At 44.6% G+C, this 57671-nt stretch carries 59 protein-coding genes (1 of these 59 running past the window's edge); 28 read left to right on the forward strand and 31 right to left on the reverse strand.

Annotated features, from left to right (window positions below; translation table 11 throughout):
- Positions 1-101 precede the first annotated feature (101 nt).
- From AACR11_RS09300 to AACR11_RS09310, 3 genes are all read right to left on the reverse strand, one after another.
- Positions 102-1832 (reverse strand): response regulator, encoded by a 1731-nt coding sequence (locus tag AACR11_RS09300; RefSeq protein WP_029788460.1) that lies wholly within the window; start codon positions 1830-1832, stop codon positions 102-104.
- Positions 1822-3009: an FIST signal transduction protein gene (locus AACR11_RS09305; protein WP_079324684.1), complete on the reverse strand. Its 1188-nt coding sequence runs from the start codon at positions 3007-3009 to the stop codon at positions 1822-1824. Before AACR11_RS09305 ends, AACR11_RS09300 begins: the two co-directional genes overlap by 11 nt.
- 113 nt (positions 3010-3122) lie before the next feature.
- Positions 3123-3479: a hypothetical protein gene (locus tag AACR11_RS09310; RefSeq protein WP_029788461.1), complete on the reverse strand. Its 357-nt coding sequence runs from the start codon at positions 3477-3479 to the stop codon at positions 3123-3125.
- A 256-nt stretch (positions 3480-3735) separates the two neighbouring features.
- Between AACR11_RS09310 and ccoN the strand changes: the two genes are divergently transcribed.
- The 10 genes from ccoN (at position 3736) to uspE (ending at position 12719) form a co-directional block, all read left to right on the forward strand.
- Entirely contained in the window at positions 3736-5163 is a 1428-nt protein-coding gene (ccoN, locus tag AACR11_RS09315) for a cytochrome-c oxidase, cbb3-type subunit I (RefSeq protein WP_005445771.1), read from the forward strand.
- A gap of 12 nt (positions 5164-5175) precedes the next feature.
- Positions 5176-5796: a cytochrome-c oxidase, cbb3-type subunit II gene (gene ccoO, locus AACR11_RS09320; protein WP_009697800.1), complete on the forward strand. Its 621-nt coding sequence runs from the start codon at positions 5176-5178 to the stop codon at positions 5794-5796.
- Positions 5797-5805: 9 nt separating this feature from the next.
- Positions 5806-5979 (forward strand): cbb3-type cytochrome oxidase subunit 3, encoded by a 174-nt coding sequence (locus tag AACR11_RS09325; RefSeq protein WP_005429887.1) that lies wholly within the window; start codon positions 5806-5808, stop codon positions 5977-5979.
- On the forward strand, positions 5979-6953 hold the full coding sequence (gene ccoP / locus AACR11_RS09330) for a cytochrome-c oxidase, cbb3-type subunit III (RefSeq protein ID WP_005429865.1): 975 nt from the start codon (positions 5979-5981) through the stop codon (positions 6951-6953). Before AACR11_RS09325 ends, ccoP begins: the two co-directional genes overlap by 1 nt.
- 89 nt (positions 6954-7042) lie before the next feature.
- Complete coding sequence (locus AACR11_RS09335) at positions 7043-7519, forward strand: FixH family protein (protein ID WP_005445775.1); 477 nt, start codon at positions 7043-7045, stop codon at positions 7517-7519.
- Between the two features lie 4 nt (positions 7520-7523).
- A complete protein-coding gene (locus AACR11_RS09340; RefSeq protein WP_029788462.1) occupies positions 7524-9887 on the forward strand; it encodes a heavy metal translocating P-type ATPase in 2364 nt (787 codons plus the stop codon).
- Between the two features lie 14 nt (positions 9888-9901).
- Positions 9902-10066, forward strand: coding sequence for a cbb3-type cytochrome oxidase assembly protein CcoS (gene ccoS, locus AACR11_RS09345; RefSeq protein WP_005429857.1), 165 nt, complete (start codon positions 9902-9904; stop codon positions 10064-10066).
- Between the two features lie 9 nt (positions 10067-10075).
- Positions 10076-10753: a sulfite exporter TauE/SafE family protein gene (locus AACR11_RS09350; RefSeq protein WP_005445779.1), complete on the forward strand. Its 678-nt coding sequence runs from the start codon at positions 10076-10078 to the stop codon at positions 10751-10753.
- Between the two features lie 90 nt (positions 10754-10843).
- On the forward strand, positions 10844-11590 hold the full coding sequence (locus AACR11_RS09355; RefSeq protein WP_005445781.1) for an FNR family transcription factor: 747 nt from the start codon (positions 10844-10846) through the stop codon (positions 11588-11590).
- 181 nt (positions 11591-11771) lie between these two features.
- Positions 11772-12719 carry a universal stress protein UspE gene (gene uspE, locus AACR11_RS09360; RefSeq protein WP_005445783.1) on the forward strand — a complete coding sequence of 316 codons (948 nt, stop codon included), beginning with the start codon at positions 11772-11774 and terminating at the stop codon, positions 12717-12719.
- Positions 12720-12830: 111 nt separating this feature from the next.
- Here the strand turns inward: uspE and ttcA are convergent, their stop codons facing one another.
- The 4 genes from ttcA to AACR11_RS09380 form a co-directional block, all read right to left on the reverse strand.
- Positions 12831-13724, reverse strand: coding sequence for a tRNA 2-thiocytidine(32) synthetase TtcA (gene ttcA, locus AACR11_RS09365; protein ID WP_079324686.1), 894 nt, complete (start codon positions 13722-13724; stop codon positions 12831-12833).
- Positions 13725-13922: 198 nt separating this feature from the next.
- The gene (locus AACR11_RS09370; RefSeq protein ID WP_005445785.1) at positions 13923-14585 is read right to left on the reverse strand and encodes a DUF2987 domain-containing protein; all 663 of its coding nucleotides are present in this window, start codon (positions 14583-14585) and stop codon (positions 13923-13925) included.
- A gap of 17 nt (positions 14586-14602) precedes the next feature.
- On the reverse strand, positions 14603-15439 hold the full coding sequence (locus AACR11_RS09375) for a glucosaminidase domain-containing protein (RefSeq protein ID WP_029788463.1): 837 nt from the start codon (positions 15437-15439) through the stop codon (positions 14603-14605).
- On the reverse strand, positions 15432-16229 hold the full coding sequence (locus tag AACR11_RS09380; RefSeq protein WP_005445789.1) for a hypothetical protein: 798 nt from the start codon (positions 16227-16229) through the stop codon (positions 15432-15434). The genes AACR11_RS09375 and AACR11_RS09380 overlap by 8 nt, the downstream gene beginning before the upstream one ends.
- A gap of 401 nt (positions 16230-16630) precedes the next feature.
- On the opposite strand from AACR11_RS09380, the gene potA reads away from it, so the two are divergent.
- The 5 genes from potA to AACR11_RS09405 all read left to right on the forward strand — a co-directional run bounded on the left by potA (position 16631) and on the right by AACR11_RS09405 (position 21784).
- Positions 16631-17746 (forward strand): spermidine/putrescine ABC transporter ATP-binding protein PotA, encoded by a 1116-nt coding sequence (potA, locus tag AACR11_RS09385; RefSeq protein WP_009697791.1) that lies wholly within the window; start codon positions 16631-16633, stop codon positions 17744-17746.
- Positions 17727-18587, forward strand: coding sequence for a spermidine/putrescine ABC transporter permease PotB (gene potB, locus AACR11_RS09390; protein WP_005441590.1), 861 nt, complete (start codon positions 17727-17729; stop codon positions 18585-18587). The genes potA and potB overlap by 20 nt, the downstream gene beginning before the upstream one ends.
- Positions 18587-19357: a spermidine/putrescine ABC transporter permease PotC gene (potC, locus tag AACR11_RS09395; RefSeq protein WP_005389180.1), complete on the forward strand. Its 771-nt coding sequence runs from the start codon at positions 18587-18589 to the stop codon at positions 19355-19357. Before potB ends, potC begins: the two co-directional genes overlap by 1 nt.
- Positions 19358-19463: 106 nt before the next feature.
- On the forward strand, positions 19464-20495 hold the full coding sequence (locus AACR11_RS09400; RefSeq protein WP_005445792.1) for an extracellular solute-binding protein: 1032 nt from the start codon (positions 19464-19466) through the stop codon (positions 20493-20495).
- A 251-nt stretch (positions 20496-20746) separates the two neighbouring features.
- Positions 20747-21784, forward strand: coding sequence for an extracellular solute-binding protein (locus tag AACR11_RS09405; RefSeq protein WP_005445793.1), 1038 nt, complete (start codon positions 20747-20749; stop codon positions 21782-21784).
- A 179-nt stretch (positions 21785-21963) separates the two neighbouring features.
- On the opposite strand, the gene cobB is transcribed toward AACR11_RS09405, so the two are convergent.
- Positions 21964-22695, reverse strand: a complete 732-nt coding sequence (gene cobB / locus AACR11_RS09410; RefSeq protein ID WP_009697787.1) for a Sir2 family NAD+-dependent deacetylase — start codon at positions 22693-22695, stop codon at positions 21964-21966.
- A gap of 120 nt (positions 22696-22815) precedes the next feature.
- Between cobB and AACR11_RS09415 the strand changes: the two genes are divergently transcribed.
- A complete protein-coding gene (locus tag AACR11_RS09415) occupies positions 22816-22998 on the forward strand; it encodes a hypothetical protein (protein ID WP_029788464.1) in 183 nt (60 codons plus the stop codon).
- Between the two features lie 109 nt (positions 22999-23107).
- On the opposite strand, the gene AACR11_RS09420 is transcribed toward AACR11_RS09415, so the two are convergent.
- The 9 genes from AACR11_RS09420 to AACR11_RS09460 all read right to left on the reverse strand — a co-directional run bounded on the left by AACR11_RS09420 (position 23108) and on the right by AACR11_RS09460 (position 32013).
- A complete protein-coding gene (locus AACR11_RS09420) occupies positions 23108-23524 on the reverse strand; it encodes a membrane protein (protein WP_005427687.1) in 417 nt (138 codons plus the stop codon).
- Positions 23508-24560, reverse strand: coding sequence for a formate dehydrogenase subunit gamma (locus AACR11_RS09425; protein ID WP_005445799.1), 1053 nt, complete (start codon positions 24558-24560; stop codon positions 23508-23510). The genes AACR11_RS09420 and AACR11_RS09425 overlap by 17 nt, the downstream gene beginning before the upstream one ends.
- A 13-nt stretch (positions 24561-24573) precedes the next feature.
- A complete protein-coding gene (gene fdh3B / locus AACR11_RS09430) occupies positions 24574-25182 on the reverse strand; it encodes a formate dehydrogenase FDH3 subunit beta (RefSeq protein ID WP_005427693.1) in 609 nt (202 codons plus the stop codon).
- Positions 25183-25193: 11 nt separating this feature from the next.
- On the reverse strand, positions 25194-28049 hold the full coding sequence (locus AACR11_RS09435) for a formate dehydrogenase subunit alpha (protein WP_029788465.1): 2856 nt from the start codon (positions 28047-28049) through the stop codon (positions 25194-25196).
- A 10-nt stretch (positions 28050-28059) separates the two neighbouring features.
- A complete protein-coding gene (locus AACR11_RS09440; RefSeq protein WP_005427585.1) occupies positions 28060-28260 on the reverse strand; it encodes a twin-arginine translocation signal domain-containing protein in 201 nt (66 codons plus the stop codon).
- A gap of 73 nt (positions 28261-28333) precedes the next feature.
- Entirely contained in the window at positions 28334-28966 is a 633-nt protein-coding gene (locus AACR11_RS09445) for a TorD/DmsD family molecular chaperone (protein ID WP_029788466.1), read from the reverse strand.
- Positions 28967-28975: 9 nt separating this feature from the next.
- The gene (locus tag AACR11_RS09450) at positions 28976-30637 is read right to left on the reverse strand and encodes a 4Fe-4S dicluster domain-containing protein (RefSeq protein ID WP_029788467.1); all 1662 of its coding nucleotides are present in this window, start codon (positions 30635-30637) and stop codon (positions 28976-28978) included.
- A gap of 310 nt (positions 30638-30947) precedes the next feature.
- Positions 30948-31571: a DUF3306 domain-containing protein gene (locus AACR11_RS09455; protein WP_029788468.1), complete on the reverse strand. Its 624-nt coding sequence runs from the start codon at positions 31569-31571 to the stop codon at positions 30948-30950.
- Positions 31561-32013, reverse strand: a complete 453-nt coding sequence (locus tag AACR11_RS09460; RefSeq protein ID WP_029788469.1) for a DUF3305 domain-containing protein — start codon at positions 32011-32013, stop codon at positions 31561-31563. The genes AACR11_RS09455 and AACR11_RS09460 overlap by 11 nt, the downstream gene beginning before the upstream one ends.
- A gap of 327 nt (positions 32014-32340) precedes the next feature.
- Between AACR11_RS09460 and AACR11_RS09465 the strand changes: the two genes are divergently transcribed.
- A complete protein-coding gene (locus tag AACR11_RS09465; protein ID WP_029788470.1) occupies positions 32341-33165 on the forward strand; it encodes a formate dehydrogenase accessory sulfurtransferase FdhD in 825 nt (274 codons plus the stop codon).
- 284 nt (positions 33166-33449) lie between these two features.
- On the opposite strand, the gene AACR11_RS09470 is transcribed toward AACR11_RS09465, so the two are convergent.
- Complete coding sequence (locus AACR11_RS09470) at positions 33450-35042, reverse strand: ABC-F family ATPase (RefSeq protein ID WP_005427581.1); 1593 nt, start codon at positions 35040-35042, stop codon at positions 33450-33452.
- Between the two features lie 400 nt (positions 35043-35442).
- On the opposite strand from AACR11_RS09470, the gene AACR11_RS09475 reads away from it, so the two are divergent.
- Together AACR11_RS09475 and AACR11_RS09480 are read left to right on the forward strand one after the other, a co-directional pair.
- Positions 35443-37788, forward strand: a complete 2346-nt coding sequence (locus AACR11_RS09475) for an ATP-binding protein (RefSeq protein ID WP_029788472.1) — start codon at positions 35443-35445, stop codon at positions 37786-37788.
- A 2-nt stretch (positions 37789-37790) separates the two neighbouring features.
- Positions 37791-38669, forward strand: coding sequence for a mechanosensitive ion channel family protein (locus AACR11_RS09480; protein WP_005427576.1), 879 nt, complete (start codon positions 37791-37793; stop codon positions 38667-38669).
- A 100-nt stretch (positions 38670-38769) separates the two neighbouring features.
- Here the strand turns inward: AACR11_RS09480 and AACR11_RS09485 are convergent, their stop codons facing one another.
- Both AACR11_RS09485 and AACR11_RS09490 read right to left on the reverse strand, forming a co-directional pair.
- Positions 38770-40812 (reverse strand): sensor histidine kinase, encoded by a 2043-nt coding sequence (locus tag AACR11_RS09485; protein ID WP_079324688.1) that lies wholly within the window; start codon positions 40810-40812, stop codon positions 38770-38772.
- Complete coding sequence (locus AACR11_RS09490; protein WP_005445819.1) at positions 40802-42253, reverse strand: sigma-54-dependent transcriptional regulator; 1452 nt, start codon at positions 42251-42253, stop codon at positions 40802-40804. The genes AACR11_RS09485 and AACR11_RS09490 overlap by 11 nt, the downstream gene beginning before the upstream one ends.
- A gap of 343 nt (positions 42254-42596) precedes the next feature.
- On the opposite strand from AACR11_RS09490, the gene AACR11_RS09495 reads away from it, so the two are divergent.
- From AACR11_RS09495 to AACR11_RS09520, 6 genes are all read left to right on the forward strand, one after another.
- Complete coding sequence (locus tag AACR11_RS09495) at positions 42597-43415, forward strand: substrate-binding domain-containing protein (protein WP_005445821.1); 819 nt, start codon at positions 42597-42599, stop codon at positions 43413-43415.
- A gap of 6 nt (positions 43416-43421) precedes the next feature.
- Complete coding sequence (locus AACR11_RS09500; RefSeq protein WP_005445822.1) at positions 43422-44120, forward strand: ABC transporter permease; 699 nt, start codon at positions 43422-43424, stop codon at positions 44118-44120.
- A 43-nt stretch (positions 44121-44163) separates the two neighbouring features.
- Complete coding sequence (locus tag AACR11_RS09505) at positions 44164-44883, forward strand: energy-coupling factor ABC transporter ATP-binding protein (protein ID WP_005445824.1); 720 nt, start codon at positions 44164-44166, stop codon at positions 44881-44883.
- The gene (mobA, locus tag AACR11_RS09510; RefSeq protein ID WP_029788473.1) at positions 44861-45448 is read left to right on the forward strand and encodes a molybdenum cofactor guanylyltransferase MobA; all 588 of its coding nucleotides are present in this window, start codon (positions 44861-44863) and stop codon (positions 45446-45448) included. The genes AACR11_RS09505 and mobA overlap by 23 nt, the downstream gene beginning before the upstream one ends.
- Positions 45445-47223 (forward strand): bifunctional molybdopterin-guanine dinucleotide biosynthesis adaptor protein MobB/molybdopterin molybdotransferase MoeA, encoded by a 1779-nt coding sequence (locus tag AACR11_RS09515; protein WP_029788474.1) that lies wholly within the window; start codon positions 45445-45447, stop codon positions 47221-47223. Before mobA ends, AACR11_RS09515 begins: the two co-directional genes overlap by 4 nt.
- Positions 47224-47296: 73 nt before the next feature.
- On the forward strand, positions 47297-47563 hold the full coding sequence (locus AACR11_RS09520) for a DUF2960 domain-containing protein (protein ID WP_005377584.1): 267 nt from the start codon (positions 47297-47299) through the stop codon (positions 47561-47563).
- 166 nt (positions 47564-47729) lie between these two features.
- Here the strand turns inward: AACR11_RS09520 and nagK are convergent, their stop codons facing one another.
- The gene (gene nagK / locus AACR11_RS09525) at positions 47730-48638 is read right to left on the reverse strand and encodes an N-acetylglucosamine kinase (RefSeq protein WP_005445828.1); all 909 of its coding nucleotides are present in this window, start codon (positions 48636-48638) and stop codon (positions 47730-47732) included.
- A 172-nt stretch (positions 48639-48810) separates the two neighbouring features.
- Positions 48811-49560: a tRNA-uridine aminocarboxypropyltransferase gene (locus tag AACR11_RS09530; RefSeq protein WP_029788475.1), complete on the reverse strand. Its 750-nt coding sequence runs from the start codon at positions 49558-49560 to the stop codon at positions 48811-48813.
- A 181-nt stretch (positions 49561-49741) separates the two neighbouring features.
- Here AACR11_RS09530 and AACR11_RS09535 point away from each other — a divergent pair, with 181 nt between their 5' ends.
- Both AACR11_RS09535 and AACR11_RS09540 read left to right on the forward strand, forming a co-directional pair.
- Positions 49742-50560: a sterol desaturase family protein gene (locus AACR11_RS09535; RefSeq protein WP_079324690.1), complete on the forward strand. Its 819-nt coding sequence runs from the start codon at positions 49742-49744 to the stop codon at positions 50558-50560.
- Positions 50557-50781, forward strand: a complete 225-nt coding sequence (locus tag AACR11_RS09540; protein WP_009697772.1) for a DUF7661 family protein — start codon at positions 50557-50559, stop codon at positions 50779-50781. The genes AACR11_RS09535 and AACR11_RS09540 overlap by 4 nt, the downstream gene beginning before the upstream one ends.
- A gap of 6 nt (positions 50782-50787) precedes the next feature.
- Here AACR11_RS09540 and AACR11_RS09545 read toward each other — a convergent pair whose 3' ends face one another.
- From AACR11_RS09545 to AACR11_RS09575, 7 genes are all read right to left on the reverse strand, one after another.
- Positions 50788-51006, reverse strand: a complete 219-nt coding sequence (locus AACR11_RS09545) for a hypothetical protein (RefSeq protein ID WP_005445834.1) — start codon at positions 51004-51006, stop codon at positions 50788-50790.
- A gap of 37 nt (positions 51007-51043) precedes the next feature.
- The gene (locus AACR11_RS09550; protein ID WP_005445835.1) at positions 51044-51424 is read right to left on the reverse strand and encodes a hypothetical protein; all 381 of its coding nucleotides are present in this window, start codon (positions 51422-51424) and stop codon (positions 51044-51046) included.
- A gap of 51 nt (positions 51425-51475) precedes the next feature.
- Complete coding sequence (locus AACR11_RS09555) at positions 51476-52018, reverse strand: hypothetical protein (RefSeq protein WP_009697770.1); 543 nt, start codon at positions 52016-52018, stop codon at positions 51476-51478.
- A gap of 2 nt (positions 52019-52020) precedes the next feature.
- Positions 52021-52491 (reverse strand): hypothetical protein, encoded by a 471-nt coding sequence (locus AACR11_RS09560; RefSeq protein WP_017190148.1) that lies wholly within the window; start codon positions 52489-52491, stop codon positions 52021-52023.
- Positions 52488-52904: an NUDIX hydrolase gene (locus AACR11_RS09565; RefSeq protein WP_029788477.1), complete on the reverse strand. Its 417-nt coding sequence runs from the start codon at positions 52902-52904 to the stop codon at positions 52488-52490. Before AACR11_RS09565 ends, AACR11_RS09560 begins: the two co-directional genes overlap by 4 nt.
- Complete coding sequence (locus AACR11_RS09570) at positions 52894-53307, reverse strand: NUDIX hydrolase (protein ID WP_029788478.1); 414 nt, start codon at positions 53305-53307, stop codon at positions 52894-52896. The genes AACR11_RS09565 and AACR11_RS09570 overlap by 11 nt, the downstream gene beginning before the upstream one ends.
- 208 nt (positions 53308-53515) lie before the next feature.
- Positions 53516-55534: a methyl-accepting chemotaxis protein gene (locus tag AACR11_RS09575; protein WP_029788479.1), complete on the reverse strand. Its 2019-nt coding sequence runs from the start codon at positions 55532-55534 to the stop codon at positions 53516-53518.
- Between the two features lie 141 nt (positions 55535-55675).
- Between AACR11_RS09575 and AACR11_RS09580 the strand changes: the two genes are divergently transcribed.
- Entirely contained in the window at positions 55676-56164 is a 489-nt protein-coding gene (locus tag AACR11_RS09580; RefSeq protein WP_005445841.1) for an NlpC/P60 family protein, read from the forward strand.
- Positions 56165-56197: 33 nt separating this feature from the next.
- Here AACR11_RS09580 and AACR11_RS09585 read toward each other — a convergent pair whose 3' ends face one another.
- Both AACR11_RS09585 and AACR11_RS09590 read right to left on the reverse strand, forming a co-directional pair.
- Positions 56198-56542, reverse strand: coding sequence for a DUF3802 family protein (locus AACR11_RS09585; RefSeq protein ID WP_005445842.1), 345 nt, complete (start codon positions 56540-56542; stop codon positions 56198-56200).
- A gap of 309 nt (positions 56543-56851) precedes the next feature.
- Positions 56852-57671, reverse strand: the 3' portion of a protein-coding gene (locus AACR11_RS09590; RefSeq protein WP_005445843.1) for a GGDEF domain-containing protein. The gene runs 143 nt beyond the window's last position; the window shows 820 of its 963 coding nt (coding positions 144-963); the start codon falls outside the window, past its right edge — the gene reads right to left on this strand; its stop codon occupies positions 56852-56854.

The raw sequence follows: 57671 nt of genomic DNA on the forward strand, positions 1-57671 counted from the left end.
TAGTTTTCTAAAACGGATTTCTAAAGATGACATCTAGGGTGCATAAAATACTTAATATAGATCTTAATAATCTTACGATTGTTAAGATCTATATTAATTCGCTACGCGATCTCCACTAATGAATGGATCGCTTCGTAGATATCCTGTCTGCGAACTGGCTTTGATACAAATCCGTCCATGCCAGCTTTCATGCATGTCGCTTTATCACTCTCAAGCGCGTGTGCAGTCAATGCAATGATTGGTGTTTTGATTCCTTTCTTTCTGATAAGTCTTGTCGCTGTAATGCCATCCATAACGGGCATCGACACATCCATTAAAATGATATCGATGTCTTGTGTTTGTTGCTCCAAAAACGTTAAGGCTTCCGCGCCGTGGCTGGCAATAAATACATTGTGCCCGAGTTTATTCAGAATAAGCTTTATCACTAACTGGTTAGATTCAGTATCTTCCACGACTAAAATGTTGGTCGACTTTGATGGCTGATTTGATTCTATCTTTACCGGTCTTTCTTGGTTAGTCCTGGTGAGAACCGGGATTTTGACTGTAAAATGAGAGCCGACTCTCTCTTCACTTTTTACAGAAATTGAACCTCGCATCATCTCAACAAGGTGTTTGGTGATGGCAAGTCCAAGCCCTGTACCACCGAATCGACGAGTAATTGAGCTGTCGCCTTGATGAAAAGCTGTAAACAAATGACCAATTTTAGCTTGAGGGATTCCTATCCCAGTATCTGCGACAGATATGATGATTTCACCATTGCTTTCTAGCACAGAAACATGCACATCTCCAAAGTCTGTAAACTTAATCGCGTTTCCAATCAAGTTAAAAAGCACCTGCGATATACGAGTAGAATCAATCCAGTACTGTTTATTTCTATCTAGATTGCAGTGTAGGTCAAAGCTCAAACTTTTGCTTGTAGCCACTTGTTTTTGTTGAGAAACAATTAGTGTTACCGCGTCACTTAAGTCTGTCCACTGTTCATTTAAGTGAAAGCTTCCTGACTCTATCTTTGATAAATCCAAAATGTCGCTGATAATCGCCAATAGCAAATCTGCAGAGCATTCCATTTGGTTCAATACGTCTGACTGGGCATCGGTTAAAGTTGATTGTCTCAAGATGTCTAACATCCCCAGAACTGAGTTCAAAGGCGTTCGAATTTCGTGACTCATCATGGCCAAAAACTCAGACTTCGATTGGTTAGCTCTTTCTGCTTCTTCTCTAGCCCGTGCTAATTGAGACGTCCTCACCTCAACGATACGTTGTAACTTCTCTTTGGTTTCAATATCGATAACAGCCCTTTCAATTAAGGGTCTAAAACGCCTTAACGTTTCTTTGTTTTCAATACTGAAGTGACCTTTTTGAGCTCCAACAAGGATGATAATAGTCTGGGTTACTTCAGATCGAATGCCCGTAAGTAGCATTGAATTCACGTGGCTTTTAATAAAGGAGTTTAAGCTCTCAAACTCCTTTAATCGCATCGGCTCGAACAACAAAATACATTCGCCATTAAGAGCCCTTTCCGACACGTTACCCGGTAACCAATCTGCTCTATCAAAAACACTATTTGTTGATAATAGCGTCTTGAAGTTTTGTCTATTACAGTCGCGGGTAATGACGATGAAGTCATCAAAATCAATGTACTTCTTTAGAACACTGTTTAGACCGGAGAAAATCTCGTGACGGTTTCGAGCTTCACTCATTGCAGAGATTGCTGACAGAATGGCTTTGTTTTCATCAGCCAATAACTTCTCACGTTGCCTTGCCTCTTTGAGTTCGACAAGTGCCTCTTGTAACGCTTCCTGCTGGTATATCTCTAAATATTTATCTTTCATAAGGTTTATGGAATATCGCTGATGATATCATCAGGTTTCCATGTCCATTCTCACCACCTATAAATCTTCCTTGCTCACCAAAAGTAAACGGGCAAATAAAAGGCAGGTTCTCTAATTCCTGATTAATTTGTTCACAAACACTGTTGATGTCCTGTTTTAAGTGCAACATAGGACCAGCACAAAAGATATTGATCACCCCTATTTTTCGAGATTCCTCTAACTTTTGATTGAATGCAGCGTTCACAACTCTCGCCGCTCTTGCGACAAGATGCTGGCGACTACCTTGCATCAACGTTAGCATTTCGCCTTCTTCAATATCGGTGAAAAGCTCAATGCCACCTTGTTCAGTTTCTCTTATCGGGTGTGAGAGTTTGTAATAAGGTCTCTCATACAATTGACCCGCGACGCGCCCTAACGGATATGCACTTGAGTTAGTGAACAGGAAGCTTTCTCTATCAGTTTGTGTTTCTTGATGATTTGTCCACGCTCGATATACATCGAGAGCAGGTTGATTATCTATCTCGAGTAAGATGCGACCTTTCGTTTTCGTCGCAATACCAGTTATCCCTGTTGGCGAGTGTCCTGCACTGAATGCGATATCGACCGGCTGTGAGGAGTAAAACAACGTTAAGCTCACGCCATTTTGTTCGTACCCTTGAGAGGTAATAATTGACCAGTTGCCTTCAATGTTATTGTCAGCAGCAGAACCACCAATGATTGGGACTAATGTTCCGAACCGACTGTCAATGCATTCTATGACAGATTCTTCATTCCCAGGTGTCGCATGTAAGAGAATTAAGTTAGGAACCTCACCTACTCTATCTGCATGAAATAAAGCCATATTCAGCGCTTGGTCTACGCTGGATTCAATATCCGTACTATAAGTTGAAATTCCTGTCCCGTAAGAATGTAAACCTGAGTCATAGATCGCGAGTATCGCAATGGTAGGACCTTGATGGTAACCATGGTTAGTCATGATAGCTTGGCATGAGCTAGCACCATGGAATGGAATGTCAGGAAACAGGTCGGAGAATGCGTACTGAATTGCTCTGAAGTCGTACTCTTCAGTGTAGTAGCAAATGATATGTGAGAGATTCTCCTCACTGAGTTCAGAGCGAAATTCTTCTATCGCTAAATATTCGTCGGTGATATGAGTAAATAATGATTGGCACTGCATACGGTTTTATTATTGGTTATCACTTTACTGTTATACCACTGCAAATTTTTACTGCTAGGCAAGAAAGCATTAATTGCATAAACAAGATGCAATTATCTCGCGTCAGATCAGATTTATAAATGAACTTGGACAATATTTTCATTTAATTTGATATTAATCGCTTTTGTTTCCGAAATACTATTCCAATTGATGTCTCGATATTTATCGTTGAGATGAATAAATTCACCAGATTGATTTAGATCAATTTTTATACTGCGATTTTCTGGGCTTTCGATTGAAAAGCCTTTCGAAGTCTTATTTATAGTGATTTTTGATACACCAATTGTTACATCACATCGTTGTTTTTGTGAACAGTCCACCTCTTTGCTCGTCTCATAAGTAAAGGTGCGCCAGAAAAAGGCACCGATTAAAAGACTGAGCATGATTAAGATTTGTGCAAGTCTCGCCTTTGTTAACTTTTGTGCGGCCATAATTCCTAATATCCTTGTTACAAACTTCAAACTTTTTAAATAAAAAATGATTTCCAGAGGTCTTGTAAGGTTACTACTCTGTCATTGAAATGTTAATTCAAGTATAGTGTCACGCTGAAAATGCCACTTTTTATTAAAGTCAGCAATGGAAATAAAGTGATGATAACACTTGAATTCTAGAGTTTACTTGGGTGGTGTTACGACGCAAGTCGTGTTGGAAGTAAAGTGTAGTTAATTAGAAATTGGAAGCATGCAAATGAGCCAAGTAAAGCAGCTTGAACAAAACTACAACTATACAGTCGTTCGCCAATTTACCCTTGTGACCATTTTATGGGGCATAGTTGGTATGGCTGTTGGTGTTTTGATTGCCGCTCAGTTAGTTTGGCCACAGCTAAACTTTGATACGCCGTGGTTGACGTACAGTCGTTTACGTCCATTGCATACTAATGCGGTAATTTTTGCGTTTGGTACCAGTGCTCTGTTCGCAACATCTTATTATGTTGTTCAGCGCACCTGTCAAACACGTCTTTTTGGTGGCCCACTCGTTGCCTTCACCTTTTGGGGTTGGCAAGCAATTATCCTAGCCGCAGCAATCACCCTACCTCTAGGTTTAACCTCTGGTAAGGAATATGCTGAGTTAGAATGGCCTATTGATATCGCAATCGCGATAGTATGGGTATCTTACGCAGTCGTGTTCTTTGGAACATTGGTCAAGCGTAATACCTCTCACATCTACGTGGCTAACTGGTTCTTCGGTGCCTTTATCCTAACAGTAGCAGTACTTCACATCGTGAACAGCATGGCTATCCCTGTGTCACTTGGTAAATCGTACTCGATTTATTCTGGTGCAGTGGATGCAATGGTTCAATGGTGGTATGGACACAACGCGGTAGGTTTCCTACTGACCGCTGGTTTCCTAGGTATGATGTACTACTTTGTCCCTAAACAAGCTGAACGTCCTGTTTACTCTTACCGTTTATCTATCGTTCACTTCTGGGCACTGATTTCCCTATACATCTGGGCTGGTCCTCACCATCTGCATTACACAGCATTACCTGACTGGACTCAGTCTCTTGGTATGGTGATGTCTTTGGTTCTATTTGCTCCATCTTGGGGTGGTATGATCAACGGTATCATGACGCTGTCTGGCGCATGGCATAAGCTTCGCTACGACCCTATCCTACGTTTCCTAATCGTTTCATTGTCTTTCTACGGTATGTCTACTTTCGAAGGTCCAATGATGTCTATTAAGACAGTAAACGCGCTATCGCACTACACAGACTGGACCATTGGTCACGTTCACTCTGGTGCACTAGGTTGGGTTGCAATGGTTTCAATTGGTTCTGTATATCACCTTGTCCCTCGTCTATTCGGTCAAGAGCGTATGTACTCTGTAAGCCTAATCAATGTTCACTTCTGGTTGGCGACTATCGGTACTGTTCTTTACATCGTAGCGATGTGGATCTCAGGTGTAATGCAAGGTCTAATGTGGCGCGCAGTTAACTCTGACGGGACACTAACTTACAGCTTTGTAGAATCTGTAGAAGCATCTTACCCGTTCTACTTCGTACGTTTCTTAGGCGGTTTCATCTTCCTATCAGGTATGTTCTTAATGGCATACAACACGTACAAGACGGTAACTGCGCCTAAAGAAAGCTTAAAAGCTATCCCTCAACCGGCATAAGGAGATTAAAGAATGAGTAATAATTCGAATAATCGCCACGAAATCCTAGAACGCAATGTCGGTTTGTTGGCTATTTTCATCGTCTTTGCAATCAGTTGGGGTGCGCTTGTTGAAATCACTCCTCTGATTTTCCAGAAGCAAACGACGGAGCCTGTAGAAAATCTACGAGCTTACACTCCTCTGGAAATGGAAGGTCGTGACATATACATCCGTGAAGGTTGTAACGTGTGTCACAGCCAGATGATTCGTCCTTTCCGTTCTGAAACAGAGCGCTACGGTCACTACTCTGTCGCTGGTGAGAGCGTTTGGGAACACCCATTCCTATGGGGTTCTAAGCGTACAGGTCCAGATTTGGCACGCGTAGGTGGACGTTACTCTGACGAATGGCATCGTGTTCACCTTATTGACCCGCGAGAGCTAGTACCAGAATCAAACATGCCAGGCTTCCCTTGGCTTGAAGAGAACGTACTAGACGGCAAGCTGACACAGAAGAAACTAGAAATCTTCCGTGACCAGTTCGGTGTCCCTTATAAGGATGAAGAAATCGCGAATGCGGCTAAAGAAGTAGAAGGTAAAACAGAGATGGATGCAATCATCGCTTACCTTCAGTCTCTTGGTCATGCAATGAAGTAAGGGGGTCATATGGATTTCGGTACAATTCATAGTATTTATACCGTTGTGCTCTTCGCTAGTTTTATTGGCATCGTATGGTGGGCATTTGGTAAGAAGCGTAAAGCACGCTTTGAGGAAGATGCTAACTTGGTGTTTGCTGACGAAGAACAAACGACCCCAAATAACCAAGGAGTGAAGAAGTAATGACTACATTCTGGAGTCTCTGGATTATCGTGATTACTGTCGGTACGCTAGTAGGCTGTGCGATCCTCCTGACTTGGTGCGCTAAAGACAAAATGGGCGTCGAGGAAGGGGAAGACATGGGCCACGAGTACGATGGTATTCGCGAGCTTAATAACCCTCTACCAAAATGGTGGACATACTTGTTTGTGAGCACGTTTGTGTTTGCTGCTGTATACCTGACCCTATTTCCAGGTCTAGGTAGCTTCAAAGGTGTCCTAAACTGGCAGAGTTCAGATCAAACTGTACGTACGTTGGAAGAGTCGAAAGAAGCCATCGCACGAGCACAAGAAAACAAGCAACTTAACCAATACGCTAAAGAGCTAGATGATGCTGATGCATACTTCGGTGAAGCATTCCGCGCACTTGCTCACAACGCAGATGGTCTACGCCCTATCCCTGAGATTGCGCAAGATCCTGAAGCAATTAAAGTTGGTCAACGTTTGTTCCTACAGAACTGTTCGCAATGTCATGGCTCTGATGCTCGTGGTCAAAAAGGTTTCCCTAACCTAACTGACGACGCATGGCTATACGGCGGTGAGCCAGCGGCTATCGTTACAACTATCATGCAAGGTCGTATCGGTCAGATGCCAGCGTGGAAAGATGCACTTGGTGAACAAGGTGTTCAAGAAGTCGTAAGCTACACGTTAAGCCTTTCTGGTCGTAAAGTGAACGCACGTGAAGCGGAAGCCGGCAAAGCTCGTTTCGTTGTGTGTGCAGCTTGTCACGGCACCGATGGTAAAGGTAACCCTGCTGTAGGTGCACCAGACCTAACTGACCAAGATTGGTTATTCGGCGATTCACGCGCTGCAGTAACAGAAACAGTTATGAACGGTCGCTCAGGTGTAATGCCTGCTTGGAAGGACATCCTAGGCGAAGACAAAGTTCAACTTGTCGCGGCATACGTCTGGAGTTTAAGCAACTCTGACAATAAGTAACATTTCAATAACAGCCCCTTTCATAGGGGCTGTCTTTCCTTTAAATTTAAAGCCTTACATTTTTTCATTTAGCTGTTGAGAACTTTTTTATGGTAAAGCCTTGGTATAAACAATTTTGGCCGTGGTTCCTGATCATCCTGCCTCTAACTGTTGTGGTATGGACAATCGTTACAGTGGTCGTATTCGCCAATAACTCAGTTTCTTTGGTCGCCGAGGATTACTATAAAAAAGGCAAAGGCATCAATATCGATATCAGTAAAATGAATGTCGCTCGTGACCTTGGTCTTAACGCTACTGTTTCGTCTGATAACAACACAGTGGTTATCTCTTTCAATAAAGGTGAATTACCGCACTTCCCTGCACTAACAGCGACATTCACACACCGTACATTGCCAGACCGTGATTTCACTAAGCTACTTACTGCTGATGCGAAAGGTAACTATCGTTTAACGCCAGAAAACTCTATTCAAGGTCCTTGGTTCGTTGAGCTTGAACCGCATAACAAAGAATGGATGATTCAAGGTCGCGTCGAATTCCCAGCACAACCAACAACATTAATGAAGTAAGCCTATGTGTAAATCCTGTTATCACTGTGGTGAAGATGTACCAGCCAACACGGATTTCAAAGTAGAAATATTAGGTGAAATTCGCGACATGTGTTGCCCGGGTTGTGAAACGGTGGCGCAAACCATTGTTGATAGTGGTCTTGTCTCCTATTACCAATATCGAACTGCGCCAGCAGAAAAGGCGGATCTAGTCCCCGAGCAACTCCAAGCTCTCATCCATTATGACAATGAGGACGTTCAGTCAGAGTTCGTTCGTAACCACGAGAACACTTCTGAAGTAACCCTTTCTTTAGAAGGCGTGTCCTGCGCTGCTTGTGCGTGGCTGATCGAAAAGCAAGTTTCCGGCGTTAAAGGATTGGTTTCTATTCGTGTAAATACCACCACTAACCGAGCTTTACTTGCATGGGATAAGACACAAGTACGTCTGAGCGAGTTACTATCAGTGATTCACAAGCTTGGTTACAAAGCAGCACCTTTTGAGGCAGACAAGCAAGAAGCTGCCTACCACCATACGATGAAACAGTACCTTTATCGTTTAGGTATCGCAGGTCTTGCAACCATGCAAGTAATGATGCTTGCAGTAGCATTGTATTTGGAAGTTTTTGGCGATTTGGAGCCAGAGTTTAAAAACTACTTTCGATGGGTAAGCTTAATCTTCGCAACACCTGTACTGCTCTATTCAGCGCTTCCCTTTTACCTCAATGCATGGCGAAGTATCAAAGGTCGAACCCTTGGTATGGATGTTCCTGTTTCCATTGCGTTGATTTTTGCTTATGTGGCGAGCTTAGTCGCAACAGTGACTGAGCAAGGCGAAGTGTTCTTTGAATCTATCTCGATGTTTACCTTCTTCTTGTTGGTCGGTCGATTCTTAGAAATGCGCGCTCGTCGCAAAGCAGCTGCGGCTAGCGGTAACCTTCTTAAGTTAATCCCTGCAATAGCGACAACACTAGACGGTGAACAAATTCCGGTGAAAACCCTAAAGGTTGGCGATCGCATTCGCGTTCTTCCTGGCGAACATATTCCTGCCGACGGTAAAGTGATTTCTGGTCGTATCCATATCGATGAATCGATGCTGACCGGCGAATCTGTTCACGTGGTTAAGAAAGCAGGAGATGCAGTTTACGCGGGAACATTAAATGGAGACGAATCGTTCGAACTTGAAGTGACGAATTCTAAAGCAGATTCAATGATTTCTAATATCGTTCGTCTTCAAGATGAAGCCCAACATTCCAAACCAAAAATCGCAGAAATTGCCGACGTAGTAGCGCGTTATTTTGTTGGCGCAATTCTAATCATTTCTGCAGGGACTTGGTTCTACTGGCACCAAACTAAACCCGATGATGCATTCTGGATTATGCTCTCTGTTCTGGTTGCTACTTGTCCATGCGCCCTATCTCTAGCGACACCAACCGCGTTAACGTGTGCAACTTCTCGTATGGGTAACTTTGGTATCCTGTTACGTAAAGGGCATGTTTTCGAAACGCTGTGTAAGATTAATCATCTTGTCGTGGATAAGACCGGCACCTTGACTAAAGGCGATATCGAGATTAGTGAAACCAAAACTTTAGCTGAGTTAGATAAGTCAGTGGCATTAGCTCTTGCAGCGGCACTTGAGGCGCATGCAAATCACCCTATCGCACGAGCATTTTCTGGTTTTGGTCATGAAGATATCTACGTCGATGAGGTTCAAAACGTCATTGGTTCTGGTATTCAAGGTGTTTGGAACAACAAGACAGTAAAAATTGGCAGTGCTAATTTTGTTGTTGGTGAAAACCGAGATGAAAGCAATGCTGTGTATCTTTCTGTAAACGAACAACATGTGGCGACCTTTTACTACCGAGATCCCATTCGTAAAGAGAGTAAAGCATTCATCCAACGCTTTGCTGACGCTGGTATTACAACTACCTTATTGACAGGCGATTCATTACAAAATGCCCAGCCTGTTGCAGATGAAATGGGTATCGACCATGTGATCGCATCGGCAAAACCAGAAGACAAACTCGCGTATCTTAAAGGACTAGATCAAGACGATATCACCATGATGGTTGGCGATGGCATCAATGATGCGCCTACGCTGGCTGGTGCGCACCTTTCTGTAGCGATGGGTGGTGGTACGGACGTCGCTAAAGCTTCTGCAGATATGACGCTCCTAGGCGATAATTTAGAAAAGCTATTAGAAGCAAGGTTGCTTGCAATACGTACAAGAAAGATAATTCGAGAAAACTTGGCTTGGTCTTTGGGCTACAACCTGCTAATTTTGCCGCTTGCTGTTGCAGGCTTAGTCGCCCCCTACGTCGCCGTAGTCGGTATGTCAGCGAGTTCTATTATCGTTGTATCCAACTCGTTGCGACTGCTTAAAGAGAAGTAAGTGAGAGATCAAACATGGAAAGTCTTTACATATTAATCCCTATCGCCATTGTGTTGGTCTGTGTCGCCGTTGCTATTTTTCTTTGGGCTGTTCGTAGCGACCAGTTTGAAGATCTAGAGCGACAAGGTCACAACATTCTTCTTGATGAAGACGAAAAACCAAATAATAAAAAACAATAGCGTTATTTTATGAGCCCAGACTTTATTGGTGCATTTATGATCGGTCTCGTTGGGGCTGGTCATTGCATGGGAATGTGTGGCGGTATCGCCTCTCTACTCTCCATGGGCGCACCGAACAATAAACCTTCTTCCTCTATTCCCCTTTTCTATAACGTTGGCAGACTCGCAAGCTACGCGTTAATTGGCGCAATTGTTGGTGGTGCTATATCAGGTCTTTCAGAGTTGAGCGGTTTAACCCAGTCTCTCGCTTGGCTTCGATTTGTCGCCGCGCTTTTCATGATCTTAGTCGCCCTATATATCGCAAAATGGTGGCAAGGACTGCTTGTTATTGAGAAAGCTGGTCAACATATCTGGAAGTTCATCTCTCCAGCAGGAAAACGCTTGTTGCCACTGAAGCACCCAATGTATGCCTTTCCATTTGGCTTTATTTGGGGCTGGTTACCCTGTGGACTAGTATACTCGGCGTTAACCTGGTCTGCAGTTTCAGGAGACGCTTTAAACGGCGGATTAATCATGCTGTCGTTTGGTCTCGGAACTCTTCCATCAATGCTTGCCATCGGATATGGTGCGAGCCATTTTCAGAAGTTGCAAAAATCGTTAATATTTAGAAACATCTCTGCATTAATCCTAATAAGCTATGGCATGTATACTGCCGCCGGCGCGATGCGAATGCTTGGTTTCATATAGCATCAAAGTCGTTTTCCATCATTTTTTTGCTACCCTTTAGAAGTAAGCGGTGATAAAATATTGATGTATATCAAATAGTGAAAGGTTGTTATGATTTCTGAAAAACCTGCAACAAAGCGTATCCAATCAGGTGGTTGCGCGATTCATTGCCAAGATTGTAGCATTAGCCAACTGTGTATTCCGTTCACTCTAAACGAGTCTGAACTGGATCAGTTGGATCAAATCATCGAGCGTAAAAAGCCAATCCAAAAAGGCCAAGAGCTTTTTAAAGCAGGTGATGAGCTAAAATCTCTGTACGCTATCCGCTCTGGCACAATCAAGAGCTACACCATTACAGAACAAGGCGATGAGCAAATTACTGCGTTTCACTTAGCAGGTGACCTTGTAGGTTTTGACGCAATCACGGGCGATCTACACCCAAGTTTTGCTCAAGCACTTGAAACTTCAATGGTTTGTGAGATTCCTTACGAAATCCTTGATGACCTATCAGGCAAAATGCCTAAGCTTCGTCAGCAGATCATGCGTCTAATGAGTAGCGAAATTAAAGGTGACCAAGAAATGATCCTTCTGCTTTCTAAAAAGAATGCTGAAGAACGTCTTGCGGCTTTCCTTTACAACCTATCAACACGTTTCTCGCAACGTGGTTTTAGCCCTCGAGAGTTCCGTCTAACCATGACTCGTGGTGATATTGGTAACTACCTCGGTCTAACAGTTGAAACCATCAGCCGCCTACTTGGTCGCTTCCAGAAATCTGAAATTCTGAGCGTAAAAGGTAAGTACATCACCATCTTAGATCACGATGCATTGATGGAACTTGCTGGCGTCAGCAAAGACTAATTTGCCCTATCAATTGATGTAGCTCGAAAATGAGCTACATCATATTTCTTCCAAAATCCCTTCGAAAGTCCTCAAATTCTTCCCCAAACTGAGCTACAGTAAAAATGTACCTTGTGTACTCCAATATACTGATTTACCTTATATTCAGTATTTGGTTTTACAATAATAAGTGGGCTTAGATATGAGTATATACAGTAAGATCCTTGTTGTTGCTGACATCAATAATGATGAGCAGCCAGCACTTGCAAGAGCAGTTCAACTCGCTCGAAAAAGTGTATCCAGAAGCCGAATCACTTTCTTTCTGTCAATCTACGATTTTTCGTATGACATGACCTCAATGCTGTCGGTCGATGAAAGAGATGCTATGCGTCGCGGTGTTATCCACCAACGTGAACAATGGATGCGTAAGATAGCCCAACCGTATTTAGACGATAGCTTCGACTTTGATGTTTGTGTTGTTTGGCATAATCGCCCTTATGAAGCGATCATTGCTGAAGTCTTTGCTGGCGGTCACGACATCGTTATTAAAGGAACGCGTAAACACGATGTTCTAGAATCCGTCATTTTCACTCCTACAGATTGGCATTTGTTGCGTAAGTGCCCTATCCCTGTACTTTTGATTAAAAATGCTGATTGGCCAGAGCATGCGAAGATTCTTGCTTCTGTCCATGTTGGTTCTGAAAACCCTACGCACATTGACTTGAACGATTCGATGGTCGAGCGTCTAAAAGAAATCACTAATCGTCTTGATGCAGACCCGTATCTTGTTAATGCTTATCCGGTTACACCGGCGAATATCACGATCGAATTGCCTGAGTTTGACCCAACGACGTATACCGACGCAGTGCGTGGTCATCACTTAACAGCAATGAAAGCGCTTCGCCAAAAACACGGACTAGATGAAGAGCAAACTATCGTTGAGCAAGGCTTACCAGAAGACATCATCCCTGCAACGGCTGAAAAGCTAAATGCGGCAATGGTGATTCTTGGTACAACCGGACGCACAGGGCTTTCTGCAGTGTTTATTGGTAACACGGCTGAGCATGTGATTGATAAGATCAATTGTGACGTACTGGCATTGAAACCAAACGGTTATATCAGTCCACTTGATCCAAATACGGCGACTTAATAAGTTGTAACGTTATCCAGAAATAAAAATCCCCCAATAACTGGGGGATTTTTTATGTCTATCATTGCGTTATACACGTAATAAAAAGGAGGCTAACTTAGCCTCCTAGAATCAAATGTTGGTGACATCGATAAACATTGACTCGTCAATGTTCGTCGAAGACACAATCGCTTCGCTGAATTCGTATTCTTCACGGTTACCTTCACGATCTAGTGGAAGGTTTTCAAAGTCAAACAGTTCGCGGTCAGCAAGCTGGCTTGGGCTTACGTTCTGGATTGACTTGAAGATCGCTTCTACGCGACCAGGCCTTTTCTTGTCCCAATCGATCAACATTGCTTTAATCGATTGGCGCTGAAGGTTCTCTTGAGAGCCACAGAGGTTACAAGGAATGATTGGAAACTCTTTGTGTTCTGCGTATTTGATCAGGTCTTTCTCACGACAGTAAGTAAGAGGACGAATCACAACGTTGCGACCATCGTCTGAACGAAGTTTTGGCGGCATCGCTTTAAGGCGAGAACCATGGAACATGTTCAGGAACATTGTTTCTACAATGTCATCCATGTGGTGACCAAGTGCCAATTTAGTCGCTCCGATCTTCTCTGCGAACGAGTAAAGCGTACCACGACGAAGGCGTGAGCATAGACCACACGTCGTTTTGCCTTCTGGCACTTTCTCTTTAACGACTGAGTAAGTGTCCTTGTCTACGATGTAGTAAGGAATGTTCAGCGTTTCAAAGTAATCTGGGAGAATGTGCTCAGGGAAACCTGGCTGTTTCTGGTCAAGGTTAACTGCGACCACTTCAAACTTGATTGGTGCTGCCTTTTGTAGATTCAGCAGGATATCAAGCATCGCAAATGAATCTTTACCACCACTAATACATGCCATTACAACATCGCCTTCTTCGATCATGTTGTAATCAGTAATGGCATTTCCAACATTTCTTCTTAGGCGTTTCTGAAGCTTGTTGAATTCTAGGGTTTCTTTTCTTGTATCTACTTGGTTCATTGCGGGCTCTCACATCGCCGATAAATCGACCAGGGCTTCCTAACATGGGTTTCTTTGGGGCGTGGATTATACGAGCTTTTTGCGCAGGATTAAATGTTTGTGTGATGGAGTCGTCAATAAATAGTGTGAAAAAATGGTGAGAGTACGTTGGAAATAAAAAAGAGCCGCAGTTGCGACCCTTCTTGCTTTTCTTAACGCTTATTTTTTTGCGTTGGGAAGATAAGGTAATACACGAGTTGTTGGTTGAGGGAGTGTCATGTGCCCACCTTCACCAATTTCGCTCAGTGCAACTTGAACTTTTCCATCCACGATTGCTTTCTCTGTCCCATTAGAGAAGGTAATCGTATCATTAAGAGCATCAGCAAACTCCATCGTCACACCTTGTACTTGAGGTGTAAACCAACCAGCAAACATACCGCCTAGATCTTCAAGTAATGCTTGCATTTGAGGCATCAAAGGCGTGAGTTGTTCGTAAGATACGTTACCCTGTAATGGTTCTTTGGTCATTACAACTAAAGAATAATCACATCGAGTATCTTTTGGTGTTTGGACGAAGACAAGCGGGTTCGCAGACTTCAAGTTCTTATCGATCGGAATTGGAAGCTCTTTAGAAGCTGGAATCACAAACTCTTCGTAATGCTCTTCTTTTTCCATCCATGCTTTTTCTATCTCACACAGTTGCTTGGTATCTGCATCCACAAAAAACACACCGACTTTAACATCATCGTGCCCTTCTTTCGCATTATTCTTCAATTGTGTATAGAGCTTGGAATACGTAAACATGTATTCTTGCGCGTGAGTTGCAGGCGATGCTAAGACCAGTACCGCACTGCCTAGTAAACTTAGGCTTAACTTCTTCATCCGATCCGTTATTTCTTTTATTGTGTCCAGTAAGCGTTATTGTGGCGAATCATCGCACGTAAGTCATTAACATAGGCAATGCCACGTTCAGAATACGCAAGCAAGCCATGAGTCAACTCCGATGCTGTCGCCACAGATAACAAATCCTTGTGTTTCCCTGCTAAATTCGCACGAATGTCTCGTAAATCTGCGTACGCGCGGTTACGGTTCACATTCATAAAGTATCCATGTACAGATTCTTGAACAGTATCGAACTTCTCTACTTCATGCGTTTTACCAGCGCCACGTTTTGCAGGGACAATTCCGCAGCCCTTCTTATAACACCATTGACCAAACAAGTTGTTTGCTTGTTTAGCAAAACGAGAGGTACCCCACGCAGATTCATTGGCAGCTTGAGTTAACACCAGCGCCTCCGGCAACACATTGACACGCTTAAGCATTTCATCCAGCCAAGCTTGTGTGACCGCTCCATCTTTCAAAGGATAAGAATATAGTGCAGCCAAACGCTCGGCATAGGATGTTTGCTCTGAACTAATCTCTCCAACCGTCAAAGACGTTAGGAATGCACGTTCTTTTTCAATGCGCTTATTTTCTAACGCGATTTTCGGACGAAGAAAGTCAAAGAATGCTGTCTTCTTATCTTTCGTGTCCTTAATCGAGTTAAAATCCGGAATGTCACCAATATAAGGAAGATGCGACAAATCTGGGTGTGAAACGGGTCCATGCACAACTTGCGGATCAATCGCCTTGCGATACTCACGGTCATAGTGCAAATAAGGACCAATAGAAACAAAAGTGGCGGCTATTGTGATAGCCGCCACTCGTAAACTCATAGATTTTAAAGATTTAGGCATCAAACACCTGAGAGTTACCATCGTGATCGTTATCGTTTTGTTGCGTCGCTACGATCTTCAACTTGATACCAAACATTTCGCGGTACAGGATTCCCTTCAAATGGAAGAAGAACGGTAACACGAAGATCAAGCCAATTCCGTAGAACATTGCAGCAACAATAAACATCAACATCACGCTTAAGTAAAGCCCTGCGACAACAAAAAGCTTTTTGTTTATGGCACGAAGAGACAATAAAAGCGATTGCATTGGTGGCACTCTTTTCTCACAAATCAATAAGATAGAGTGACTAAATGCTAAAGAAAGGTATAGCGACAGCAAAGGGAAAATCATTCCAGCAACACCCTGCATCATCAGGCTAAATAGTGTTGCTAAAATCACAGGAACCGTAAATTGAAGACCTTTACCAACATGACGTACCTTTGTCTTCAACCCCGCCACGTGGCTCATTGCCATTAAACTAATACCAGCATAAATCGGCGCACTGATCACTTCATAACTGAAGTTAGCGACATAAATAGCGGACACGATATCTGTGGTAAAAGATTCAGGGTTTTGAAGCGCATCCAAAATAACACTTGGATCTCCGAGTTGAAGTTGAAGTGCAATATAGAAAATACCCAGCTGAACGAATAGGAGGAGAATAATCGCTGGCGAGAAGGACAAAAACTGTTGGATGGTTGTGCGCCAAGCTTCGCTAAAAACGGCTGCTGCTTTTAGTTCATACTTGCCAGAAAGAGCTCGCTCTACACTCCCTCCAAGATTGAAATCTTTCTCAAAATCGTTGTTCATATTTTATCCAAGGCTAACTTGTAAAATTTTTTCTGGAAAACCAGTTAATTAATAAGGGCGTCATTATAAAGAAATCTTTGCACGTCTAAAATCATAAGTCGGCCTCAATACTTGCAATATCTGCTATTTGGTCGATAATTAACCACTCGCAAATCTATGAAATTGAAAACATTTGCACAAGAAATTAATGCCTTTCTTATGTATAGCTGAAATGTAAATACCCCTACAAAAACAGTATGGTAAGGAATGTTTACTTTTGCCTGCAAAATTTTTTCTGTTTCAAGATAAGAAAATGCTTTGATTTCACAATTTTGGTGATTATGATGCGCGCCTCAAAAGTGAATGACTAATGTCACATCAATTGGATACACCCCAATTTGAACGTGGGAGAAATACAGACGTTGAACGCTAAACAGCAAGCAGGAAAGCCAGTAGTTCGTCTATCTGGTATTAGCAAAAGTTTCGATGGTAAGGAAATCATCGGTAATTTAAATCTGGATGTTAATCATGGTGAGTTTCTGACAATTCTTGGTCCTTCTGGTTGTGGTAAAACAACGGTTTTACGCATGATCGCGGGCTTTGAAACGGCAGACAACGGTCAAATCGTACTAGATGACCAAGATGTAACACAGGTTCCTGCAGAGCAAAGGCACGTCAACACGGTATTTCAGAGTTATGCACTCTTCCCTCATATGACCGTATTTGAAAACGTTGCTTTCGGTCTTCGCATGCAGAAAACACCTGCTGCTGAGATTGAACCAAGAGTTATGGAAGCGCTACGCATGGTTCGCCTAGAAAAAATGGCACAGCGTAAGCCTCACCAACTTTCTGGTGGTCAACAACAACGTATCGCGATCGCTCGCGCGGTTGTTAATAAACCAAAAGTACTGCTGCTAGATGAATCTCTATCTGCACTTGATTACAAACTACGTAAGCAAATGCAAATCGAGCTTAAACAGCTTCAGCGTCAACTTGGTATTACCTTTATCTTTGTTACACACGATCAGGAAGAAGCCCTATCGATGTCTGACCGCATTATTGTTATGCGCGACGGTGTTATCGAGCAGGATGGTTCCCCACGTGAGATTTACGAAGAGCCTAAGAACCTATTTGTTGCTCGCTTTATCGGTGAGATCAACGTATTCAACGCAACCATGCTAGAGCGTATCGACGAGAAACGCATCCGAGCAGAAATTGAAGGCGTTGAATCTGTTGTTTACTACGATCAAGCAGCTCAAGCAGGTGAGAAACTACAAGTACTACTTCGCCCAGAAGACTTACGTATCGAAGAGATCAAAGAGTCTGAAGAAAAAGGCATCGTAGGTCACGTAACAGAACGTACCTATAAAGGTATGACGCTTGATTCAGTTATCCAGTTGGATTCAGGCATGCGCGTGATGGTAAGCGAATTCTTTAACGAAGATGATCCAGATGTGGACCACTCACTCGGCCAGAAAGTCGCTATTACTTGGGTTGAGAGCTGGGAGGTAGTACTAAATGATAAGCAAGAAGCTTAATCTTCAGAACGCGATCATTACCCTAATCGTTGGCTGGCTAACACTGTTTGTGTTAGTTCCAAACCTAATGATTATCGGTACGAGTTTCTTGACGCGTGATGAAGCGAACCTAATTGAATTAACGTTTACTTTCGACAACTACCTTCGCCTGCTTGACCCTCTGTATGCAAAAGTGTTGATGCACTCTTTCTACATGGCGATCATTGCAACCTTATTGTGCTTGGTGATTGGTTACCCATTTGCTTACATCGTAGCGAAAATGCCTGAAAAATGGCGTCCGTTCATGTTGTTCTTGGTGATTGTGCCATTTTGGACTAACTCCCTTATCCGTACTTACGGCTTAAAGATTGTTCTAGGTACTCAAGGCATTTTGAACAAGTCGTTGATGGCAATGGAAATCATCGATAAGCCGATGCGTTTAATGTATACCGAAACAGCAGTAATGATTGGTCTTGTGTACATCTTGCTTCCGTTTATGATTTTGCCGCTTTACTCGGCAATAGAGAAACTAGACAACACATACATCGAGGCAGCAAAAGATCTTGGTGCGAACAAGTTTCAAACCATTACACGAGTGATTTTGCCTCTGACAATGCCAGGCATTATCGGTGGCTGTTTGTTGGTTCTACTACCAGCACTAGGTATGTTCTACATATCTGACCTTCTAGGCGGCGCGAAGAACCTACTGATCGGTAACGTAATTAAGAGCCAAGTACTGAACGCTCGTGACTGGCCATTTGGTGCCGCGACCAGTATCGCTCTCACCTTCGCAATGGCTGTGATGCTTTACGCTTACTACAGAGCAGGCAAACTATTGAATAAGAAAGTGGAGCTAGACTAATGGGACGCACAGTTAGATTTAGCTTTATGGCGCTGGTATATGCATTTTTGTATCTGCCAATCATCGTCTTAATTGTTAACTCATTTAATGCCAACAAATTTGGTATGAAATGGGGCGGTTTCACCACGAAATGGTACGAAACCTTAGTAAATAACGACAGCCTGATGCAGGCTGCATGGCATTCATTGAACGTAGCGGTATTCTCAGCGACAGCAGCAACCATCATTGGTAGCTTGACGGCTGTTGCCCTATTCCGTTACTCGTTCAAAGGTAAAGGTGCGGTAAACGGCATGCTGTTTGTCGTAATGATGTCTCCAGATATTGTCATGGCGATTTCATTACTTGCTCTGTTCCTTGTATTGGGCGCACAGCTTGGCTTCTTTACTCTATTGATTGCTCACATCACCTTCTGTCTACCGTTCGTTGTGGTAACAGTGTACAGCCGCTTAAATGGCTTTGATGTGAAAATGTTGGAAGCTGCAAAAGACCTTGGTGCAAGCGAATGGGTTATCTTGAAACAGATCATCCTTCCTCTTGCTAAACCAGCGGTTGCTGCAGGTTGGCTATTGAGCTTTACGCTGTCTTTGGACGACGTAATTATCAGCTCGTTTGTAACAGGCCCAACATACGAAATCTTGCCATTGAAGATTTACTCAATGGTTAAGGTGGGCATTTCACCGGAAGTGAACGCCCTAGCAACGGTCATGCTGATTGTTTCTTTGGTTCTGGTAGTAATTTCTCAGTTGCTAGCAAGAGAAAAAGTGAAGTAAAATCCGCACCCGTTAACATCACGAAACAGAATGGTTACATGCCATTCTGTTTTTCTATCTATCGTCCAAAATTAATTGGACAACGTTTGGTTTGGAGCTAACGTCAATGAAAAAATGGGCTACTCTATTAGCTGGTAGTGCATGTGCGCTTTCTCTGTTCTCTGGTACAGCGGCAGCGAACGATAAAGAATTGGTATTTATGAACTGGGGTCCTTACATCAACAGTAATATCCTAGAGCAATTTACCAAAGAAACTGGCATTAAAGTGATCTACTCGACTTACGAGTCGAACGAGACTTTGTATGCAAAGCTAAAAACTCATAACCAAGGTTATGACCTAGTGGTACCTTCTACGTACTTCGTAGCGAAGATGCGTGACGAAGGCATGCTACAAAAGATCGATAAGACTAAGCTGAAAAACTTCGGCAACCTAGATAAAAACTACCTAGACAAGCCTTACGATCCAAATAACGACTACTCTATTCCACACGTTGTTGCGATTACAGGTCTAGCGGTTAACGCAGACATGTATGATCCAAACGACTTCCAAAGCTGGGCTGACCTATGGAAGCCAGAGCTAGAAGGTCAAGTAATGCTGATGGACGACACTCGTGAAGTGTTCCACATTGCACTACGCAAACTGGGTTACTCAGGTAACTCTACGGATCCAAAACAAATCGACGAAGCATACGCAGAACTACAAAAGCTAATGCCAAACGTTCTAGTATTTAACTCTGACAACCCAGGCGCACCATACATGTCTGGCGAAGTTGGCGTTGGTATGCTTTGGAACGGTAGCGCAGCAGCTGCTCAAAACGAAGGCATGAACCTGAAACTAGTATTCCCTAAAGAAGGCGGCATCGGTTGGGTTGATAACTTCGCAATCTCTTCTGGCGCGAAGAACGTAGAAGCGGCTCACAAAATGATCGACTTCCTACTGCGTCCAGAAATCGCAGAGCAAATTTCAGCGGACACGGGTTACCTAACAGCGGTTGCAGAATCTAACGCTAAATTCAAAGATGTTGCTCCACTGTTTCCTTCTCAAGAAGACCTTGACCGTGTTGAATGGCAAGACTCTGTTGGCGACATGACAGTGAAGTATGAAGACTACTTCCTGAAGCTAAAAGCGGGTCAATAATCTGATCTTGCTTAATAAGCCATCTACTAAATGAAAATAGGCAGCAATACGCTGCCTATTTTTGTAATTGACTGATATAATTGTATGTTGCTAGGTTTATTTGACTCGAGTTCAAGCATTACGTTCTATTTTGACCCTAATGCTGGTTTTCGTGGCTCAGATAAACAGGATTGTGCTTATCGCAATTTGGCTCAAATCGTTATTTGTTACTAGTATTGATTTGTCCTGTTGCTGAACAAAACGGAAAACAAATGAAAAGTAAATTCTACGCAAGCGCACTGTGTGCGGCGACGCTAATCGCTACCCCTGCAATGGCTGCTGATCAAGAACTGTATTTCTACAACTGGTCGGAATACATTCCAAACGAAGTTCTTGAAGACTTTACAAAAGAAACTGGTATCAAAGTTATCTACTCTACGTACGAGTCTAACGAAAGCATGTACGCGAAGTTGAAAACTCAAGGTTCTGGTTACGACTTGGTAGTACCGTCTACCTATTTCGTATCTAAAATGCGTAAAGAAGGCATGCTGCAAAAGATCGACAAAGAGAAACTTTCTCACTTTGCTGATCTAGACACTAACTTCCTGAACAAGCCGTTCGACCCGAACAACAACTACTCTATCCCATACATTTGGGGTGCGACCGGTATTGGTATCAATGCTGATATGCTAGATAAGTCTTCTGTGACTAAATGGGATGACTTCTGGGATAGCAAGTGGGAAGGTCAACTAATGCTAATGGATGATTCTCGCGAAGTATTCCACATTGCATTGACTAAGCTTGGTTACTCACCAAATACCACTAACCCAGACGAGATCAAAGCCGCTTACGAAGAGCTGAAAAAGCTAATGCCGAACGTATTGGTATTCAATTCAGACTTCCCAGCGAACCCATACTTAGCAGGTGAAGTATCACTTGGTATGCTTTGGAACGGTTCTGCTTACATGGCTCGTCAAGAAGGCGCGAACATCGATATCATCTGGCCAGAAAAAGGCACTATCTTCTGGATGGATAGCCTCGCAATTCCAGCGGGAGCTAAGAACGTTGATGCAGCTCATAAGATGATCGACTTCCTACTACGCCCTGAGAACGCAGCTAAGATTGCACTAGAGATTGGTTACCCTACTCCAGTGAAAACAGCTCACGATCTACTACCGAAAGAATTTGCTAACGATCCAAGCATCTTCCCACCACAAGAAGTGATGGACAGCGGTACATGGCAAGACGAAGTTGGTGAAGCTAGCGTGCTTTACGATGAGTACTTCCAAAAGCTAAAAGTAGACAACTAATCAGTCTGTCGAAATAGTTTAGAAAAGCGGCTTCGGTCGCTTTTCTTGTATCTGAAGTTCGTGCTTTGCATCTCAATCTACATTGCTCGAATTACAAAGCGGCAGAATACAAAGTTTCAAGATACAAAAAGGCATCGAATCACTCGATGCCTTTGTTAGATTTTGGGGTTAACTCTTTTTTAAGCGCTAGGTTCGTTTTCCAGAGCAAGAATCTCGTCAACAAGCTTCGGTACTTCGATGCTTGCCTTACCGTAACGCTTCTCTTCAAACTCACTCTCGACGGCACTTGGCTCTAAATTAATTTCAATCGTATGTGCACCGTGCATCTTTGCATCATGTACAAAACCTGCGGCTGGATATACCACGCCAGATGTACCAATAGAAATAAACAAGTCTGCTTCTTCCAATGCCGCGTATATCTCACCCATACGCAGTGGCATTTCACCAAACCAAACAATGTGTGGACGCATTTGAGCAGGAATCTGGCAGCAGTGACATAATTCGCCAGTTTCAATGTCTTCTGAATGCTCGATGACTTGATTAGATTCACTACAACGCGCTTTAAGCAATTCACCGTGCATGTGAATAATATTGGCGCTACCGCCTCTCTCATGCAGATTATCAATGTTTTGAGTAATAATAGTCACTTTACCTTCCAACTGCTCTTCTAGGCGCCCTAGCGCGATATGAGCAGCATTAGGCTTGATATCTTCGCCCTGTAGTTTTTTTCGACGTTGATTATAGAACGATTGAACAAGATCGGGATCGCGAGCAAACCCTTCGGGTGTTGCAACGTCCTCAATGCGGTGATTCTCCCAGAGACCATCTTGAGCGCGAAATGTTTGAATACCAGACTCAGCCGAGATGCCAGCGCCAGTAAGTACTACAATATTTCTATAAGGGAAATTCATAACCTATCCTTGTTGTTCTTTTTCATTAGCTTAACACCGATAGAATAACAACAGTAGTAATATGGATTAGACCATGGTCGTAGTGGTCATGATTAGAATGATAAATTGAGAGGCAAAGCAATGAGAGGTGTATCTCTTGTCCTTATCTTACTGGGAACTTTGGCTGGCTGTCAGATCACCAATATTGAAGGTGAGGTCGATGACGTAAAAGTCAAAGTGAGCACCAATGACAAGGATAATGACCACCCTGTTCATGGTGGTGATTTCTGTCCGCCGGGACAAGCGAAAAAAGGAAACTGTTAAATCAGTATTCCCTGTAAAGACGATATAAAAAACCCTCGAACTGTGTCGAGGGTTTTGCATGTTTACAAACTGTTTTTCTCTGGCTTTCTCTTCAATAAAGCCATTGAATTTACAGGTTTGGACCTGTAGACGGTCTGTGCGGCATGTTATTGCGCAGTTGGTTCATACCCTGGTACATGCGTAGGAACCACACAAGAATTGCCAACGCAGCAAACAACATACCAATCCAAGGAATAAAGTACGCAACAGAGTCTAGCAACGTACTATGCATCCAGTAATCACTTACACCAATCAACACACCATTTGATGTTGCTACCGTTACAATCAGAACAACAAAGAATGTCAGGTACAGGAAGAAAGTACGAATCAAACCGTAGTAATGCGAGTTCACTACGTCGCTGTCTTCGCCTTTATCCAAACGGTACCCAGCGTAAATGATTGCGACAACGCCTGAGATCAAAAACGTAAACGGGGTCAAACAGCTCAGGATGTACGCAACCCAAATCCCGTTATGAGGTTTGTTCATTCGCTTTTGCTCCTTTTGCTTCCGTTTGTACCGTATCTGTTTCGCCCATCGCTTCTTTGGATTTCACTTCTTCATACCAAAGATCGTGGTGCTCTTTCGCCCATGTCTCGTCAACTTCACCAGTGACCATCCCCTCTAGCGCACCTTCCATACCGAATAGACCGATGTAGATGTGGAAGATGAAACCACAGATTAGAATCAGTGCCGAAATCGCGTGAACAAGGTTAGACAACTCCATATGGCGACGAGTCTGACCGAAAATTGGGAAGTCCAGAATTAAGCCACTCACTGCAGCGATAGCACCAAAGAAGATCAGCAACCAGTAGATCGCCTTTTCACCACCGTTTGAGAAGCCAGCCGATGGGTGCGTGCCTTTATGTTTACCTACCATGCCGCCCATTTTCATGAACCAACGGATGTCTGTCATGTTAGGGATAGATTTGCGCCACCATTTCAGTAGAACAAACATCAGCAAGATGAAGAACAGCGGACCCATGTAGTTATGGTACTGCTTCGCCAACATGACGATGAAGCCCCAGAACTCAGTCGGCACGTACGGTTTTAAGAAGTGCTTACCGTAAACCAGCATCAAACCACTGAATGCTAGCGTTAAGAAGGTAAACGCCATGCTCCAGTGTAGTGCGCGGTCTAGTCGAGACCAGCGTTTCATCTTCTTGCCAGTACGTGGCTTGCTTAGCATCAGAGGACCAACGAATACGTAAGCCATGATAACCATTGCGATACTGCCGAAAATTGCGACAGCGCCCGCAGGAGACATCCATTTCTCTTTAAGAATGTACCAAGTCTCACCCGGAGTACTGATCAGCACACCGTGTTCCGCTGATTTCGACGTGGTATAGCCTTCTTGCCCCTCTTTGACCTGACGCCAAAAGTCTGCACCTGCAAGTTGCGTCATCTCCTGTTGTACCACTGGAGATGTGTCTTCTTGCGCAGACGCTGGCATCGCAAAGGTCAGCAGTAATGCTGTCATCATCGACAGCATTACAAGAGACGCACGTTTAAGAGTATTTAACATGTGTCTCTCCTACTTAGCTTTTAGTTGCGTCGTAAGAAAGATCGTTACCGTCTGTCCAACCTGCGTTTTTCGCACCGCGCTCAACCACACGTTGACGGAAAATGTCAGAAACTTTCTCTGCATCACCCGCTAGCAGTGCTTTTGTTGAACAAAGTGACGCACACATAGGTAGCTTACCTTCAGCAATACGGTTCGCGCCGTACTTCTCACGCTCTTCTAGAGAACCTGGTTCTGTGTTTGGGCCACCTGCACAGAAAGTACATTTGTCCATTTTGCCACGCTCACCGAACGATGCTTGTTTCGGGAACTGAGGCGCACCGAATGGACAAGCGAACAGACAGTAACCACAACCGATACAAAGATCTTTGTTGTGAAGGACGATGCCATCTTCTGTGTGCTCGAAACAGTCAGCTGGACAAACCGCCATACAAGGCGCGTCTGTACAATGCATACAAGCTACAGAGATTGAGTTTTCGCCTGGTTCACCGTCGTTCAGTGTTACTACGCGGCGACGTTGAATACCCCACTCAAGCGCATCATCGTTTTCGTTCTTACATGCAGTAACACAGCCGTTACACTCGATACAGCGTTTGGTGTCACATAGGAATTTCATTCGTGCCATTGTCAGACTCCTTACGCTTTACGAATGTTACATAGGGTTACTTTAGTTTCCTGCATCAAAGTAACAGGGTCGTAACCGTAAGTGGTTGCCGTGTTGGCTGCTTCACCAACAACATAAGGATCCGTACCTTCTGGGTACTTAGGACGTAGGTCTTCACCTTCGAACTTACCGCCGAAGTGGAACGGAATGAACGCCAGACCCGGTTTAACACGACGAGTGACCATCGCTTTCACCTTGATGCGGCCTTTCTCTGCGCCTTCAACCCAAACGTCATCGCCATCTTTGAAGCCAAGATCGTTTGCGTCTTTCGGGTTCACTTCAACGAACATTTCTTGTTGAAGTTCAGCAAGCCATGGGTTTGAACGAGTCTCTTCACCACCGCCTTCGTACTCAACCAAGCGACCAGAAGTCAAGATGATTGGGTATTCGCCGGACTTGTCTTCTTTCTGGATAGACTTGTAAAGCGTTGGTACACGGAAGATTGCTTCTTTGTCGTCCCAAGTTGGATAATCCGTTACAAGGTCACGACGAGGCGTGTATAGCGGCTCACGGTGTAGCGGTACGCGGTCTGGGAATGTCCAAACAATCGCACGCGCTTTAGCGTTACCAAATGGGATACAACCGTGCTTGATTGCTACGCGTTGGATACCACCAGACAGGTCAGTTTTCCAGTTTTTACCTTCCGCTGCAGCTTTTTCTTCAGCCGTTAGGTCGTCCCACCAACCAAGCTGTTTGATTAGCTTGTCAGAGAACTCTGGGTAACCGTCTTTGATTTCACAGCCTTTTGAGTAGCTATCTTCAGCAAGTAGGCTTTGACCTTCAAACTCAACACCGAAACGCGTACGGAAGTTACCGCCACCCTCTGCAACCGTCTTCGACGTATCGTACAGAATGTGTGTGCCTGGGTGTTTCATCTCTGGCGTACCCCAACATGGCCAAGGTAGACCGTAAGTCTCACCATTCACAGGACCACCTTCTGCCTCTAGAGACGTCTTGTGGAATGTATGCCAGTTTTGTTGGTGCGCTTTTAGACGCTCCGGGCTTTGACCTGTGTAACCGATGGTCCACATGCCTTTGTTGAATTCGCGCGTGATGTCTTCGATCACTGGCTGGTTGTTCTCAACACGGATGTTTTTGAACAGCAGATCTTCATAACCTAGCTTCTTAGTTAGCAGGTACATGATTTCGTGGTCAGGTTTAGATTCGAACAATGGCTCGATAACCTGATCACGCCACTGAAGTGAGCGGTTAGATGCTGTCACACTGCCGTGTGTTTCGAACTGAGTCGTTGCAGGAAGCAGGTAAACGCCGTCAGTACGATCATTCATTACCGCTGCGACTGTTGGGTATGGGTCAACAATAACCATCATATCCAGCTTTTGCATCGCTTTCTTCATCTCAGGACCACGAGTCTGAGAGTTTACTGCGTGACCCCAGTAGAACATGGCGCGGATGTTTTCACGTTGACGAATATTGTCTTTGTTTTCAAGAACACCATCCACCCAACGAGATACAGGGATACCTGCACTGTTCATTGGTTTTTGACCACCGTAAGCGTTGTCATCGAAACGACCTTTCACCCACTCGTAATCGATTTCCCACACTTTTGACCAGTGACGCCATGAACCTTCAGATAGGCCGTAGTAGCCTGGTAGCGTGTCAGATAGTACGCCAAGGTCAGTTGCGCCCTGTACGTTATCGTGACCACGGAAGATGTTTGCACCGCCGCCCGATTTACCGATGTTACCTAGCGCAAGCTCAAGTACACAGTAAGCACGTGTGTTGTTGTTACCAGTCGTATGCTGAGTACCACCCATACACCAAACGATACAACCCGGACGGTTTTCAGAAAGCAGTTTCGCTGTTTGGTAAACTTCAGACTCGGGAACGCCAGTTACGCGCTCAACTTCTGCTGGTGTCCATTTAGCTACTTCTGCACGGATTTCATCCATACCGAATACGCGTTGACGGATGAACTCTTTATCTTCCCAGTTGTTCGCGAAGACATGCCATAGCACACCCCAAATAAACGCAACGTCAGAACCTGGACGTAGAGACACGTAGTGATCCGATTTTGCAGCGGTACGAGTACGACGAGGATCCGCAACAACGATCTTACAGTTGTTCTTCTCTTTCGCGATTAGGATGTGCTGCATCGCTACAGGGTGCGCTTCTGCAGGGTTTGAACCAATGAACAGCATTGACTTACAGTTGTGCATGTCATTGAAAGAGTTGGTCATCGCACCGTAACCCCAAGTGTTTGCTACACCTGCTACGGTTGTTGAGTGACAGATACGCGCTTGGTGGTCAACGTTGTTGGTACCCCAAAGCGACGCCATCTTACGGAACATGTACGCTTGTTCGTTGTTGTGCTTTGCACTACCCAACCAGTAAACGGAATCTGGACCCGACTCTTTGCGGATGTCCATCACCTTGTTACCGATTTCTTCGATCGCTTGCTCCCAAGAAAGCTTCTTCCACTTACCGTTTTCAAGCTTCATTGGGTATTTCAGACGACGCTCACCATGACCGTGTTCACGCAGTGCTGCGCCTTTTGCACAGTGTCCACCAGCGTTGAATGGGTGGTCGAATGCAGGCTCTTGACCTGTCCACACGCCGTTTTGAACTTCAGCGTAGATACCACAACCTACAGAACAGTGAGAACAGATGGTACGTTTTACTTCTGTTTTCGCTTCTGGATCCACCGATTTAGCTTGTGCTTTCTTCATCATGCCCGGTGCAAAAAGACTTGCACCTACAACCGCACCACCAGCAGCAAGCGAGGTGTTTTTCATGAATGCACGGCGAGAAACGCCAAGCTGATTGGTTTCTTTGCTCACACTGTCGGAGCGTTTGACAAGTTTCATCCGTTATCTCCTAAAGTGTGTCGTAGTAATCGCGAATGTGTTGAGTTTCACGATACCCTTTCTTCTTCACGTCTTTTTCAGAAGGCTCAACCGTCTCTGAAGCGCTTGCCACTTTTGTTGTTCCAGCGACAACCGCACCAGCTACGGCTGCAGTCGTTAAGCCTTTCAGGAGATCCCTACGGCTTGTGTTTATTTCTTTATTATCTTTCATCATTGCTTCCTTACCTTACGGTAGATCTTTGGAGGCTATTGCCCCTCTATCGATATGACCAAGTACTGCTCGATTACTCGTAATCAGTGACGTTTTTCACATCAATTTTTAATTTGTGCTTACTGCTTTTGGTGTTCACGCTAAAGCGCACTTGTTCCAGTGTTAAGAACGCCTCACACAGTTGAGCTGCTGGCTTATAAAAGTTCGCGCTCTCTGCGTTTTCTAGTTGCTGAGTGAAAGAGTTAAACCAAGGTGCGATGTGTTTGTTAAACACCGTTTGTTGAAGATCTTCTTCTTCACCCGTTAGCATCGACATCACTTCGCAAAGTGCCGCGATGTGGTCTTCCGGCTCTTTCACATTTTCATCGCGCTCGAAACCAAGCAGTTCCAAATCGTGACGAATTTCAGCCAGTGGTTTTTCCATCATTGCGCCTGTCATGTGCCATGAGCCAAACGGCATCACTTCACCACGACCGATACCAATGAAAAGATCTTGATATTCATCTTCTAGCGCTTCGCGATTGGAATCTTTCGCCGCTTGCTGAAGCGCAATCCATGCTTTTTGCATTGCGCTTTCTGATGGTTCAACTTCTAGAGAAGTCAGGAACTCGATCATCTCCTCACTTGGTGCGCTACGGAAAAGCGCTGACAAAACCAAGTAGATCTCTGTTCTCAGTGTTTGTTCTTGTTCTCGTTGTGTATCCACTGCGAGCTCCTAGTATTTCAGTTGTTTCATTGGGTCTTCTGCCATCGACTCAAACATATCGATCACACGGCAGTCTTCACACATTGCGATACGATTGATCGCCGCTTCATCGGAGAAATGAGAGTGACCGCGTAACTTGTTTTGTAGCATGTCGATCATAGACTGAGGTGCGAATGGCTTATGACAGCGAACACATTCCGCTGCTTTCTCTTCGTGAATCACAACCGCTTTTTGGCGCTCTTCTTTCACCCAGTTCATGCGTGGCGTTAGAGTCAGCACGTTCTCTGGACATGCCTTCTCACACAAACCACATTGAATACAATCTTGTTCAACGAATTTAAGTGATGGAGATTCACCACCAGTATGAAGTGCACGTGTTGGACAAACCGCCACACAGCTCATACACAACGTACAATCTTTGCTCTCACAAGAAACATTGCCGTAAGGCGCGTTCGCAGGCAGTTCAACAATGTTCTCAACCGGAATACGAGAAGAAGACATCGCATCCAGCGCAGTAAACAGACGTTGACGCTTGTTACCTTGAAGATCGCCAAGGGCAAGGTCGAACGAATCTGTACATAGTGTTGGAGGACCTTCACGAAGCGATTCCAAGTAAAGGATATCGATGGTTTCTTTTGCGATACCAAGTTGATCCAATAGCTCTTGCGCGATACCCACTTCGTTGTTCAGAACACGAATGATGGTTGCAGGCATAAAGCGAGAAGCCGCAAATAGTACTTGCGTCGCGCCATTAACTAGAGCAGCGAACCATGTATCGATACCGATAGAAGGAAGCTCTTCAACCACAATTGGAATCACGTTATCTGGTAGCGCTTTCAGTGCCATCACATTGTAAGTCTCGTGGCGAGAACTACAGATAAGAACGATAGGATCCAGACCGCCCGCTTGCTCGTAGTTCGCTAGCGTGCGTTCAATGAATTTTTGCGTATCCTCAGGATTAGGTAGCGCGTAATGAATCGCTTCTGTCGGACAAGCCGTTGCACAAGTACCCACGCCCTGACATAGGTATGGGTTAATCTCGATGCGATGACCCGTTTTATCACTGCCTTCACTTGATAGCGCGCCAGCAGGACAAGCATCGACACAACGCTCACAACCTTTTACGCCACGAGAACTGTGTGCACATAGATCAGTGTCCAGACGGAAGAACTTTGGCTTATCAAACGTACCCATTAGTGTTGGGATTTCTTCTAGCGCTTCTGCCAGTTTTGGATAACCGCGCCCTACTGGGTAGTAACCCGGAACAGGAACCTCTTCTGACATACAGCTGCTTAGACAAAGATCGAGAACAACATCGAAACAATCACTATTAATAGCGACTTTTGCTAGGTTGCTTGTTAGACCGTTATTTTCGATAAGCACTTCAAACGTACCTAGGAAACCAGAAACCTGAACAGAGTTTGCAAAGTACAGTTCTGGACTGGTGCCTTTCTCTCCGTCTGTAGAAAGAAGTGTCAGGCTGTTCATTTGAGATAGCTGCGCGGCTGCACTCTCAATGATGGCAGTCGGTCCAACAATCAGTGTATTACCGCCACTCTCGTAGCTCACCGTTGGTGGAATAAGGTTGGTCAACTCTACGGTATTCTCAAACGCATACAGACGCGCTTTACCGTTATTGGAAGTTGCTTGTTCTAATAGTTGTTTCAACATTGCTCAGTTCCATTTATACGCATGGATAGTTTCTTCCATCTTTCATTGTAGTTAGCGCAGGCGATTCTGCTGATTAACTCGTCAGTAACTACCCCTTTTAGGTAGTCCCACCCGGGTTATCACTGCCTGTTGGGCAAATGGTCTAACTTCAACAAGAATGGGAATGAGCAACAGATAGCAAATGTCGTGCCAATTAAATATCAACTAATTTTCAATAGGTTAGCTATTTATCTTAGAAATTGTAGGGATAAAAAAACCGACTGGGACATTTTGTCTCAGCCGGTTCATTGAGCGTTTAGTCAAAATGTACCTATTCTTTGTGTGGTATATTTTGTCCCACCTCTTCAGGGGCTAGTTTTGTCTCTAGAATATCACTTTCATTAGATACTGTATTTATATCCAGTTCTTTTTGTTCTTCGGGAATTTCGGCACCTTCAGCAAGTTCTACATCAGCCGATTCAATATCACTTTCTTCATGAGATTCTGTTGATTGTGTCGTTTCTTCTGCTGGTTCTTCTTCCGTTTTCTCTTTCACCCAATCACGAAGTGTTTCAGCCACCCCTTCAGAAAGCGACTTGAGGTTACTGTAATCATCGTCGTAATCATCCAAACCATCGCGAACGTTAAACTCTTCTGACAAGAACATCTTACGCAGTGCGGCTTTCTTAACGCTCTCTGAAGCCTCAGACACTAATAGCTGCGCTACGGACATCTCTTCAGGATCAGTAGTTTCGTTTGATGCCTGTTGAGATTCAGTCTCTGTCGCAGAAGCCTCAATAGCCAATGCTTGCGCTTCAGTGCTTAATTCTTCATGAGCTTGTGTGGTTTCTGCTTCAGTAGATTCAACAGACTCCACGACCTTAGCGTCTGTAGGCTCGGTTGTGGTTTCTTCTAATTTACGTTTCGACCAACGGCTAAAAAAACTAGTTGCCATTTGCTCTGCCCGCTCCTTTGCGTTTCTTACGTCTTACTTCTAACAATTCACCGTGGCGCCCAATAAAGGCTTCCATCCAAGCTTGAATAGCTAACGGCATATCATTAGATAATACTAGGTTATCGCCATCCATATATTGCGCAGCGACAGTTTGAGACGCCGTAAGCAATTGAATCGTCGGTGTATCACCAGAGTCGACATTGTCCATAACCAAGAAAAGCTTTGGTTGTTGCGAGCTCAGGTTAAAGCGGTAATCGGTGCGCTCGTCTTTGTGCAATTGCAGCAAGCACACATGTTGAGTGTCTTTGGTTGGGTTAATTTCAAATCCCGTCAGTTGCCATTGGGTCGTAACCCAAATACCGGTACTGATCTCATGCTCTACAAGATCCACGCCTATCGACCATGAATCTTCATTTTTCTCGAACTGTTTCTTATCCGACATAACTCACCCAGTTTGTTCTATGTTGGCTTTAAGACAGAAAAGGACATTTTGTACTTTGCTTTCAACCATTTTAGCGGTACAAAGCAATAAACGCGCCAGATTAAGCCTTACCTTCGCTAAGCTCATAAGTTCAAAACTAGTAGAAATTCAAATTAGCACCTGTGTCATTGCTGCGATATCGCAGAATTAATCCAGAATCGAAGCAATGCCTCGCAATTTTCCTTATAACAGCTATTTTGGAATGAGAATTGCTTTGTTGTAGCGTTAAGACGAATAGACCCATTAATGAGAGCGTGTATCGGCTCTCTCATTCATTAGGACATGACTGTGGTAAAACCAAACATTATTAAAACCAGTGAAAATCCCCTACAGACCATCGAAGTAGAAGTGTTTGACGAATACGGTGAGAAGCTAACTAAGCAAATCGCCTGTGAGCGCCCTCTTACGGTGATGTTGAACTGGAAGGAAGTCGTTACGCTAATGACGCTTGGCTCTCGTCCTGAAGCGCTTGTGTTGGGTTATTTGAAGAACCAGAGCTTCTTGTCTGATCCTGAAGCGATTGAATCGGTCATTATTGACTGGGAAACGCACTCAGCTGCGGTTATCACCAAAGAAAATACTGAGCACTTAGAAGGCGCGCTGAAGAAGAAGACGGTGACGTCTGGTTGTGGTCAAGGCACTATGTATGGCAACGTGATGAAGCAGCTTGAAGATTACCAAGTGCCACAAGTGCCGCTGAAGCAATCTGAAATCTACGCGGCGCTTGAAGCATTAACGCATTACAACGATACCTACAAAAAAGCGGGCGCTGTGCACGGCTGTGCCGTGTGTAGAGGCAACGAAGTGCTGTCTTTTGTGGAAGATGTTGGTCGTCACAACGCAGTTGATACGCTAGCGGGTGAAATGTGGCTTAATCAAGAAACGGGTGAAGATAAAATTTTCTACACAACGGGGCGCCTTACATCAGAGATGGTGATTAAAGTAGCGCAGATGGGTATCCCTGTTTTACTTTCTCGCTCGGGCGTAACTCAAATGGGTTTGGATCTGGCGAAAAAGTTTGGCATCACTACTATCGCTCGTGCGAAAGGCTTACGTTTCCAAGTCTTCACTGGTGCAGAGAAGATTGATTTTGACGTGAAGGGAAATCAATAACTCATCATTAATTCACCAAATGAGTTAGACTTAAGTCATCATGTGGATTCACAAAGGATGTGAACTATGAACAACGATCAGCTGTGGAATTATCTACTCACCCCAAGCGGCATCATCGTTTCGATGATCATTACCTTCGGGCTCGTTGGGATTTATGCTTATCTAATGAGGCAATTTAAGGATTGAACGCCACAATATAGCGCTAGCAAAGCATTAGCACTAACACAGAATAGACATAAAAAAAGACCTCGCAATGAGGTCTTTTTCTTTATTCGGAAGAAGGATTAGCCTTCGATACCACGAGATTTAAGGAACTCAGAGTAAGTACCTTTAAAGTCTGTGATTTTACCATCGCGGATTTCGATGATGCGTGTTGCTAGCGAGTCTACGAATACACGGTCGTGCGATACGAAGAACAGTGTGCCTTTGTACTGCTCTAGTGCTGTGTTCAATGATTCGATCGATTCCATGTCCATGTGGTTGGTTGGTTCGTCCATTAACAGCATGTTTGGTTTGTGCATCATTAGCTTACCAAGCAGCATACGACCTTGTTCACCACCAGACAGTACTTTTACTGACTTCTTAATGTCATCTTGACCAAACAGCATACGACCTAGGAAACTACGAACCACTTGCTCGTCATCGCCTTCTTGACGCCATTGACCCATCCAATCCGTTAGGTTTAGGTCTTCTTCGAAGTCGTGTGCGTGGTCTTGCGCGTAGTAACCGATGTTCGCGTTTTCAGACCATTTGAACTCACCTGTACGTGGTTCTAGTACACCAGCAAGCGTGTTTAGCAAGGTTGTTTTACCCACACCGTTCTCACCGATGATTGCAACGCGCTCACCAACTTCAAAAATCGCATTGAAGTTAGCAAACAGGTCGTCTTCAAAACCTTGGCTTAGGTTTTCAACAATCAGAGCGTTACGGAATAGCTCTTTAGACTGCTCAAAACGAATGAATGGGTTTTGACGGCTAGACGCTTTTACTTCGTCCAGTTTGATCTTGTCGATTTGCTTAGCACGAGATGTTGCTTGTTTTGCTTTCGATGCGTTTGCAGAGAAACGTGCAACGAACGTTTGTAGCTCAGCGATTTGTGCTTTCTTCTTCGCGTTGTCGTTTAGTAGACGTTCACGAGCTTGAGAAGCCGCAGTCATGTACTCATCGTAGTTGCCTGGGTAAACACGTAGCTCACCGTAATCCAAGTCAGCCATGTGCGTACATACTGAGTTTAGGAAGTGGCGGTCGTGCGAGATGATGATCATTGTACAGTTACGTGCGTTTAGCGTGTCTTCCAACCAACGGATAGTGTCCATGTCCAAGTTGTTGGTAGGTTCGTCAAGAAGCATAACGTCTGGGTCTGCGAATAGAACCTGCGCTAGAAGCACACGAAGTTTCCAACCCGGTGCAACTTCACTCATTAGACCGAAGTGTTGCTCCATTGGAATACCTACAGCAAGAAGAAGCTCACCCGCTTTTGCTTCTGCCATGTAACCGTCCATTTCCGCGAACTGAACTTCTAGGTCAGCCACTTTCATGCCGTCTTCTTCGCTCATTTCAGCAAGTGAGTAGATACGGTCACGCTCTTGCTTCACTTCCCATAGCTCTTTATGACCCATGATTACTGTATCGATTACAGTGAATTCTTCGTATGCGAACTGGTCCTGGTTCAGTTTTGCAACGCGCTCGTTTGGATCGTAGCTTACGTTACCACTTGTTTGTTCAAGCTCACCGCTCAGGATTTTCATAAAGGTTGATTTACCACAACCGTTAGCCCCAATTAAGCCGTAGCGGTTACCTTCGCCGAACTTAACTGAGATGTTTTCAAATAGCGGCTTAGCGCCAAATTGTTGAGTAATATTCGCTGTGGAAATCAAAACCTTTACCTTAGCAATTCAAGTTTATTGGGAAAAACCGCGCAACGTTACTGCTTAAGGCTACACACTTCAAGTTTTGTTTTTATTAATTAATGAGAAAAAGCACTGTTTAGCGAACTGATTTTTGAGATTTGGCTAACATAAACCTTGCTAAATTTAAGTGTTCTCACTCTAACCGACTCAAAACTGAGACATAAATCCGTCATGACTAACCATTGACATACCCCATGAAATTGGGTTTATAGTGCGTCCCCTTTTATCAATTCCGTACGTTATTCCTTTATTAAGCGTCAGTCTCTATTAAAGAATCGAAACTAAACGTACGGTCATTGGGTAAAACTCGCATATCGCGATAAAGCAACTACACTAACTCTAACCTTCTAAGTTTTAAGAGAATTTTATGCATTTCATGGCGCGCATTTTAATGCTAGTCGGTCTCGTGCTTTCTTTATCCGCTCACGCTGAGTGGGAGTACGAATTCCAACCTGAGCCTCAAGTCTTGCCTGTAGCGCAAGAGATCACTCAGGAGATCAATAAGCTGCCAGAGCCTTTGTTTATGTCTGACCAAGACAAACGTAAGGTCAACCAACTGCTCAATGCAGTAATGAATGAGCAGCGCAAACAGACCCTTATCTTTGATCAACACCTAAAGACATACCGCAATTCTGGTGAAGACAAAGAGTGGTTTGAGACACAATCCAGTTACCTTACGGTTAACAGCCTAGGACAAAGTAAAGAGCGTTTATTAGAGCTTACTGACCCCATCACGCACGATAAACTGACTGGTTTCGGTCCTTATGGTGTCACGCAGTTTAAGCAAGAGTGGCGTCAAACTCAGCTTAACGTCGAGTACTTGGTATTCTTCCAGATTCGTTCTTTCAAATCTCTGATTAAAGAAATTCTGATTTCACCGATTCCGGTTGTTTGGGCTGGCATCAAAGTGTTGTTTATCTATTTCGGTCTGGTCTGGTGGTTAACTAACAGCAAGCGCATCATTACTCTATTCCGCGAAACGCAGCTAGATAACATCACAAAGCCGCCTATCTGGGTTCGTTTGATTTGGTATATCAGCCGTGCACACAGAGCCATTGCTTGGTTGATTGCGATTACGCTCTCGCTTCGAGTGCTATCAGAAATCCCAAGTTTGCAGCACTTGATCATTCTAGAAATCTTCACATGGTGGGTTCTGGGTGGTTCTATCGCGATTAGCTTTATTCTCGAGTTTGCTTATCGCAACAGTCGCAGCACTAGCCAAGAAGTGATTGCCCTGCGCCTTTCGACCATTCGTCGTTACGTTTGGAGCGCTATTGTTGCTGGCGTAATTCTTCAAATCTCGATTCGTACGCTGGGTAAAGGCACCATCTACTCGTGGATCTACAGCGCGCTGTTCTTCTGGTTTGTATTGGTGACGCTGTCGGTATTGCGCCTATGGCGTAAAAAGGTATTTGAAGTCGCGGAGAAGCTCTCTGATCGTCCTGTGTGGGTAAACTGGTCTATTCGTCGTAAAGACACCTTGTTTCTAAGCATCATTGGTACGGCTATATGTGCCGTGTGGATTACGCTGCACAGCTTCAAACACCGTATTGTCGCAATGCTGTCTAACTACACCATGTTTAGCCAAGCGTTGGCATACTTGTTCCGCATCGAAGTTGCCAAACAAACAGGTAACAAGGGCGGTGATACCAACCTAGTAAGAATCAAAGGCGAGCAAACATTCGAGTATATTCTTCCTGGTAGCGAAGACAGTGAGTTGGTCGAGTATGCCTCAGACGAAATCAAGCAACTGTCTAAATACCTGCTGACAGATAGCCCTGCGGTATGTGTGATTTCTGGTGAACGTGGCGTTGGTACAACGACCTTCCTTCGTACGATCCTTAACAAAGTGAAGAACGCCAAACCGCTTTATCTAAACTGCCCATATGCAGGCTACAGTGAACTACTAAAAGAACTGGCTCTACAACTTGGGTTGGAAGAAGACGCCTCTGAGATTCAGGTTCTTGCGCATTTACGTAAAAGTGACACGCCTTACCTTATCGCGGTTGATAACGCCCAGCGCTTAGTTAAGCCAATGGTAGGCGGTTTAAGCGGTTTGATTAAACTGACTAATCTACTTCGTCGTTCTAAGAAAAATCACCGCGTTGTCATGGCGATTGAGAAAGCAAGTTGGCGTTTTGTCGACCGCGCTCGTGGCGAACGTCTGTTGTTTGACTGGGTGGCGTTTATGCCGCGCTGGAGTGAAAAACAACTGTCTGCGCTGTTTGATACGCGTATTAACCAAGAGATTGAGAACCCAGTAACGTTTGATGGTCTTGTCGTCCCTAAGCAATGGGACCAAGAAGACATCACGGAAGAAGAACGTGCTAAACAAGGTTTCTACCGTATTCTGTGGCATTACTCTGATGGTAACCCGACAGTGGGCTTGCGCTTTTTCCGCTTGTCTCTGCGTCAAGACAAAGAGACGCAACAAGTGGTGGTTCGATTGTTCCATGCACCAGAGTCTCAAGAACTAGAAAAAATGCCGAAGCCAATGCTGGCAGTGCTGCGCTCAATTGTTCAGCTTGAAGTGGCATCGCCGGAAGAGTTGTCTGAATGTACTCAACTGAGTATTGCGGAAGTTATCGGTACTCTGCGCTACTTCCAAAGCCGCGGCTTTATTGAGTGGAGCGAAGACAAAGCTCGCGTGTCGGATCATTGGTTCCGTCACATTACCAACGTTCTCGACCGTCAACATTTATTGGTGAAATAACGATGAAAAAACTACTCACCGTATTAGCGTTATCGCTATTAAGCACCTCTGCATTGGCGACTGAAGAGATCGCGAGTGTGGATAATATCTCGCAAATCGCTAGCCTAATTCGTTGGAGCGGCGTGTTCTTCTCCATCATTGTGATTGCCTCAACGTGGCTATTGCTTAAGTTCATGAACTCGATGGTAGAAAGCATCGGCAGCCAGTTCGTGCAATACCGCATGGTGCTGCAAAAGCTTCAATCTTTCTTGCAGTTCTTTATCTACTTAACCGCTGGCTCTGTCGTGTTTATGATGAGCTTCCGTATTAACGATCAAATCCTTGCTTTGATTGGTGGTACGTTAGCGGTTTCGGTTGGTTTCGCATTGAAAGACCTAGCCGCATCCTTCATCGCAGGTATGACGGTTATGGTGGATCGCCCGTTCCAAGTTGGTGACCGCGTCACGTTCGAAGGTAACTACGGCGATATTATTGCGATTGGTTTGCGCTCTGTGCGAATGCGTACCCTAACCGATGACATCATTACGATTCCAAACAACAAGTTCTTGAGTGAAGTTGTGGTCAGCGGTAACTATGGTGCGCTGGATATGCAGGTAGTGATTCCATTTTATGTGGGCATGAATGAAGACATTACGTTAGCGCGTGACTTGATTCAGGAAGCGGCGTCTTCAAGCCGTTATATTCACCTACCTAAGCCAGTAACGGTTCTTGTAAAGCAGACCATTACGGATAACTACTTGGCGATTCAGCTAACGTGTAAGGCTTATGTGGTGGATACCGCCTACGAGAAGCTGTTTGAAACCGACATTACTCTACGTGTGATGAAAGAGTTCAAGAAGCACGGTATCAATCCACCGAAGATTGCAGTGCATACGGGTTAATTCTGCGTATTCCTCTCGCGTTTAGAGAAGGACAGATACAAAAAGGGTCAGTGATTTACACTGACCCTTTTCTTTGCGCGTTACGAATTGGAATCGCCGGTTAAGCGATATTCGTTACCTCAAGCAGTAGCTCGGCTTTCTTTGGCAGGTAGATACTGAACGTACTGCCTTTGCCCCATTCCGATTCAGCTTTTAGCTCGCCGCCTGTTTGACTAAGAATACTTTGCGAAACAGAAAGCCCTAGCCCAGTACCGTCGCGTTTAGTGGTATAGAATGGCGAGAAGATACGACTCAAGTTTTCTGGCTTGATACCGCAACCTTCGTCAGTGACATGAATCGCGGCACCTTTCAGTTCGCCGTCTTCAATCCAATCTTCACTCACGACGGCTAGCTTGCCTTTGCCGTCCATCGCGTGAATGCCATTCATCTGCAAGTTCACCAGAATCTGCAGCAAGTGGTGGCGGTTGATCTCGACCGAGGTATGGGCTTGTAAATCGGTGACAAAATCGATGTCGCGCTTTTTAGTGCCGGTTTTAACCAGCGTAATACTCTCATCGATAATTGGATTCACGTGCTGCCACGTAATTTCGTCTTGTACACCGCCCTGACGGCTGTATTGCAGTAAGCTGCGCGTGATATTACGAATACGGTCAATTTGAGCGTGAATCGCATCAATCTCTTCCTGAACGCGGCTTGCCTCTTCACCTAGCTCAAATTGAATCAATTCAACGTTACCCAGAATCACTGCGGTTGGATTGTTAATCTCGTGGGCGATCCCAGCAGTCAACTCACCCAGTGCGGCAAGCTTTTCGTTGACGACGAGCTTGTCACGGGTTTGGTTGAGTAGTTGAATATGAAGTTCAAGCTCTTCAGTTTTGTCTTTCAAACTCGCCGTGCGTTGTTGAACTTTACCTTCCAGCTCCATGGCAGAGTTCTTCAGTTCGACTTTGCGATCTTCCAAAGCGTCAAGCATGTTATCGAACTGACGTGCTAACTGAGCCAGCTCATGGTGTTCATCCAACCCTAATGGACCAATGCGCTTTTCTTTACCCAACTGGACAAGCTTCACGACTTTGTAGATGCGCTCGATTGGACGGAATAGATCACGAGAACCGCGATACACCATCACGCCAGAAACTAAGAGCAGCATTAAGGTAATCAAGCTGATCTCAACGATATTGGTCATGTAAGCTTTTACGAATGGCCACATCAAGTAACCGGTGTAGAGCATACCAATGACATTGTCGTACTGGTCTTTGATTGGTTGATAAGCAGTGATGTACCAAGCATCGTAAACAAACGCGCGATCGACCCATTGCTCACCTTCCGCCAATACCTTGTTGTATACCTCTGAACTTACTCGCGTACCGATAGCGCGCCCCAAACGTTGGTCGCTATCTAAGGGAACGTTAGTACTAACACGAAGATCATCCAAGAATACCGTCAGAGTCCCCACGGGACGGAGGGTGTCGTTATCACTCAAATAGATAAGATCACGAATTTGATCGACCAATACCGTGCTGTTGTTAAGCAGCAAACCGCCATCTAAGAAGCCAATTAAGTCGTTCTGTTGGCTGTAAACTGGGATCACAGTTCGGCTCACCAAGCCACGCGCTTCCACTCCACCAGTCTTTAGAATCGGTACTTCAGCACGTTTGGCGAGTTCAGGGTCTAGCTTTTCCAGTTCCTTTCTGTCGAGAACATCGAAGAAAGATTCGCGCTTAGTTAAATCCATAAAGCGGAATTTGTTTTCCATCGAATTAACACGTTGGAAGGACAAAAAGTCCAAACCGTAACGTTTCTTCTGCGCCGTCACCCACTTTTGCAACTCTGCTTGTGGGACATTTTGGTTCACTCTGGTACGGAAGTCATAAGAGTCCGCGAACGATTTGACGTAGTTCGCCTGCTTTTGTTGCAGCAGCGTAATGCTGTTATTAGCGACACCCAAACGCTCCGATACGTCTAACAACGCGTTTTGCCACGTATAGTGAATCGACCAATAGATCGTAATGCCGATAAGGGCTATCAGCGTTAGAAAGATTGGCGCAGATGTCAAAATCAACAGTCGATAACGCACCATGGTTTTGAATCGGTACGTCCATTTAGACAATCCTTTGTGTTGCTGCCAACTACTACTCGGCATAATCCTCGTCCTCAGAATCCCACTCTTTGTATTTGCGCTCTAGCGTTTTTCGTGCCACTCCTAAATCTCGAGCCGCCGCCGACTTGTTGCCTTCGTGCAAATTAACCAACTGTTGGATATGCGCTTTTTCCACTTCTTTTAGTGTCCAAGTGTTTGGATAGCCTTCACCAGAGAACTCTTTGCCCTCTTTGAAGGTTGGCAATTCTTCACTGTGTGACACGGTAATGGAGACATTAGGTAAAGCATGACCGCCATTGAGTTCACGCCAGTGATGCGCAGGTGGTTTACCTAACAAAATACAACGCTCGATGAGGTTTTTAAGTTCACGAATGTTACCTGGCCATTCGTATTCGCTCATCGCTTCCATATCTTCATGCGCCCACTTCGGTGCTTGCATACCCAGCTCACTGGTCAGCATATTGCTGAAATATGGAACCAGTTCAAACAAGTCTGTTTTACGCTCACGTAGAGGGGCAACTTCAATCTTCAGCACGTTCAAACGGTAGTAAAGGTCGCTACGGAAGTTACCTTTGTTGACCTCTTCTTGCAGGTTGCGGTTGGTCGCCGCGACAATACGAACATCAATGCTGATTTCACGCTCAGAACCAACCGGGCGAATGGTGCGCTGCTCTAACACGCGTAGCAGTGACGCTTGCATGGACAAAGGCATCTCACCGATTTCATCAAGGAATAATGTGCCGCCATTGGCTACGCGGAAAAGACCCTCGCGAGATTTCTTAGCGCCAGTAAAAGCCCCCGAGGTATGCCCGAATAACTCACTCTCTAAAAGCTCTGGTGCAATCGCGCCACAGTTAAGTGGGACGAATGGACCTGTTCGACCGCTTGCTTGGTGAATGCCTCTCGCTACCAACTCTTTACCGGTGCCCGACTCACCTTCCACTAGGACAGATGCGCGAGACGGCGCAAATTGAGTGATCAGTTGTTTGAGCTGGCGAGTTTTTTCCGAACCGCCAATAATCTCTGAGGTGTTGTGACGCTGATAGTCACGCTTCATCGCGTATTGCATGCGTTCGTTCAAACGACGATCCATACAACGACTGACCGCTTTCAGCATCTGTTCTAGGTTAAACGGCTTGAGGATAAAGTCCGATGCACCAAGCTGTAGGGCTCGAATCGCAATTTCCAAATCCGCGTAGCCTGTCATAAAGATGACATCCGCGCGTTTGTCGTCATCTTCAAACGCCTCTTCCCATTCAATCCCTGAACGCCCCGGTAAGTTGATATCTAACAGAATCAAATCGTAGTGGCGTGAGTTACGTAGCTCTTCCGCTTCTTCAATGCTGCCCGCTGTATCGACTTGAGAAAACAGCTTGCCCAGAGCCTTTTTAAGGATGGCTTGCATACCGAGTTCGTCATCAACGACCAGTACTGAAAAAGCGTTGTATTGTTGGTTTGTACTAATATGGGATTGAGTAGACATATTTACCCCAGTTGGATTTGAATGGGACAGAGTGTACCAAGTTTAAACAGAGATACCCTACAAAAAGTGCGACATTTTGTACCAACGCAAATTTTTATGCAAATAAGTCCATGAATTAGCGCATAAATCAAACATTTTGAGCTTGTAAAATGTTGGCATCTTGTTTGCTATATGGAGTGTCCAAGTGGTCTCAGGATGCGGGAGAGATCAACGCGTAATCATCGCTTCTCGCTCCCTCACCCTAAGGTGACTTGTGATATGAGCGCGCTATGACGCTCTGGCGACTTCTTTAGTAACCCAAGACTTTAGAAGCCAAAGAATCATTGGAAAGGAAACAACTAAAATGAAAAAAATTGCGCTGACTCTAGCTGCAACGTCAATCACTCTTGTAAGCTACTCTGCTTTTTCAGCTCAAGATGGAGAACACATTCGCCTGGCAACAACAACAAGTACTTACCACTCTGGCTTACTGGACTACCTACTTCCTCAATTTGAAAAAGACACTGGCTACAAAGTGGATATCATCGCGGCGGGCACTGGTAAAGCGCTGAAGATGGGTGAAAACGGCGACGTTGATTTGGTAATGACACACGCTCCTAAAGCAGAAGGTGTGTTTGTTGAGAATGGCTACGGCGTCCTTCCACGTAAACTGATGTACAACGACTTCGTTATCGTTGGTCCTAAGTCTGACCCAGCACAAGTGAAAGATGATGCATCCGTACTCGACGTATTCAAAGAGATCGCAAACAAAGATGCAACTTTCATCTCTCGTGGCGATGATTCCGGTACACACAAAAAAGAATTGGGCATTTGGGCGCAAACTAAGATGGAACCAAACTTTGGTGGCTACCGCAGCGTAGGCCAAGGTATGGGTCCTACTCTGAATATGGCTTCAGAGATGCAAGGCTACACCATGACTGACCGTGGTACATGGTTGGCTTACCAAAACAAATTGGATCTTGCGATTCTATTCCAAGGCGACGAAAAACTGTTTAACCCATACCAAGTGATTTTGGTTAACCCAGAGCGTTATCCAACCATCAACTACCAAGGTGCGAAGGCATTCAGTGACTGGTTAGTAAATCCGCACGGTCAAGAGCTGATCAACAGCTTCCGTCTGAATGGTAAACAATTGTTCGTTGCGAATGCTGAGACCAAATAACGCAATATGAATCTTGCTGATACAACACTAGAAGCCTTGCGCTTACTGGTGAATTTTGATGCAGACCTATGGGAGATCGTTGCGGTCTCCTTTAGTGTTTCTATTACGGCAATATCTTTGGTGGTATTGCCGTCTATTTTGATGTCCTTTGTCCTCGCCTACACCGACTTTCGTGGTAAGTGGTTCTTGCTGTCCATTGTGAACACCTTACAGGCGGTGCCAACGGTCGTAATCGGTTTGCTGCTCTACATGCTGCTATCGAGAGCGGGACCTTTAGGTGATTGGCAAATGCTGTTTACGCAAAAAGCCATGATCTTAGGACAAATGATCGTCTGTTTTCCGGTTCTGGTTTCTATGATGCACGGTGCGCTCCAATCGAGTGACCGTCGCGCGGTTGAAACGGCGATTACGTTAGGAGCGTCAATACCTCGTATCGCTGCTACTATGATCTGGGAGACACGTTTTCCTTTATTGGCGGCTATCATTGCGGGATTCTCACGAATCGTCACAGAGGTAGGTTGTTCAATGATGGTTGGTGGCAACATTATGGGCGTAACCCGTAATATTCCGACTGCCATTGCAATGGAAAGTAGTAAAGGTGCTTTTGCGCAAGGAGTTGCATTAGGAATTGTATTACTATCGTTAGCGTTAGCGCTCAACTTCCTCTTATCGAGCATGAGAGGCAAAGGCTATCTAAGAACATGAAGCAAGCAATCGACTCGCCATCGACCCAATGTAAGGGTGAATTATGACTATAAAAATTACCGCCGAGCAATTGTCCATGCGCTTTAAAGAGCGTGTGCTTTTCCACATCCCTGAATTAGCCATTGGTCCAAACGACGCGATTTACCTAAAAGGTGACAATGGCGTTGGTAAAACCACCTTACTTAAGATCCTTGCGGGTTTGCTCAAGCCTTCAACGGGTAAAGTGGTGGCACCGAAAGATACTTGGTTGAAGAAGTGGACGCGTCGCAATGGTCGTGTTGACGTGATTTATCTCCATCAGTCTCCTTACCTTTTTGACGGCACTGTGTACGAAAACGTCGTTTATGGAGTTAAATATCAACAAGACACGGCAAAAGATAAGCGAGCTCAAGTTATTAGTGCGCTGCGCATGGTAGGGTTAGAAACCTTAGCCGACGAACACATCTCTGTATTGTCCGGCGGTGAAAAGCAACGCGTAGCAATGGCACGAGCTTGGATTTTAAAACCATCGATTTTGTTGATGGACGAACCAAGTGCCTCTCTCGACCAAGAGTCGATTGAACGTCTGGTTATCATGGCAAAAGATCTGCTTGATCGTGGCTCTAGTATTGTTGTGACTAGCCACCAAGCGAACGCGTTGACGGATTTATGTAAAAAACAGTGGTGGATTAAAGACAAGACTTTGATAGAGTCTCCACTCTTGTATGTCATACCAAAAGAAACATCCCAAGAGAACGCATATGCTTCAGCCAACACAAACTAGTTGGGTCATTTTGGCTGGTGGTCAAGCCAGCCGTATGGGTGGAAAAGACAAAGGTCTGATCGAACTGAATCAGAAGCCACTCATCGAACACGTTATCGAACGTTTATCTCCGCAAACACCACGCATTCTAATCAATGCGAACCGAAACCAAGACGCCTACCGTGCGTTTGGTTTCGTCTTCAGTGATCAATTTAAAGATTTCCCAGGTCCGATGGGCGGCATCCACGCGGGCTTGGTTCATGCAGAAACCGATTGGGTTGGCTTCGTCCCTTGCGACAGCCCACAAATCAACACTGATCTTGTTGAGCGTTTTTGCAATGCAGTAGAAGAAGACACCGATATTTTGGTTGCTCATGATGGCGACCACCAGCAGCCTGTCTTCACGCTTTATCACAAGCGCATACTGCCAAAGCTGACCGCGTTTTTAGAACGTGGCGATCGTAAGATCATCCTACTCTACAAAGAGTGCAACACCAGTTACGTTGACTTTAGCGACTCACCAAACTGTTTCGTCAACTTAAATACGCCTGAAGAACTGGCGCAATTTGGACAACTTGAATCATGAAACACACGCTAAACATCCCTATTCTTGGTTTTGCTGCCTACTCAGGCACGGGCAAAACTACGCTACTTGAAGCATTGCTACCAAAGTTGACCGAAGCAGGTTTACGCATCGGTATGCTAAAGCACGCACACCATAACTTCGATGTCGACCAACCGGGCAAAGACAGCCATCGCCTACGTAAAGCGGGCGCATCGCAAATGCTGATCTCTTCTCGTAACCGCTTCGCACTGATGACAGAAACACCAGAATCAGAATCGGAGTTTGATTACCTACTGACACGTTTCGATGAAGAGAAGCTAGATGTGGTTTTGGTGGAAGGCTGCAAAAACATTGCCTTTCCTAAGATCGAATTGCACCGAGAAGAAGTCGGCAAGCCTTGGCTTCATCCAAACGATGAAAACATCATCGCGATTGCTTCAGACAGCGGCGAACTGGATTCTGAACTGCCACAAATGAACATCAACGATCTTGAGGCGATTGCCCAGTTCGTTATTCAGTATGTTCAAGAAGCGAAAGCACCAAAGAGTAAAGAGAAAGAAGCCGCTTGCTGCGATACCCTTTCTCCAGCTTTCCTTTCTGTGGTTCAAGGACAAGAAAAGATCCTTTCTTTGGTGAACACAGTTGCTGAAACCGAAGCGTGCAAGATTGAAAATGCATACGGTCGTGTGCTAGGAGACCACGTGGTGTCACCAGTTAACGTGCCGCAATACACCAACTCAGCGATGGATGGTTACGCTATTCGCGGTGATGACATCGAGCGCGACAGCTACCAAGTGGTTGCTGAAGTGATGGCGGGTCATGCTTACGATCAGCCTTTAGAAGTTGGTCAAGCGGTTAAGATCATGACGGGCGCCCCAACACCTATCAATGGTGATACCGTTGTTATGCGTGAACAGGCAACACAGGATAGCGATAAAGTCACGTTCAATGGTGCAAGCATCAAAACCGGTCAAAACGTTCGCCAAGCGGGTGAAGACTTAGCAATTGGTAGTGATGTGTTTACCGCAGGCACTCGCCTAGCCTCCCCTGAGATGGGCATGATTGCTTCTCTTGGCTTTGGTGAAGCGAATGTGTTCCGCAAGTTGAAAGTTGCTGTGTTCTCTACCGGTGACGAAGTGCAAGCGCCAGGTACAGATCAGAAAGCGAATTCAATCTACGATTCAAACCGTTTCACTATCATGGGCATGTTAGAGAAACTTGACTGTGAAATTTTGGATTTCGGTATTCTAGAAGATAATGAGCAATTAATGATTGAAGCGCTCGAAAATGCTTCTGCGCAAGCCGACGTAGTGATGACTTCTGGCGGCGTATCCGTTGGCGATGCAGATTACATTAAGCTGGCATTGGACAAACTGGGGCAAATTGATTTCTGGCGTATCAACATGCGTCCTGGTCGTCCGCTTGCGTTCGGTCAAATCAACGATAAACCTTTCTTTGGTTTGCCGGGTAACCCTGTTGCCGTGATGGTTTCATTCATCAACTTTGTTGAGCCTGCGCTGCGTAAGATGCAAGGTGAACAAGGCTGGAAGCCACTCAAAGTCAGTGCCATTGCCACAGAAAACCTCCGTTCTCGCCAAGGTCGTACCGAGTTTAGTCGCGGTATCTACGAACTCGACGAAACAGGTCGTCTAACGGTCCGCACAACGGGTAAACAAGGCTCTGGTATCTTGCGCTCAATGAGCGAGGCAAACTGCCTGATCGAAATCTCCCCTGCTGTTGATACAGTAAAAACGGGAGAAAACGTGACAATTATCCCTCTTCAAGGCAGAATCTAGGCCAATTCAGAATTCAAAGGTCAGCATGTCTGGCCTTTTTATTGATTACAGAAAAATTTTCAGAGAGACAGCTATGGCTCGCACCATTCTTTACACTTACAAAGACCAAGACAAAGAACTGACGTTCTCGTACCAGCAACACCGCAACATTCAAGAAGCGGTTGCAGAAGCAGAAGGTATCGACATCACTGAGTTCCTAAAGATGGAGCAACAAATCGAAGCAGTATCTGATACTAAAGCGGTGCGCAACTACCGTGATAACTACTTCAGAAAATTAGGCTTTAGCAAAATCACCCTAGCTCAAAAAGAAAACTTGGGTGTAGGTAAAAAGAACAAATAAGCCAAGCGACACAGACCAAAACAAAAACTCGCGATTCGTCGCGAGTTTTTTTATACCTATTCTTTTTGTTCGTACTCTATAAGTAAAAAGCCCCGTTTCACCTTAAAGGAAAACGAGGCTTTCAATATAGGTCTTATGTATTTTCGCTTACCGAAAACTCAGACGATTATTTGATGTTTAGGAACGCAGCACCACGTACGCCACCTGAATCACCATGTTTTGCTTTGATGATCTTTGGACATTTCGCGACAGAAAGCAGGTACTTAGGAATACGCTTTGGCATCTCTTCGTAAATCAGTTCGAAGTTAGATAGACCGCCGCCTAGTACAACAACGTGTGGGTCAGTCGCAGTAAACAGGTTCGCAAAGCAGATTGCGAGAAGCTCCATAAAGCGCTCAACGTGCTCAACCGCTTTTGCTTCACCTTCTGCGTGTGACTTAATGATATCGATCGCTTTCTTCTCTTCGCCATAGTAATGCGCGTAAAGAAGCTCGAAACCACGACCAGACAGGTAGCTGTCTAGACAACCTTTCTTTTCGCAACCACAACCTAGTAAAGGCGCGTTTTCGCCTAGGTGGAACCAAGCGTCGATAGGAAGACGTGTATGACCTACCTCACCCGCAACGTGGTTACGGCCAGAGAACACTTTACCTTCGTAGATAAAGCCGCCGCCAAAACCCGTACCAAGGATCAAACCTAGTACAGATGGTTCGTCTTGAAGGTCTTCATCCCATGCTTCAGAAAGCGCGAAACAGTTTGCATCGTTTTCGATTTTTACGCTGCGACCGATTTTAGCTTCCAGATCCGCACGAAGTGGTTTGCCTTTTGCGGCAGGTACGTTAACCGTTAGTACAGTTGCGTCATCCGCATCTTCCATGCCAGGAAGACCAAGACCAATCGTACCTTCACAACCAAATTCCGCATCGTATTTGTTAACCAGACCTGCGATGGTTTCTACCAGCAAATCGTAGTTGTCTGTTGGTGTTGGTACACGTTCAGTTGCTACACGCTCAAGTTTTTCGTTAAACGCACCAAACTCGATTTTAGTGCCACCGACATCAAAGCCGTAATACATGCAATTCTCTCCTAAAATGCTCAAACGACTCCCAAAATATGCTGGAGTCAAAAAGATAAACTTTAGGCATTATCCATATCTGTACGCCTGCAAACCGTGACGGAATGCAGATTTATCCCCTCGTTGAAGCCAGTTGAACAACAAGCCATCAACAAAAGTTCATTCCTTAGAGTTAGCTCTCGATTTTAGCCCACTCTTTGAAACGTTTCAGATGCGGGCGAGACCAGTCGGTTTTTACTCGAGTTTTCGTCAGCATGTAGGTTTCACGGAAGGCTTCAAACCACAATTGCAGACACTCCGAAGCTTGCTCTTCACCTGCCTGTTTGAATACTAACGTCGCCACTTCTGCCGTTGATAAGTGTTGCTCGTTATCCGAGCGACGCATAATGTATTCAGACAGTGATTCCGGCTCAATAGAAAGCACAGGCAAAGATTTAAGAAACTCTGAACGGCGGAAGATCTTACGTGCCTCACGCCAACTACCATCAATGAAGATCATTAGCCACTTTTTATCCGAGCCATCGGATGTCTTCAAAGGCTCTGGGCTTAAGCCGTCCAACAAACGTTCAGGCTCATCCACGTAATCTGCTGGGAAGACAACCACAGGTTGATAAGCATCGTTCTCTAGCAATGCCAACATCTCTTCAGAAGGTTCGGTACGATTCCATTGATACACGTAGGTCTCTTGAATCGTATCAGCAATAAGACGCCCAGTATTACTTGGCTTAAACACTTCGTTTTCCGATACGATCAGCATACAGGCAATATTGGATTCAATGTTCGGCTGAATCTCGCACAAACAATATTGTTCAGAAACCTGACAATAAGGACAGCGAACCACTTTACAACCGCGAGCGTTAAACGGCTTCGTTGAGATAGATTGACGGTGCTGGTATAAACGATGGAAAGCGTGGATTCTCATGGATAGAAAGTGCCAGTTGTTAGGGTCTTCATAAAAGTAGAGCGCGATTCTACTTGCATAGAGGGTTAGTCTCAAGAAATGTTGATAAACGGACGGACATTCACATTCCTTTCTTCTCGTTGAAAGATACGGTGGAGTGTTAAGGTCTTAACAAATAAGCGAATCAAACAAGGAAATTAGTGTGCCCGAAACTGCATTTAACGACCCTTCTTGGCTACGACTCAGCATCTTCATTGGTGTTTTGTTGCTGTGCACCTTGTGGGAAAACAAGCGACCGAGAAAGCACCTGACTGTCGACCGTTCATTTCGCTGGTTTAACAACCTCACATTGGTCGCACTAAATAGTGTCGTTATTGCCATAGTTATGCCGATTGCAGCCTTTCAAGCGGCCATCATCGCTTATGAAAACCATTGGGGCCTACTCAATGCTCTTGCCTTCCCGACTTGGTTAAATGTGCTGATAAGCATTGTGCTACTCGATCTCATCATCTACCTACAGCATTTAGTCTTCCATCGAGTTAAACCGCTATGGAAGCTTCACCGCATGCATCATGCTGACTTGGATATCGATGTCACAACCGGGACACGATTCCACCCGATAGAAATCATTCTCTCTATGGTGGTAAAAATCGCCGCTGTGTTTACTTTAGGCGTCTCTCCTATTGGCATCGTTGTGTTTGAAATCGTATTGAATGCCAGCGCCATGTTTAACCATAGCAATGCAAAGCTGCCACTGCCTTGGGACGCGACGTTACGTAAGTTGGTTGTGACACCAGACATGCATCGCGTTCACCACTCCGTCATCGTGCGCGAGACACATTCAAACTTTGGCTTCTTCTTGTCTATCTGGGATCGCTTGTTTGGCACATATCGAGCTCAACCGGAGTTAGGACATGATGATGTTGTGATTGGTGTTCCAGAGATTCGCGACAAAGACGAGCAAAGATTAGATAAACTGATTACCCAGCCATTTCGTTACAAAGAAAAGTCTTCCTCATGAGCCGCTCAATGAAAGTGAATGTGTTTGGAAAAGTCGTGCTTGCGGAATGCAAAGATGGGATTTGGACGCTTTATATCGATTCAGAAACATCGATAAAGCGCCCAGTCAGAGATTTGGTAGTGCCGCCATTTCTAGAAGAAGATGAGTTGCTGACCTACCTCGATGATATGTATCACGAACATGCAACCGCTACTCACCCCAGTGTATTTAGGATTGAATAGAAATCTTTAGGCTTTAATCAAATTACGTTTCTTGTTTGATTGAGTGACGCCGACAAACAAGCCGATAATACCCAGAATAATCGATGAGATGGCGAGTACACTCACGTCTTGTTGTTTATTTATTGCTGCGTATACAAATGCAATACCAAAAAAGATGGCACCAAAGCTAAAGCCTGATAGCGCAGCAAAAATACCGAAGCTCGCCAGCTCCTTAAAGTTATCCATAACACTTCCCTGTTGAAAAATAAGTAATGTCAAAAAGTTAACGGAATATCTGACGAGAGTGACGATTCTTTTGCGAATTCCACAACCAAATTGATACCCCAATAGAAAATCCTAATAGCAACGTTTGCCATTGCAGTTGTCCACTGCTCTCGAAGATACCCAATCCATAGTGTGCATACGAGTTAAAGCCTACGCTGCTTAACATAATCAATAAAACTAAAACCAGCCCGGTCCGTCGATGCTTGATCAACAAATACACGGCAAGCAAATCTAGGAGACCCAAAGCACTCCAATACATGTTTAACCAGCCTGGGGCAAAATCGTAAGGCAAAAAGCCATCGACAATATTGTCGTAAAGGTGAATAACGCCACCTACTGTCAGGCAAAGGCATAGGAGAAACACTACGAATTTATCCATTATCGTTTCCTTTCCTTATCTGAATGAATGCGCAAAGCATATAGAAGTCAGCTAAACAATTGTAATTTCATGACCATTTTTGAGACCGACAGAGCCTTTAAACAGTACGTGAGGGGTACGAAAGAATAACAATGGCACTTCTTCCTTATGAATTCGCTCCTGATAAAAGCATAGCGTTTTGCTCGGAAGTTCGCTGAGTTGTAAAAGTTCGGTCTCTTTGTAAGGCATAAAATCCTCTTTTGATTCTTTCCAATCACCAAATTCTTGATTGGGCGACCAGAAAATCACGGTATTGGTTTTATCAAAGCCAAGCTCCCTCACATCAAACCGAAACCAACGACCTAGCGTTGTCGTCTCAAGGCCGCTCTTTCTCAATCCCTCTAGTACCTTGCCCGGATGAATCGGTGTAAAGTGAAGCACGTCATTCCAATAACAATCCAACCCATGAACACGACGCTTTAGAGCTTGCGGACGATACTCGTATTTCTTGACATGTTGTTGATACAAGTTCGGGTGTGACGCTTTCAAGCAGTTAAGAGGTTTCAATCGGTCTCCCGTCAAGTTGCTTGGTACGCGATGGTAAACGTAGGTCAAAGTTATCCCTCTTGTGGTGCTTTTAAGTCAATGAACAAAAACTTCATCGAAGGCGGAAAGATAAAGGCATCCTCACATCGATAACCTCTTAGCCACACACCATCATCCCGCTTGCGCAGATATAAACCTCTGGGATAGGTCTCTTCCTGAGCAAGAGGCAAAGAAGCGAGCATTATGTATTCATCTTTTGTGAGCGAAATACCTTGAAGTAACAAGTATGATGCGACGGCAAGCGGACAAGGCTCTAGCCCTTTCAGAGCTGCATGAGCAACAAGCTCAGCCAGCGTTGCTCCAAAAGGAGCCCTTAATTCCGAAGGCGTTGTTACCAATACAGACAATGTCTGGCCACGTTGTTTGGTTTGTATCATTTGGTCTTCAAACAGCTGTAAGGCAAACTGATTGAATTGAATACGTTGTTCTTTGAGTTCTTGAAACAACTCACCATTCGTGTGATTACCGATTCCAACTTTCACTTCATTGCCTCAAGACGAATAAACTCACGAACTTGCTCTAAAGCATGTTGAAAAACAGGGTGCGCACGAAAAGAAATGTCTTCTGTCACCTTATGCCAAAAGAATTCAAAATCATGCCCACCATCATCTTGAGTGTGGAAGACCCACTGTTCCGGCAACGCTTCACATTCACACAAAACGAAATGCCAAATCTGCTCTTGAAACCCACTCTCCCAAGCCCCTAAGTAGGTTGTTTGATTGACCAGTTCAATCCCCGACTCTTCTGCCAATTCTCTTTTTGCCGCACTTAAGAAGTCGTAATCGAAGGGTTCAACAGTGCCTTTCACCAACTGAACGCCTGCAAGAGGATGTTTGAAAAGAAGAATCTCGTTATTTTGGTCTCTTAATACCACTGGACATACTTTATCGACCAAAGAGTACCTCCTCGCTCTGAAGGCATATTTGTTTCGCTTCTACTGGAAAGAGAGGAAGCACGGCTAGCTCAGTAAAACTCACCCATCTCAGAATATATTGATTGGAAACCGATTGCCTTTGTTGCTCGGGACCATTACCTAGCGTTGGGGTAGCTGAGCCGATATGTGATAAGAAGTAATGCTCCTGTCGACCTTGATTTTGATTCTGAAACACAAATTTGAGCGATGTCAGTTCTATAGAGGTCTCTTCTAGAGCTTCGCGTTTCGCCGCTTCAGAAAGACTTTCTCCATCCTCTACACTACCGCCTGGAAACACCCAATAGTGTCTATCGCCCCTCACTCGTTCAATCAATAAAACCTCTCGGTGATCGTTTATTAATATCAAACTTGCTCGCTCTGGCATTTATCGCACTCCCTATATTTAACGGAATATTCTAACAACCCTGAGTTGACAACAAAGCATTAACAAATGCTAATGGCACATTACTCCCGTATCGTTAATCAATTTGCGATTTAGGTCACTCACTCTTGGAGTCGAAAATTAAAAAGGCAGAGCGATTGCCCTGCCTTTGGTCGTATAGGAAGTTCGGTTGCTCTTACCTAATGTTGGATCAACTCACTTTAAGCAGTTCGTATTTATGCAGCATCGTTTGTTGATGCCCTGCGATGTCTGCGACTTGTTCCGAGCTCTCAACCATGGCTTCCAACTGAAGTTTGGTATGTTCACCTTGCTCAGAAAGGTGTGAGATAGCTTGAGAAACTTCAGCGGTAGCGCGTTCTTGCTCTTCTGTCGCAACAGAAATTTGGTCGACACGTTGCTGGATAAGCTGAACCGCTTCATTAATTTCAGTAAAGGTAGATTTCACTTGATGACTTGACTGTAACGCAGAAGACATTTCCTCACGTGAATCATTCACAGCCTTCCGAGAACGATCCGCTGCGATAACTAACTCATTCATCATTTCACGAATATTGGTGGTTTGCTGCGAGGTATCACTGGCGAGCTTACGAACCTCATCTGCAACGACCGCAAAGCCTCTTCCTTGCTCTCCTGCACGCGCTGCTTCAATCGCTGCGTTCAACGCAAGTAAGTTAGTGTTGTCAGCAATGCCACTGATCATGTCAACCATTTCACGAATTTGTTTTACGCGCAGATCGAGCTCCATCATAGATTGTTCGTTTGTGTTGAGAGAGCTCTCTAGTGATTCCAAACGCAGGCGATTTTGTTCCACAACACTCACACCTCTCACTGTATGCTCCGTCGCTAAATACGAATCTTCAGACGAAGCATTAGTGACCGATGCAATCTCCCGAATCGACGCTTCTAACTGAGTGATCGTCGTCACCATGCTCATTAACGCTTCATTTTGCGTGGTTAAGCTTTGATTTGTTTGCTCAGCAGCACCGTGGCTGATTTCTGCAGTTTGGTACAAGATATCGCAATTACGAGTCACAGTAGAAATAGAGTCGAGTGTTGAGTCGATGACAAGATTGAGCTTGCGTGCGACTTCTTTGAGTTCAAACGGACCTATCTCTTGAGCTTTGTCACGAAAGTCATGCTCTGTTAATGCCGACAAACGATTCAGAATATTTCTAAGACCTCGATTAATCCACGTTCTTAGACCAAACCACGTTGCGAGGATGACCAGAGAGATAACACCAGCGGCAGTAACCACCATAAAAATAACGTTTTTAATTGTTTTCTGGACCACGGTTTCACGTTCTTTGATCAAAGCGGAGGCCACATCAGACACTTGATCGAGTAAATACATGGTTTCATTTGAAAGCTGAGAGGCACGTTGAAACTCAGCTTTTTGCTGCTCACTCCTTTCCAACTTTGCCAATATTAAACGGAGTACACCATCGTCCTTGAAGCCCGCCTGTACCATTTCATAAGGCGCAATGAGGCTAGCAAACTCGTTAACTTCTGGATGCCATTCTTTGAAATCATCAAAAGCGAGATTGATGCCAGCGATGCGATTGCGCATCTCCTTGTATTCTCGCTCCGCTTTTCCTAGCTCAGTTTGCATCATCATGACCAAGAAAGTGCTTTCCATTGAACTTGCAGAGGCGATAAAACGATTTGCTGCATCACTCGATTCAGGATTTTCGTTACTAAGAAATGAACTGATGCGGTTCATCTCAGGTCCAATCGAACTAAGACCGTAACGAAACCCGCCAACAGCCGAGTTAATGTCACTTTGCATCTGAATCACCGCAGACTGTTTGGATAAAATGGAGTTCGTGATTTGATGGAGTTCCGCGACATTTCCTTGGAGCATACTGGAGAGATGATCAGCAACGCCGGACGTTTGCTCGATTAGGTCGTCGCTTTGACTTGCCAGTTCTTCGATTTGAGATGTAATCAAAGGAAGTTCATTAGGATCGGTTATTTGCATTCCATAATTAAGCAGTTTCACCTGTTCCAAAACGTTCCTTGTGAGTGTCGCGTTTGCCATTGCCATTGGTAACGCTTTTTGAGACAAGGCATTAAATTGGTCACCCACCTGCTCCACTCCTTTGAAACTTGAGACAGAAAGGGCTATAACAAGTGCGATGATAGTTAGAAATGTTGCACTGATAGTTTGAATCAGTGAAAAAGAAAGGCGTAAACGTTTGCGCTTTGTCATAATCAATGGATGTTCTTTCCTGAGTTTGAATCAACGTGTCCGCTTTTTCGTCACATAAGTGAGACAAAAACGTGATTTTCAGCCCATACTAGGTGTTGATTATGACGCTAATATTTCAGTTTTAAGTCATGGAGATGACCAGTGAGCAAGGTTCGTCATTTATTTTTTCCTTTAATAATCAGTGTGCTACTCAGTGCGTGCTCGTCAGGTCCAGATCCAGAAACACAAGTCAACGCCTCCCTGCCCGTCAATCAGCTGTTGTCCGGCAATCAGGATTTGTACCAATTCTATAATGAGTGGGAAGGCACGCCTTATCGACTAGGTGGAACTAAAAAGTCAGGCATCGACTGTTCGGCTTTTGTTCAAAAAGCGTTTGTTGAGGCATACAAAATGTCGCTGCCGCGTACTACCCGCCAACAGTCTAAACAAGGTGTTGAAATGAGTTGGTCGGACGCCCAACAAGGCGATTTGGTATTTTTCAAAACCAAACGAAGCACATACCACGTGGGCATTTATCTTGGGAACAAACAGTTCATGCACGCTTCTACTTCAAAAGGCGTGATCATTTCGAGAATCGACAACCCATATTGGGCATCGAAATTTTGGCAAGTAAGAAGAGTTACAATGTAACTCTTCTTGAATTTGAATGACGCAAGAAGAGAATCAGTCGTAGGTCGCTACCGCGGTATCAAACAGGTTTTTAACTAATGCGATGTACTCATCCAAAAAGGCAATCTGCTCATTTGTCGCTTTCTTTGACCATACACCCGCAAGTACTTCACCCAAATCTTCAACGACCGCATCTGCCTCTTTTAGCAACTTAAAACGCACGCTTGAATGCAACTCTGGGTTTTGCTCGAATATCGCCATGATGTTCGATGCAACCATGTCAGTCACAACATCTTCAATGCTTTCTGATCCTGTGTCACCGATTTCAGACGTGAAAATATCTAAGTTAAGTGACAAGTGCTCAATTAGAGCGAGATATCCATCGGTTTCTACAACCACTGTTTTTCTCCGTTTAATGCAAGCCTTCGAAGCTGAAAGCGAAATAGTTTCAATAGTAAGACATGCCGAGAAAATTTCATTAACTTATTTCATATTAATGAGAGTTGACGCACTAACTGGATGGTTTTCAACCAATTGAGTTCGGTACTGTTCACCTTTCGAGCTGATGCTTTCAGCAGTTTGTGAGTTATTTATACAAGGCAGAGGCATTTACTTAAAATGACTAGGCGACAAGCCTCTCGTCGCGATTAAAACGCCTTTATCTCGAATAAAATTTAACTACAAAAGTTCAACAATCCCTAGTATCCCCTAGTCGTCTTCATGACTACAAGTTTGGTTTCGACCATTTTCTTTAGCACGATATAACGCAGCATCGGCACTCTTAAGCCATTGTGTGTGGCTTTCGAAATACGATTTATACTCGCAAACGCCGATACTGATCGTGTAGTTAATCAAAAAGTCTTCAACTTTCACGATTTCTTGTTCAATTCGCTTTCTTAAACGTTCTGCAAAGTAACAAGCTTGCTCTTGATTAGTATGTGGCAGCAAAACCGTAAACTCTTCACCACCAAAACGACCACATACATCGCTGCTACGTGCCGTTTTACGTAACAAGCTTGAGGTACGACGAATCACTTCGTCCCCCGTGTGGTGTCCATAGGTATCGTTGACCTTTTTAAAATGGTCGATATCAAAGATCACTAACGAGCTCGCCCCTTCAATCACTTTAAGTTGCGCAAATTCGTCCTTCAGAGATTGTTCCCAAAAAGCCCGATTAAATAGACCAGTGAGACCATCTTTACGGCTGATTTCCGATAAGTGTTGGTTAGTTTCTCTCAAATGGATACGGTTACGCGCCGTTTCTGAAACATCATTAATCTGAATTGCAATATGGCTAATTTCACCTGACAACGAGCGCAATGGCGTAATCACAATGTCTTGGAACATCAAGTTGCTGCTGTTAGAAACCGGAGAAAAGTTGTTGAACTTGAAAAGGTATGGTCGGTTTTCCCAGCTAGAAAATGAACGTGTTTCTAAATCTGCTGATGTCTTGAGTTTTGTCTCTAACCACCTTCTCGGAAGATCTTCAAAATGGTCAAATAAACACTCTCCGAGAATGTTTTGCGAC

Source organism: Vibrio sp. L85 (genome assembly GCF_963871815.1).
GTDB classification, from domain to species: Bacteria; Pseudomonadota; Gammaproteobacteria; order Enterobacterales; family Vibrionaceae; genus Vibrio; species Vibrio harveyi.

Bases quoted from the DNA above. Each gene is read 5' to 3' on its own strand.
- AACR11_RS09505 (WP_005445824.1), top strand. From the start codon at position 44,164: ATGACTATAAAAATTACCGCCGAGCAATTGTCCATGCGCTTTAAAGAG.
- uspE (WP_005445783.1), top strand. From the start codon at position 11,772: ATGAGTATATACAGTAAGATCCTTGTTGTTGCTGACATCAATAATGAT.
- AACR11_RS09440 (WP_005427585.1), bottom strand. From the start codon at position 28,260: ATGAAAGATAATAAAGAAATAAACACAAGCCGTAGGGATCTCCTGAAA.
- AACR11_RS09540 (WP_009697772.1), top strand. From the start codon at position 50,557: ATGAGCCGCTCAATGAAAGTGAATGTGTTTGGAAAAGTCGTGCTTGCG.
- ccoP (WP_005429865.1), top strand. From the start codon at position 5,979: ATGACTACATTCTGGAGTCTCTGGATTATCGTGATTACTGTCGGTACG.
- AACR11_RS09300 (WP_029788460.1), bottom strand. From the start codon at position 1,832: ATGAAAGATAAATATTTAGAGATATACCAGCAGGAAGCGTTACAAGAG.
- AACR11_RS09415 (WP_029788464.1), top strand. From the start codon at position 22,816: ATGAGAGGTGTATCTCTTGTCCTTATCTTACTGGGAACTTTGGCTGGC.
- AACR11_RS09420 (WP_005427687.1), bottom strand. From the start codon at position 23,524: ATGAACAAACCTCATAACGGGATTTGGGTTGCGTACATCCTGAGCTGT.
- AACR11_RS09550 (WP_005445835.1), bottom strand. From the start codon at position 51,424: ATGGATAAATTCGTAGTGTTTCTCCTATGCCTTTGCCTGACAGTAGGT.
- AACR11_RS09460 (WP_029788469.1), bottom strand. From the start codon at position 32,013: ATGTCGGATAAGAAACAGTTCGAGAAAAATGAAGATTCATGGTCGATA.
- AACR11_RS09480 (WP_005427576.1), top strand. From the start codon at position 37,791: ATGAAAAAACTACTCACCGTATTAGCGTTATCGCTATTAAGCACCTCT.
- AACR11_RS09375 (WP_029788463.1), bottom strand. From the start codon at position 15,439: ATGCCTAAATCTTTAAAATCTATGAGTTTACGAGTGGCGGCTATCACA.
- AACR11_RS09370 (WP_005445785.1), bottom strand. From the start codon at position 14,585: ATGAAGAAGTTAAGCCTAAGTTTACTAGGCAGTGCGGTACTGGTCTTA.
- ccoO (WP_009697800.1), top strand. From the start codon at position 5,176: ATGAGTAATAATTCGAATAATCGCCACGAAATCCTAGAACGCAATGTC.
- AACR11_RS09500 (WP_005445822.1), top strand. From the start codon at position 43,422: ATGAATCTTGCTGATACAACACTAGAAGCCTTGCGCTTACTGGTGAAT.
- potC (WP_005389180.1), top strand. From the start codon at position 18,587: ATGGGACGCACAGTTAGATTTAGCTTTATGGCGCTGGTATATGCATTT.
- AACR11_RS09485 (WP_079324688.1), bottom strand. From the start codon at position 40,812: ATGCCGAGTAGTAGTTGGCAGCAACACAAAGGATTGTCTAAATGGACG.
- AACR11_RS09520 (WP_005377584.1), top strand. From the start codon at position 47,297: ATGGCTCGCACCATTCTTTACACTTACAAAGACCAAGACAAAGAACTG.
- ccoN (WP_005445771.1), top strand. From the start codon at position 3,736: ATGAGCCAAGTAAAGCAGCTTGAACAAAACTACAACTATACAGTCGTT.
- AACR11_RS09310 (WP_029788461.1), bottom strand. From the start codon at position 3,479: ATGGCCGCACAAAAGTTAACAAAGGCGAGACTTGCACAAATCTTAATC.
- AACR11_RS09575 (WP_029788479.1), bottom strand. From the start codon at position 55,534: ATGACAAAGCGCAAACGTTTACGCCTTTCTTTTTCACTGATTCAAACT.
- AACR11_RS09350 (WP_005445779.1), top strand. From the start codon at position 10,076: ATGAGCCCAGACTTTATTGGTGCATTTATGATCGGTCTCGTTGGGGCT.
- AACR11_RS09515 (WP_029788474.1), top strand. From the start codon at position 45,445: ATGAAACACACGCTAAACATCCCTATTCTTGGTTTTGCTGCCTACTCA.
- AACR11_RS09450 (WP_029788467.1), bottom strand. From the start codon at position 30,637: ATGTTGAAACAACTATTAGAACAAGCAACTTCCAATAACGGTAAAGCG.
- ttcA (WP_079324686.1), bottom strand. From the start codon at position 13,724: ATGAACCAAGTAGATACAAGAAAAGAAACCCTAGAATTCAACAAGCTT.
- potB (WP_005441590.1), top strand. From the start codon at position 17,727: ATGATAAGCAAGAAGCTTAATCTTCAGAACGCGATCATTACCCTAATC.
- AACR11_RS09425 (WP_005445799.1), bottom strand. From the start codon at position 24,560: ATGTTAAATACTCTTAAACGTGCGTCTCTTGTAATGCTGTCGATGATG.
- ccoS (WP_005429857.1), top strand. From the start codon at position 9,902: ATGGAAAGTCTTTACATATTAATCCCTATCGCCATTGTGTTGGTCTGT.
- AACR11_RS09435 (WP_029788465.1), bottom strand. From the start codon at position 28,049: ATGAAACTTGTCAAACGCTCCGACAGTGTGAGCAAAGAAACCAATCAG.
- AACR11_RS09335 (WP_005445775.1), top strand. From the start codon at position 7,043: ATGGTAAAGCCTTGGTATAAACAATTTTGGCCGTGGTTCCTGATCATC.
- AACR11_RS09530 (WP_029788475.1), bottom strand. From the start codon at position 49,560: ATGAGAATCCACGCTTTCCATCGTTTATACCAGCACCGTCAATCTATC.
- AACR11_RS09340 (WP_029788462.1), top strand. From the start codon at position 7,524: ATGTGTAAATCCTGTTATCACTGTGGTGAAGATGTACCAGCCAACACG.
- AACR11_RS09490 (WP_005445819.1), bottom strand. From the start codon at position 42,253: ATGTCTACTCAATCCCATATTAGTACAAACCAACAATACAACGCTTTT.
- mobA (WP_029788473.1), top strand. From the start codon at position 44,861: ATGCTTCAGCCAACACAAACTAGTTGGGTCATTTTGGCTGGTGGTCAA.
- cobB (WP_009697787.1), bottom strand. From the start codon at position 22,695: ATGAATTTCCCTTATAGAAATATTGTAGTACTTACTGGCGCTGGCATC.
- AACR11_RS09355 (WP_005445781.1), top strand. From the start codon at position 10,844: ATGATTTCTGAAAAACCTGCAACAAAGCGTATCCAATCAGGTGGTTGC.
- AACR11_RS09380 (WP_005445789.1), bottom strand. From the start codon at position 16,229: ATGAACAACGATTTTGAGAAAGATTTCAATCTTGGAGGGAGTGTAGAG.
- AACR11_RS09400 (WP_005445792.1), top strand. From the start codon at position 19,464: ATGAAAAAATGGGCTACTCTATTAGCTGGTAGTGCATGTGCGCTTTCT.
- nagK (WP_005445828.1), bottom strand. From the start codon at position 48,638: ATGTATTACGGCTTTGATGTCGGTGGCACTAAAATCGAGTTTGGTGCG.
- AACR11_RS09545 (WP_005445834.1), bottom strand. From the start codon at position 51,006: ATGGATAACTTTAAGGAGCTGGCGAGCTTCGGTATTTTTGCTGCGCTA.
- AACR11_RS09475 (WP_029788472.1), top strand. From the start codon at position 35,443: ATGCATTTCATGGCGCGCATTTTAATGCTAGTCGGTCTCGTGCTTTCT.
- AACR11_RS09405 (WP_005445793.1), top strand. From the start codon at position 20,747: ATGAAAAGTAAATTCTACGCAAGCGCACTGTGTGCGGCGACGCTAATC.
- AACR11_RS09570 (WP_029788478.1), bottom strand. From the start codon at position 53,307: ATGCCAGAGCGAGCAAGTTTGATATTAATAAACGATCACCGAGAGGTT.
- AACR11_RS09455 (WP_029788468.1), bottom strand. From the start codon at position 31,571: ATGGCAACTAGTTTTTTTAGCCGTTGGTCGAAACGTAAATTAGAAGAA.
- fdh3B (WP_005427693.1), bottom strand. From the start codon at position 25,182: ATGGCACGAATGAAATTCCTATGTGACACCAAACGCTGTATCGAGTGT.
- AACR11_RS09305 (WP_079324684.1), bottom strand. From the start codon at position 3,009: ATGCAGTGCCAATCATTATTTACTCATATCACCGACGAATATTTAGCG.
- AACR11_RS09495 (WP_005445821.1), top strand. From the start codon at position 42,597: ATGAAAAAAATTGCGCTGACTCTAGCTGCAACGTCAATCACTCTTGTA.
- AACR11_RS09325 (WP_005429887.1), top strand. From the start codon at position 5,806: ATGGATTTCGGTACAATTCATAGTATTTATACCGTTGTGCTCTTCGCT.